Origin of the sequence: Mycoplasmopsis cynos (assembly GCF_900660545.1) — a bacterium.
Taxonomy (GTDB): Bacteria; Bacillota_I; Bacilli_A; order Mycoplasmatales; family Metamycoplasmataceae; genus Mycoplasmopsis; species Mycoplasmopsis cynos.
On the sequence record NZ_LR214986.1, the window covers coordinates 115,343 to 173,013 of the forward strand.

At 26.2% G+C, this 57,671-nt stretch carries 43 protein-coding genes, 1 tRNA gene and 1 pseudogene; 19 read left to right on the forward strand and 26 right to left on the reverse strand.

The window, feature by feature from the left end; all coding sequences use genetic code 4:
- Positions 1-153: 153 nt before the first annotated feature.
- Positions 154-1,119, forward strand: a complete 966-nt coding sequence (locus EXC48_RS00885) for a ribose-phosphate pyrophosphokinase (RefSeq protein WP_015286970.1) — start codon at positions 154-156, stop codon at positions 1,117-1,119.
- Between the two features lie 51 nt (positions 1,120-1,170).
- On the opposite strand, the gene EXC48_RS00890 is transcribed toward EXC48_RS00885, so the two are convergent.
- Entirely contained in the window at positions 1,171-2,547 is a 1,377-nt protein-coding gene (locus EXC48_RS00890; protein WP_129720436.1) for an endonuclease, read from the reverse strand.
- 53 nt (positions 2,548-2,600) lie between these two features.
- The gene (locus EXC48_RS00895) at positions 2,601-4,526 is read right to left on the reverse strand and encodes a DNA gyrase/topoisomerase IV subunit B (RefSeq protein WP_129720437.1); all 1,926 of its coding nucleotides are present in this window, start codon (positions 4,524-4,526) and stop codon (positions 2,601-2,603) included.
- A 212-nt stretch (positions 4,527-4,738) separates the two neighbouring features.
- On the opposite strand from EXC48_RS00895, the gene pyk (EXC48_RS00900) reads away from it, so the two are divergent.
- A complete protein-coding gene (gene pyk, locus EXC48_RS00900; protein WP_129720438.1) occupies positions 4,739-6,172 on the forward strand; it encodes a pyruvate kinase in 1,434 nt (477 codons plus the stop codon).
- Between the two features lie 83 nt (positions 6,173-6,255).
- On the opposite strand, the gene EXC48_RS00905 is transcribed toward pyk (EXC48_RS00900), so the two are convergent.
- Complete coding sequence (locus EXC48_RS00905; protein ID WP_129720439.1) at positions 6,256-7,758, reverse strand: hypothetical protein; 1,503 nt, start codon at positions 7,756-7,758, stop codon at positions 6,256-6,258.
- Positions 7,759-8,451: 693 nt separating this feature from the next.
- On the opposite strand from EXC48_RS00905, the gene EXC48_RS00915 reads away from it, so the two are divergent.
- Positions 8,452-8,643, forward strand: coding sequence for a hypothetical protein (locus EXC48_RS00915; protein WP_129720441.1), 192 nt, complete (start codon positions 8,452-8,454; stop codon positions 8,641-8,643).
- 91 nt (positions 8,644-8,734) lie between these two features.
- Here EXC48_RS00915 and EXC48_RS05050 read toward each other — a convergent pair whose 3' ends face one another.
- On the reverse strand, positions 8,735-8,869 hold the full coding sequence (locus EXC48_RS05050; protein WP_268814400.1) for a hypothetical protein: 135 nt from the start codon (positions 8,867-8,869) through the stop codon (positions 8,735-8,737).
- Here EXC48_RS05050 and pyk (EXC48_RS00920) point away from each other — a divergent pair.
- A pseudogene (pyk, locus tag EXC48_RS00920) lies at positions 8,837-10,130 on the forward strand (pyruvate kinase). The gene EXC48_RS05050 and the pseudogene pyk (EXC48_RS00920) overlap by 33 nt on opposite strands.
- 85 nt (positions 10,131-10,215) lie before the next feature.
- Here the strand turns inward: pyk (EXC48_RS00920) and EXC48_RS00925 are convergent.
- The 6 genes from EXC48_RS00925 to EXC48_RS00945 form a co-directional block, all read right to left on the reverse strand.
- A complete protein-coding gene (locus EXC48_RS00925) occupies positions 10,216-11,736 on the reverse strand; it encodes a hypothetical protein (protein ID WP_129720442.1) in 1,521 nt (506 codons plus the stop codon).
- 367 nt (positions 11,737-12,103) lie between these two features.
- On the reverse strand, positions 12,104-13,537 hold the full coding sequence (locus tag EXC48_RS00930; protein ID WP_129720443.1) for a hypothetical protein: 1,434 nt from the start codon (positions 13,535-13,537) through the stop codon (positions 12,104-12,106).
- 403 nt (positions 13,538-13,940) lie between these two features.
- A complete protein-coding gene (locus tag EXC48_RS00935; RefSeq protein ID WP_129720444.1) occupies positions 13,941-15,308 on the reverse strand; it encodes a hypothetical protein in 1,368 nt (455 codons plus the stop codon).
- A 416-nt stretch (positions 15,309-15,724) separates the two neighbouring features.
- Positions 15,725-16,267 (reverse strand): hypothetical protein, encoded by a 543-nt coding sequence (locus tag EXC48_RS04845; protein ID WP_223216296.1) that lies wholly within the window; start codon positions 16,265-16,267, stop codon positions 15,725-15,727.
- Between the two features lie 95 nt (positions 16,268-16,362).
- A complete protein-coding gene (locus EXC48_RS04850; protein WP_223216297.1) occupies positions 16,363-17,034 on the reverse strand; it encodes a hypothetical protein in 672 nt (223 codons plus the stop codon).
- 471 nt (positions 17,035-17,505) lie between these two features.
- Positions 17,506-18,462 (reverse strand): coiled-coil domain-containing protein, encoded by a 957-nt coding sequence (locus tag EXC48_RS00945; RefSeq protein WP_129720445.1) that lies wholly within the window; start codon positions 18,460-18,462, stop codon positions 17,506-17,508.
- A 598-nt stretch (positions 18,463-19,060) separates the two neighbouring features.
- Between EXC48_RS00945 and whiA the strand changes: the two genes are divergently transcribed.
- Positions 19,061-19,924, forward strand: coding sequence for a DNA-binding protein WhiA (gene whiA / locus EXC48_RS00950; RefSeq protein WP_129720446.1), 864 nt, complete (start codon positions 19,061-19,063; stop codon positions 19,922-19,924).
- A gap of 39 nt (positions 19,925-19,963) precedes the next feature.
- Here the strand turns inward: whiA and rplT are convergent, their stop codons facing one another.
- The 3 genes from rplT to infC are packed head-to-tail and all read right to left on the reverse strand — an operon-like array spanning position 19,964 to position 21,189.
- On the reverse strand, positions 19,964-20,314 hold the full coding sequence (gene rplT / locus EXC48_RS00955) for a 50S ribosomal protein L20 (protein WP_015286986.1): 351 nt from the start codon (positions 20,312-20,314) through the stop codon (positions 19,964-19,966).
- Between the two features lie 58 nt (positions 20,315-20,372).
- Positions 20,373-20,561, reverse strand: a complete 189-nt coding sequence (gene rpmI, locus EXC48_RS00960; RefSeq protein WP_015286987.1) for a 50S ribosomal protein L35 — start codon at positions 20,559-20,561, stop codon at positions 20,373-20,375.
- Between the two features lie 40 nt (positions 20,562-20,601).
- The gene (gene infC / locus EXC48_RS00965) at positions 20,602-21,189 is read right to left on the reverse strand and encodes a translation initiation factor IF-3 (protein ID WP_083867796.1); all 588 of its coding nucleotides are present in this window, start codon (positions 21,187-21,189) and stop codon (positions 20,602-20,604) included.
- 355 nt (positions 21,190-21,544) lie between these two features.
- Between infC and hisS the strand changes: the two genes are divergently transcribed.
- Positions 21,545-22,894, forward strand: a complete 1,350-nt coding sequence (gene hisS / locus EXC48_RS00970; protein ID WP_129720447.1) for a histidine--tRNA ligase — start codon at positions 21,545-21,547, stop codon at positions 22,892-22,894.
- Positions 22,887-24,596: an aspartate--tRNA ligase gene (gene aspS / locus EXC48_RS00975; protein ID WP_129720448.1), complete on the forward strand. Its 1,710-nt coding sequence runs from the start codon at positions 22,887-22,889 to the stop codon at positions 24,594-24,596. The genes hisS and aspS overlap by 8 nt, the downstream gene beginning before the upstream one ends.
- Before the next feature lie 35 nt (positions 24,597-24,631).
- Here the strand turns inward: aspS and EXC48_RS00980 are convergent, their stop codons facing one another.
- The 4 genes from EXC48_RS00980 to EXC48_RS00995 form a co-directional block, all read right to left on the reverse strand.
- On the reverse strand, positions 24,632-25,582 hold the full coding sequence (locus tag EXC48_RS00980) for an ABC transporter permease (protein WP_015286991.1): 951 nt from the start codon (positions 25,580-25,582) through the stop codon (positions 24,632-24,634).
- On the reverse strand, positions 25,582-27,207 hold the full coding sequence (locus EXC48_RS00985) for an ABC transporter permease (protein WP_129720449.1): 1,626 nt from the start codon (positions 27,205-27,207) through the stop codon (positions 25,582-25,584). Before EXC48_RS00985 ends, EXC48_RS00980 begins: the two co-directional genes overlap by 1 nt.
- The gene (locus EXC48_RS00990) at positions 27,207-29,459 is read right to left on the reverse strand and encodes an ATP-binding cassette domain-containing protein (protein ID WP_129720450.1); all 2,253 of its coding nucleotides are present in this window, start codon (positions 29,457-29,459) and stop codon (positions 27,207-27,209) included. Before EXC48_RS00990 ends, EXC48_RS00985 begins: the two co-directional genes overlap by 1 nt.
- Positions 29,460-29,533: 74 nt before the next feature.
- Positions 29,534-30,859, reverse strand: a complete 1,326-nt coding sequence (locus tag EXC48_RS00995; protein WP_129720451.1) for a BMP family ABC transporter substrate-binding protein — start codon at positions 30,857-30,859, stop codon at positions 29,534-29,536.
- A 587-nt stretch (positions 30,860-31,446) separates the two neighbouring features.
- Here EXC48_RS00995 and EXC48_RS01000 point away from each other — a divergent pair.
- Entirely contained in the window at positions 31,447-34,110 is a 2,664-nt protein-coding gene (locus EXC48_RS01000; protein WP_129720452.1) for a PTS sugar transporter subunit IIABC, read from the forward strand.
- A 53-nt stretch (positions 34,111-34,163) separates the two neighbouring features.
- Here EXC48_RS01000 and EXC48_RS01005 read toward each other — a convergent pair whose 3' ends face one another.
- The 3 genes from EXC48_RS01005 to EXC48_RS01015 all read right to left on the reverse strand — a co-directional run bounded on the left by EXC48_RS01005 (position 34,164) and on the right by EXC48_RS01015 (position 38,233).
- Positions 34,164-36,101, reverse strand: coding sequence for an ABC transporter ATP-binding protein (locus tag EXC48_RS01005; protein WP_129720453.1), 1,938 nt, complete (start codon positions 36,099-36,101; stop codon positions 34,164-34,166).
- An 8-nt stretch (positions 36,102-36,109) separates the two neighbouring features.
- Positions 36,110-37,900 (reverse strand): ABC transporter ATP-binding protein, encoded by a 1,791-nt coding sequence (locus EXC48_RS01010; protein ID WP_129720454.1) that lies wholly within the window; start codon positions 37,898-37,900, stop codon positions 36,110-36,112.
- 256 nt (positions 37,901-38,156) lie between these two features.
- Positions 38,157-38,233, reverse strand: a tRNA-Arg gene (locus EXC48_RS01015).
- Between the two features lie 87 nt (positions 38,234-38,320).
- Between EXC48_RS01015 and mnmA the strand changes: the two genes are divergently transcribed.
- From mnmA to EXC48_RS01060, 9 genes are all read left to right on the forward strand, one after another.
- Complete coding sequence (gene mnmA / locus EXC48_RS01020; RefSeq protein WP_129720455.1) at positions 38,321-39,442, forward strand: tRNA 2-thiouridine(34) synthase MnmA; 1,122 nt, start codon at positions 38,321-38,323, stop codon at positions 39,440-39,442.
- A gap of 7 nt (positions 39,443-39,449) precedes the next feature.
- Entirely contained in the window at positions 39,450-42,071 is a 2,622-nt protein-coding gene (gene alaS, locus EXC48_RS01025; RefSeq protein ID WP_129720456.1) for an alanine--tRNA ligase, read from the forward strand.
- Positions 42,059-42,490, forward strand: coding sequence for a Holliday junction resolvase RuvX (ruvX, locus tag EXC48_RS01030; protein WP_129720457.1), 432 nt, complete (start codon positions 42,059-42,061; stop codon positions 42,488-42,490). Before alaS ends, ruvX begins: the two co-directional genes overlap by 13 nt.
- Complete coding sequence (locus EXC48_RS01035; RefSeq protein WP_129720458.1) at positions 42,490-43,152, forward strand: BC85_0335 family putative methyltransferase; 663 nt, start codon at positions 42,490-42,492, stop codon at positions 43,150-43,152. The genes ruvX and EXC48_RS01035 overlap by 1 nt, the downstream gene beginning before the upstream one ends.
- Positions 43,153-43,187: 35 nt before the next feature.
- Positions 43,188-43,676 carry a transcription elongation factor GreA gene (gene greA, locus EXC48_RS01040; RefSeq protein WP_129720459.1) on the forward strand — a complete coding sequence of 163 codons (489 nt, stop codon included), beginning with the start codon at positions 43,188-43,190 and terminating at the stop codon, positions 43,674-43,676.
- A 54-nt stretch (positions 43,677-43,730) separates the two neighbouring features.
- Positions 43,731-44,276 (forward strand): hypoxanthine phosphoribosyltransferase, encoded by a 546-nt coding sequence (hpt, locus tag EXC48_RS01045; protein WP_129720460.1) that lies wholly within the window; start codon positions 43,731-43,733, stop codon positions 44,274-44,276.
- Positions 44,277-44,471: 195 nt separating this feature from the next.
- Positions 44,472-45,446, forward strand: a complete 975-nt coding sequence (locus EXC48_RS01050) for a DNA cytosine methyltransferase (RefSeq protein WP_129720461.1) — start codon at positions 44,472-44,474, stop codon at positions 45,444-45,446.
- Positions 45,439-46,137, forward strand: a complete 699-nt coding sequence (locus EXC48_RS01055; RefSeq protein ID WP_129720462.1) for a UpaP162 family type II restriction enzyme — start codon at positions 45,439-45,441, stop codon at positions 46,135-46,137. The genes EXC48_RS01050 and EXC48_RS01055 overlap by 8 nt, the downstream gene beginning before the upstream one ends.
- A 117-nt stretch (positions 46,138-46,254) precedes the next feature.
- Entirely contained in the window at positions 46,255-47,769 is a 1,515-nt protein-coding gene (locus EXC48_RS01060; RefSeq protein WP_129720463.1) for an APC family permease, read from the forward strand.
- Positions 47,770-47,798: 29 nt separating this feature from the next.
- On the opposite strand, the gene EXC48_RS01065 is transcribed toward EXC48_RS01060, so the two are convergent.
- The 5 genes from EXC48_RS01065 to EXC48_RS01085 all read right to left on the reverse strand — a co-directional run bounded on the left by EXC48_RS01065 (position 47,799) and on the right by EXC48_RS01085 (position 52,681).
- Entirely contained in the window at positions 47,799-48,731 is a 933-nt protein-coding gene (locus EXC48_RS01065; RefSeq protein WP_129720464.1) for an SPFH domain-containing protein, read from the reverse strand.
- A complete protein-coding gene (locus EXC48_RS01070; protein WP_223216298.1) occupies positions 48,722-49,171 on the reverse strand; it encodes an NfeD family protein in 450 nt (149 codons plus the stop codon). The genes EXC48_RS01065 and EXC48_RS01070 overlap by 10 nt, the downstream gene beginning before the upstream one ends.
- 79 nt (positions 49,172-49,250) lie before the next feature.
- Positions 49,251-49,907: a chromate transporter gene (locus tag EXC48_RS01075; protein ID WP_015287013.1), complete on the reverse strand. Its 657-nt coding sequence runs from the start codon at positions 49,905-49,907 to the stop codon at positions 49,251-49,253.
- A complete protein-coding gene (locus EXC48_RS01080; protein WP_129720466.1) occupies positions 49,907-50,476 on the reverse strand; it encodes a chromate transporter in 570 nt (189 codons plus the stop codon). Before EXC48_RS01080 ends, EXC48_RS01075 begins: the two co-directional genes overlap by 1 nt.
- Positions 50,477-50,545: 69 nt before the next feature.
- A complete protein-coding gene (locus EXC48_RS01085) occupies positions 50,546-52,681 on the reverse strand; it encodes an MIP family Ig-specific serine endopeptidase (RefSeq protein ID WP_129720467.1) in 2,136 nt (711 codons plus the stop codon).
- Between the two features lie 56 nt (positions 52,682-52,737).
- On the opposite strand from EXC48_RS01085, the gene EXC48_RS01090 reads away from it, so the two are divergent.
- Together EXC48_RS01090 and EXC48_RS01095 are read left to right on the forward strand one after the other, a co-directional pair.
- Positions 52,738-53,202, forward strand: coding sequence for a Sua5/YciO/YrdC/YwlC family protein (locus EXC48_RS01090; RefSeq protein WP_015287018.1), 465 nt, complete (start codon positions 52,738-52,740; stop codon positions 53,200-53,202).
- A 226-nt stretch (positions 53,203-53,428) separates the two neighbouring features.
- Entirely contained in the window at positions 53,429-55,972 is a 2,544-nt protein-coding gene (locus tag EXC48_RS01095) for a UU173 family protein (protein WP_129720468.1), read from the forward strand.
- Between the two features lie 186 nt (positions 55,973-56,158).
- Here the strand turns inward: EXC48_RS01095 and EXC48_RS01100 are convergent, their stop codons facing one another.
- Positions 56,159-56,962 (reverse strand): hypothetical protein, encoded by an 804-nt coding sequence (locus tag EXC48_RS01100; RefSeq protein WP_129720469.1) that lies wholly within the window; start codon positions 56,960-56,962, stop codon positions 56,159-56,161.
- Positions 56,963-57,671 lie beyond the last annotated feature (709 nt).

Genomic DNA, 57,671 nt, shown 5'->3' on the forward strand with positions numbered 1-57,671 from the left:
AAAATTTTGAGTGTATTTTCAATAATGCGAAAAAAATTATTCATTTTAGTGAATTACTTTGTATTTAAATTAAGAATCCTATAATTTATTTTTCAAATTATTAAACAAAAATGTAAAATATAAGAGTATAAAAATAGCAAGGGATATCATTAAATGGACAAAAAGAATACAGTTTTATTTGGAATGGCTAATTCACTTAGTTTAGCTAATGAAGTTTCAAAAATTTTAAATATAAAGCTTTCAAAAATAGAAAGAACAGTGTATGCAGATGGTGAGGTTATGCTTGTTTCTGAACCTACAGTTCGTGATAAAGAAACATTTATCATAGCTAGCACATCAAGACCAGTAAATGAAAACATAATGGAACTTCTATTATTTATTGACTCATTAAAAAGAGCTAGTGCAAAGTCAATAAATGTTATTTTAAGTTACTATGGATATGCTCGTCAAGATCGTAAAGCTAGCGGTCGACAACCAATTGGCGCAAAACTAGTAGCAGATTTATTAGAAAAAGCAGGAGCTACAAAGATAACTTGTGTTGACTTACATAATCCTTCAATTCAAGGTTTTTTCAATGTTCCTGTTGATGATTTAAAAGGTCAATATCCAATCGCAAAAGCGCTTAAAGAAACAGGAGAAAAATTTACCGTTGTTTCGCCTGATCACGGTGGAACTGTAAGAGCCAGAAAATTGGCTGAATTGATTGCTGATACAGTGCAAATTTGTATTATTGACAAAAGAAGAATTGGTGTTAATCAAACTGAAGTTATGGGAATTTTAGGTAATATCGAAAATCAAAATGCTGTTATTATTGATGATATTATCGATACTGGTGGAACTATTTTGAAAGCAGTTGAAACTTTAAAAGCAAATGGAGCTAAAAAGGTTATTGTTGCCGCAACACACGGAATTTTTACCAAAGGTTTTGAAATTTTTGAAAATCATCCTGATGTAGATAGAGTTATTGTTACAAATAGTATTGATAATACTGAAAATGTTAAGAAATTTAAGAAGCTTCAAATTGTAAGTTTAGGCGATTTTTTAGCAAAAGTTATTAATGCATCATTGAAAAAAACTAGCATTTCTCAAATTTATATTGATTACAAAAAGGAAATTTAGTAACCAAATTTAAAAATACCACATTGTGGTATTTTTAAATCAATTTATGTATTATGTTATATCTTTTAGAACACCCAAATTATGAAACGGAACTAAATTTTCACCAAATAAACTATTTGAAAGATTGGGATAATCAATAAATGGATTTCGATTCCCTTGATATTGAAAAATAACATTATTTCTATGGATATCTCAAGCATCAACTTTATCTTGAATGTTTCAATTTAAATATGTATTAAGAAATTCCTTTTTTATATAAGGGAATGCATTAGTATAAATACTGTTTTTATAATTAATTTTATCTTTAGCATAAGTTATTAAAAAATATAAATATGCTCTAGCTATATCTCCTTTAAATTCATCAATTGGCTCAAAAACCACTTGATTATTTTGATCCTTACCCAGCTTTGAAAGATTTTTTGTAGTATTAGTTGGATTGACAACATTCCCGTGAGGTCAATTGCTTCTAATATTATTAACTTTTATATCAGTAGGTCAGACAAAATGAGCATCATGTCTAATTGGTTCAGCCTTATTAAATCACGATTGAGGAATTATGTGTTCTCTATTGGTGCCATCACCTTCGTTTGTCCCAGAGCCTTTAATATATGTTTTATATTCATATGGATCTTTTCCATACGGATTTTCTGAGTAAATATCTAAGAGAGTTCCGTCTTTTTCATAATACTTATCTTTAAAAGCATCATACTTATTATAAAATTCAGGTAGTTTGTTATATGAAAGTGTTTTTAATTTTTTATTGTTTTTGGTTTGTAAATTAATAATAGCTTCAAATAACTTTTGTCCTTTTTTTCCTTCTAATTCAGCATAGTAGTTATTTGAACTATCATATTGATAATTAATTGGTGCTTTTTTAATGATTTTAGAAACGTCAGATTGTTTATTATTTTTTAGTTTATTTTGTTTATTAATAATGTTATCATTATTTTTTGGAATAGTTAATTTTTGTTGAAATTCCTTATTTATATTTTTGACCCTATATTTAATTATCAAGGTTCTTGTGTTCTCGTTATATTCATATTTCAAATATATTTTTTTGTTTTTTTGTTCAATAAATTCAATTTCATCGATAGGTTTTAAATCATCTTTTAACTTAAATAAATAATTCTTATTTTGAGAATCTTTATTTAATTCACCACTTCCTTTAAAAGAGAAGAAGTCTTGGTATTTTTGTAATAATTTAGAGTTTTTATTTTTAGAAGAAATATTATTATAAATTAAATCAAAATGTGATCCGAAATTATCTTCATTAATAAGTTCGAATGCATTTTCTCATTTATTATAAATTAATGCATCTTTTTGATTATTTGTGTCTTTTATTGTACAAGCGAAAGTAATAATTGGTAATAGAATACTAGAACAAGCAATTCCAAGTGCGAAAAATGATCTTTTCAAATTTATTTTCATATTAATATTATAACAAATTGAATTTTATTAATTTTGATAAAAAAACGCAAGAACTATCTTGCGAATTTTTCTAAATAATCATCATAATCGTCAAAGTCAATGTTTTTATCAATTCATTCTTTTCTTTTTGAAGAATCATTACTCATAAGAGTGCTTACTCTTCTTTCAGCTAATGAGGCATCATCAACTGTTGTTCTTATTAAGGTTCTAGTTTCTGGATTCATTGTTGTTTCTCAAAGTTGGTCTGCATTCATTTCACCAAGACCTTTATAACGTTGAATTTCTAAAGATTGTCTTTGATTTTGTAAAATTTCTCTTAATTCTTCATCATCTCAAACATATTGTACTGTTTTTTTAGATTTATTAGTTAATTTATACAAAGGAGGAATTGCGATATAAACTCTTCCATTTTCAATTAGAGGTTTCATATATCGATAGAAAAATGTTAATAATAAGCATTGAATATGTGCTCCATCAGTATCAGCATCAGTCATAATGACAATTTTTCCATATTGAGATTTATTTATATCAAAATCTTTGCCAATTCCTGCTCCTATTGCATTAACAATAGTTGAAATTTCTTCATTTTTTAACAATTCAGTTAGACTAGTTTTTTCTGAATTTATTACTTTACCTCTAAGAGGTAGAATTGCTTGAAAATTTCTATCTCTCCCACTCTTAGCTGATCCACCAGCTGAATCACCTTCGACTAAGAAAAGTTCTCTTTCAGCAGCTTTTTTAGATGTTGCCGGAGTTAATTTATCGCTAATAATTTTTTTCTCAGTTAAAGTTTTTTTAGATGTTCGTGCTTCATCTCTTTTCTTTTTAGTTTCAATTCTAACATCATATGCTTTTTTAATTTTAGTTAAAACGACTTTTGCAATCTTTTTATTATCTTGGATTCATTTTTCAAGGTACAATGAGATAATTTCTTCAACAACTATTTTTGCTTCAGGTGTTCCTAATTTATCTTTTGTTTGACTAACAAATTCTAAAAGGTTTTCAGGAATTTTTACAGATAAAATACATGTAAGCCCTTCTAAAATATCACTAATATCAAATGAATTATTTCCTTTTAAAACCCCTTCTCGATGCGCATAAAGATTAAAAATTTTATTAAAAGCATTTTTAGCACCTAGAACATGAGTGCCGCCATCTTTAGTTTTTACATTATTAACAAAACTTAAAATTAATTCTTCATTATAAGTATCACATCATTGAAATGAAAAACTTACTTCAATATTCCTTTTAGTATCGTTATATGAAATAGGATTTGACACATTAGTCTTAGAATTGTTTAAAAAGTCTAAAAAAGTTTCTAATCCATTTTTATATTGGAATTTTTTTTCTTGATTTGTTTCTTCATCAATTAAAATTATTAATAAATCTGAAATTAAAAAAGAGCTTTCCTGTAATCTTTCTGAAATCCTTTCAAAACTTAATTTAGCTTTTTTGAAAAGTTTATAATCTGGTCAAAACTCAACTGTTGTACCAGTTGATTTTGAAGTACCAATTTCATGAGTTCTAGTAATTATTTTATCTTGTTCAAATTCAGTTTGATATAGTTTTCCATTCCTTGCAATGGTTGCTATTAATTTAGTCGAAAACGCATTTGTAACGCTCGAACCAACACCGTGTAGTCCCCCGGATGATTTATAAGTGTTTGAATCAAATTTACCACCAGCATGAAGTTGAGTGAAAACAATTTCAACAGCTGTTTTATTTTCATTTTTTGCTTTTTCAACAGGTATTCCTCTACCATTATCTGAGACAAGTACTGAACCATCTTTTCTTAATTTTACAATAATTTTATTTGCATATCCGGCTAAAGCTTCATCAATTGAATTATCAACTATTTCTCAGAGTAAATGATGCAATCCATAAACATCAGTTGAACCGATGTACATTCCTGGACGTTTTCTAACAGCCTCTAATCCTTTTAATTGTTTAATACTATCTGCGGTATATTTATTTTCCATAAATATTATTATATTCTAAATTTTGAGAGTTGGTTCATTTTATTAAAAAAGCTTTTTATATTTTGATTTAATAAACAAGTTTTTTATTTTTTTAGATAGAACAAGTTTTCATATAATTTAATTGATTTTATTATTTAAAAAAATAAAAACTTTGCTAAAATTTAAACATATAAAAATGACATTAATTTTTAAAAAACTAGGAGTATTTTTAAATGAAAATTACTGATAAAAGAACAAAACTTGTCGCAACTATCGGACCTTCAAGTGATAATTATGAAGTATTACGTCAACTTGTTGAAAACGGTGTTACAACAATTCGTGCTAACTTTAGTCACGGTTCGCATGAAGAACAAGAAAACAAATTTAACTTAGCAAAAAGGGTAAGTAAAGATCTTAACATTCCTATTTCACTTATGTTAGATACAAAAGGACCAGAAATCCGTATTGGAAAGATGAAAGATGGAAAACAAAAAGTAGAAGCTAATACTATAATATTAATTCATACAACCCCTGAAAAATTCCAAACATTAGAAGGAACATCAACAGAAATTTCAGTTGCTTATGATATGGCTAAAGATCTTGAAGTTGGAAATCAAGTTCTTATTGATGATGGTAAATTATCAACAGTTGTTATTGAAGTTGGTAAAGGATATGTAAAAGTTAAAGCTGAAAACACACATGTACTAAAAACAAATAAACGTGTTAATTTACCTGGTGTTGACTTTACATTGCCTTTCTTAGCGCAAAAAGACATTGATGATGTTTTATTCGGGATTAAACAAGGAATAAACTATGTAGCCGCTTCATTTGTTAATACAGCTAAAAATGTTAAAGAATTGAGAAAATTATTAAATGATAACGGTGGAAGTCATATTCAAATTATTTCTAAAATCGAATCTCATTTAGGATGTATGAATATTGATGAAATAATTGAAGCTTCGGATGGAATTATGGTTGCTCGTGGTGATTTAGGTCTTGAAATTCCTTATTATGATGTTCCTTATTACCAAAAACAAATGATCCGTAAGTGCCGTGAAGCAGGTAAGCTTGTTATTGTGGCGACTCAAATGTTGGATTCAATGGAAAATTCACCACATCCAACTCGTGCAGAAGTAACTGACGTTTATTATGCAGTAGAATTGGGAGCTGATTCAACAATGTTATCAGGAGAGAGTGCTAATGGTTTATTCCCTGTTGAAGCTGTAAAAACAATGACAGCAATATCAAAACGTGCTGAAAAAGACTTCTACTCAAGAAATTATTATGAAAGACAACTTGAGAAAGTTTGATCAAAAGAACAACAAGATGATAAACGTTCAAAAATTGCTTATGAGGTTGCTCGTAAAGCAAAAGAAGGTGAATACAAATACATAGTTGTATTATCTAGAACAGGTGAATTATTAAAACGTGTTGCTAAATTCCGTCCTAATTCTATTGTTATTGGTATTTTAGAAAACGAAAAACTTTTAGGTGGTTTTGGTGCATATTCAAGTGTTTTTGTTTCTGTTGATTCAAAAAAATTGTTTAGTTTAATTGCTAGTGATGCAAAAAATGCAGTCGAAGCTTTAAAACCATATGGAATTCAAGAAGGTGACAAGTTCTTTGTAGTTGAAAATGAGAAATTTTCAGAACAAACAGTTAAATAATTTTAAAAACTAGCTATGTGCTAGTTTTTAAAAACCATTTACAAATTTATGCAAAAATCACCCATTTAGGTAATTTTTAATAATTAATTTGTTTTTGATGGAGCGCTACTTGCAGGTTTTAATTTTCCAAGTTTTGTTATCACTTCATCAACATTATTTGCATCAATTTTATTGATTTTATCTTTTATTTTATCATCTTTATTTTTTGTACCAGATGTCACAACTTCTTGAACTTTAGATACTATTTGTTTAATTTTATTAATTAATATATCTATATCAGCAAGGTTAGTTGTTGTGGTAACAAAGCTTTTTAATTTTTCAATTAACATATCAGGTTTTTCTGTATCTGAGGCAGTATTTGTATATTTAATTTTATCAATATTTTTGTTTGCTGCTTTTTTAGCGATCTCAATTGTAAAATTAACAATATTATTAATTTTTTGTTCTAATTGAGTGATATCAATATTATGATTTTTCTTTTTATCATCAGCAAGAGCTTCAAACATTGTCGAATGTTTATTCTTTTCAGAATCATCAACAATTACATATTCATATATTTTTGGTGTGAAATTTTTGGATTTTACAAACGCACTTCTTCTGAAGGTTTCATAAATTTGTCAAATTAACTCACTTTCAGTATATTCGCCTTTTGGATCATCGCCGAATAACTTAGATAAACGACCATTTAGTCCATTAATTTGTGGACTACCATACTTAGATGATTTAAATTTTGTGTTGTCAATAATCCCTTTATATTTCTCTACTTTCATTTTGTATTCTTTAAATGTAGTTTCTAGCATAGTTAATTCATTTAATTTATCATTGTCACTTATTTGTTTATTTTTAATTTCTTCAACTTTTGATTTTAAATATTGTTTTGTTGGTGTATTTGGATCGGGAAAAGGAATTTCGACAACTAATGAATTTAACTTTTGTACTTTTTCATCAACAGTCATTACTTTAGGAGGCATTTGTTCTTTTCCGTCTTTAGGTGTAGTGTCTTTACCTTCATTTTCTTTGCCCTTTTCTGGTTCTGTTTTTCCATTATTATCTTTACTGGTTGAGTCTTCGTTTTTTCCTTGATTTGAACTATCGGTTTCACCTGGTTTTTTATTTGGATTATCCTTACCATCATTTTTTGGTTTATTTTCAGGGGATGGTTTTGACTCAATTTTATCTTTTATAGTTTTTAAATCATTATATGAATTTGCAGTTTCAATTTCTTTTTTTAATTCTTCTTTTTTGGTGTTATCTATAATTGCTTCAATAGCTGTTTGAACTTCTTCTTTGTATTTATTTAATTCTTCAATTGCAGATGTTTTAGCTGAATTTAATTCCTCAATAGTTGCATTTTCTTTATCAATAATTGCTTTTAATTCAGTATACTTTTTGTGCCCTTGAAGTTTTTCAACTTCTGCTAAAGCTTCATTTTTAATAGTTGCTAGGTCTTTTGAATCACTAGTTCCTGGGGCTGGAGTTTCTTCTTTTTCTACTTTTGTTTTAGCACAAGCAACCACACTAGCACCAATTAATGTTGAAATTGATAATAATCCAAGACCACTAAAAATTTTCTTGTATTTATTCATTATTCTCCTTAATACTTAAAAATTGTTAAAAATACTTAATATAGATTTAATAATTAGTTATGTATGTAGTACGATAAAATTTTAGTGATCAATCATTGTAAAAATTTATCAATTTACTTTACAAAACGAACAAGTTCCTTTTTTTTTTTTTTTTTTAGCAAAGTGTAGTAAAATGTTGAATTTAACTTTAAAATCTATATTTAAGTATAAAAAAGCAACAAAAACTTACATATTTTTACTATTTAATAATGTATAATTTTAAATGTAAAAAATATTTTTCTATAATTTTATATAAAAAGAGCATGATTAAAATGCTCTTTAAATTATTATCTATGCTTTATTAAGCATTTTTTTAATTTGAAGCTCCTTGTGATGAAAAAGGTTTTTTATCTTCATCTTGAGCATTTTTTTAAAATTAAATTTAACTTTTTAACATTTTCAATTAATTATTCAATATTCTTACCATGATTTTGCGATTGATTATTTTTTATTTCATCTGCTTATTTTTTAAACTTATCTTTATTTTCTTTTGATAATTTACTCAATGAATTAATTTTAGGTATAAAACCAGAACGTCTAGCGGTTTCATAAATATTAAAAATTAATAAACTTTTAGTTCTGCCCTTCCCCTATTGAATTATCAGTTTGTAGAAATCCTTTTTTAAATTTGTAATTTGTGAATTATTAAGTAGGTTGCTTAAAGATGATAATACATCATTATATTTTTTAATTTTTGCTTCTCAATCTGATGGTAAAACATTCGAAATTTCATTAACACTTGATTTATCATTTAATTTTTCTTTAAATCTATCCTTAGCTGATTTTTCTTTGTTTTTGTCTAATTTAATATCTTTTTTTGGGTATGGTAGCTTATCGATATTTTAAATAACTTCATCAAGTTTTGATTTAATTTGATCAAGTTGTTCATCGAATTTACTTAATTTTTCAATAGTTTTAAAGCTTAAAGCTTTTGTTTTTAAAGTAGTTTTGCTTTTGCATTTTTATCTGGATAGCCTAAAACTTCTATTTTCATATTTGTTTTTTGTAATTTTTGTTCAAGTGTTACTGGAGGAATTTGATCGTTACCAGGTTTTTTTGGTTCTTTATTCATACCGGATTAGTTATTATAATTGTATCTATTACTATTTCACTTATGTTAGATACAAAAGGACCAGAAATCCGTATTGGAAAGATGAAAGATGGAAAACAAAAAGTAGAAGCTAATACTATAATATTAATTCATACAACCCTTGAAAAATTCCAAACATTAGAAGGAACATCAACAGAAATTTCAGTTGCTTATGATATGGCTAAAGATCTTGAAGTTGGAAATCAAGTTCTTATTGTGATGGTAAATTATCAACAGTTGTTATTGAAGTTGGTAAAGGATATGTAAAAGTTAAAGCTGAAAACACACATGTACTAAAAACAAATAAGCGTGTTAATTTACCTGGTGTTGACTTTACATTGCCTTTCTTAGCGCAAAAAGACATTGATGATGTTTTATTCGGGATTAAACAAGGAATAAACTATGTAGCTGCTTCATTTGTTAATACAGCTAAAAATGTTAAAGAATTGAGAAAATTATTAAATGATAACGGCGGAAGTCACATTCAAATTATTTCTAAAATCGAATCTCATTTAGGATGTATGAATATTGATGAAATAATTGAAGCTTCGGATGGAATTATGGTTGCTCGTGGTGATTTAGGTCTTGAAATTCCTTATTATGATGTTCCTTATTACCAAAAACAAATGATCCGTAAGTGCCATGAAGCAGGTAAGCTTGTTATTGTGGCGACTCAAATGTTGGATTCAATGGAAAATTCACCACATCCAACTCGTACAGAAGTAACTGATGTTTATTATGCAGTAGAATTAGGAGCTGATTCAACGATGTTATCAGGAGAGAGCGCTAATGGTTTATTCCCTGTTGAAGCTATAAAAACAATGATAGCAATATCAAAACGTGCTGAAAAAGACTTCTACTCAAGAAATTATTATGAAAGAAAACTTGAGAAAGTTTGATCAAAAGAACAACAAGATGATAAACGTTCAAAAATTGCTTATGAGGTTGCTCGTAAAGCAAAAGAAGGTGAATACAAATACATAGTTGTATTATCTAGAACAGGTGAATTATTAAAACGTGTTGCTAAATTCCGCCCTAATTCTATTGTTATTGGTATTTTAGAAAACGAAAAAATGGTGCATATTCAAGTGTTTTTGTTTCTGTTGATTCAAAAAAATTGTTTAATTTAATTGCTAGTGATGCAAAAAATGCAGTTGAAGCTTTAAAACCATATGGAATTCAAGAAGGTGACAAGTTCTTTGTAGTTGAAAATGAGAAATTTTCAGAACAAACAGTTAAATAATTTTAAAAACTAGCTATGTGCTAGTTTTTAAAAACCATTTACAAATTTATGTAAAAATCACCTATATTTAGGTGATTTTTAATAATTAATTTGCTTTTGATGGAGCGCTACCTGCAGGTTTTAATTTTCCAAGTTCTGTTATCACTTCATCAACATTATTTGCAACAATTTTATTAATTTTATCTTTTATATTAGCTTTATCACCATCTTTAGTAGTAGCAATAATATCTCGAACTTTTGTTGCTATTTGTTTAACTTTATCAATTAATGTATCTATATTTGCAATGTTAGAAGTGTTTGTTACAAATGTTTTTAATTTAGCAATTAATTCTGTCGGTTTTTCTTGATCATTATCATTTGTATATTTAATTTTATCAATATTTAAATTAGCTGCCTTTTTAGCAATATCAATTACAAAATTGACAATATCATTAATTTTTTGTTCTAATTGTTCAATTTTTATACCATGATTCATCTTTTTATTATCACCAAGAACCTCAAATTTAGAACTTTTTTCTTTTTCGCTATCAGGAACTATTCCATATTCATAAACTTTAGGTCTTTTTTGAGTTAGTGGTGAATTTTTATCGAATGATATCCTTCTAAATGTTTCATAAACATTTCAAATAAATTCATCTTCTGTATATTGTGGATTAAGATCTTTGTTAAATAATTTTACTAAACTGCCATATAGAGCTTTGATTTTTGAGTCATCATATTTATTTGATTTAAATTTAGGATTATTAATTATTTCTTTGTATTTTTCAATTTTTGTTTTGTATTCCTTAAATTTAGCTTCCAAGATATTTAATTCTTGTAATTTTGTATTATCATCAACAGTTTTGTCTTTAATTGCTTTTACTTCATTTTTAAGTGAGGTTTTTGTTGAATCTTCTACTTTAGTTTCTGTTGTTGGATAAGGAAATTGATCAACTAGTGAATATAATTCGGTCACTTTTTCATCAACAGTCATTACTTTTGGAGTTGGTGTATGACTATTTTCACCGGTATTATTTTGTTTTCCACCTTCATTTTTTTTATCTTTTTCTGGTTCAGTTTTTCCATTATTATCTTTACCGGTTGAGCCTTCGTTTTTTCCTTGATTTGAACTATCGGTTTCACCTTCTTTTTTATCCGGATTATCCTTACCATCATTTTCTGGTTTAGCGTCAGGGGATGATTTTGGCTCAATTTTATCTTTTATAGTTTTTAAATCATTATATGAATTTGCGGTTTCAATTTCTTTTTTTAATTCTTCTTTTTTGGTGTTATCTGTAATTGCTTCAATAGCTGTTTGAACTATGTTTTTATAATTATTTAATTCTTCAATTGCAGATGTTTTAGCTGAATTTAATTCCTCAATAGTTGCATTTTCTTTATCAATAATTGCTTTTAATTCAGCATACTTTTCGTGCCCTTGAAGCTTTTCAACTTCTGCTGAAGCTTCATTTTTAATAGTTGCTAGGTCTTTTGAATCACTAGTTCCTGGGGCTGGAGTTTCTTCTTTTTCTACTTTTGTTCTAGCACAAGCAACCACACTAGCACCAATTAATGTTGAAATTGATAATAATCCAAGACCACTAAAAATTTTCTTGTATTTATTCATTATTCTCCTTAATACTTAAAAATTGTTAAAAATACTTAATATAGATTTAATAATTAGTTGTGTATGTAGTACGAGAAAATTTTAGTGATCAATCATTATAAAACTTATCAATTTATCATCGCAAAATGAACAAGTTCCTTTTTTTTTTTTTTTTTAGCAAAGTGTAATATAATGTTGATTTTAACCTATTTGACTATAATTAATGTTAATAATATTTAGTTTTTTTTCATTTTTTAATCTGTTTTAGTTTTATCATCATCATTATGAATAATATGTTTTTCATTTTTTATTTAAACGTAAAAATTAAATTTTAAAATGCCGAAATATTATTAAAATCGACATTTTAAAATTTAATTTAAATAATTTATTAATTTTTCTTCTTAGTTAATTCTGCTTTAACTTTGTCTAGTTCACTTTTAATTTTATCTATATTTTCACCATTAACAGACTCTATTTTTTTCTTAGCTTCATCGACATTTTTTGCGTCATTAATAATGGATTTTACAATATTAGCAATTTCTTTTGTTTTTGAAATGACATTATCAAGATCTTGAATTGTCTTTGCTTTATCTTTAAAATTGCTTAGTTTTTTTATTAATTCAGCAGGTTGTTCCTTTGATTTATCATTCAAAATCACTTTTTCTATATTTAATTCTGCCGCTTTTTTCGCAACTAAGATAACAGTTTCGACCATTTTATTTACTTTTTTCTCTAATTCATTAAGATCAATGCCAGGATTTGTTTTTTTAGATGCCGGGATTTCCGCCACTTTCGAATCTGTTGTAAATGTTTGTCTAGTCTGTTCAGGAACTATTGCGTATTTACTAATTTTATTTTTAAATCCATCTCTATAGATTGTGGCATAAACATTTCAAATCAATAATGCTTCTGTATATTCTTTATCTTGGTTATCATCATTATAAAATTTAGCTAAACGACCATTTAAACCTTTTTTTCTTGCATCATTATATTCAGTTCCATTAAATTTATCGCTATTAATAATTCCTTTATACTTGCTAAATTTTGTTTTATATTCATCTAAAACTTTCGACACATCTGTTGCTGAAACTAATCCGCTCAACTTTTCTTTTAGATATTTCTGTGCAGGATATTCCTTTTCTTCAACATTTTCTTGATTTTTTGGTTTCTCTGGTCTTGAATTTTCATTAAATTCACTAAAATCAAATAATTTATCAAATTCCTTAATTGCTTCTTGTAGTTTTGCGCCCAAATTATCAATATTTTTATCAAACATTGTTAATTCTTGAAGTTTTTGTTCTTCTTTTAATTCTTGTTTATTTTTTATCTCTTCAAGCATTTGTTTTAATTTTGTTTTTGCTGAAGCATTAATATTAGTCATTTTATCAATTTTTTCTTTTATTGTTGCATATTTTTCATCAGCAGTTACTTTTGGAGCTGGTGTATGACTATTTTCACCGGTATTATTTTGATTTCCACCTTCATTTTTTTCATCTTTTTCTGGTTCTTTTTTCATTCCTTCACCTAGTTTATCTTTTTTATCAGTTTCACTAGTATTTCCTGAGTTTTCATTTGATGAACCATCACCTTGCTGAGGTGTTTTTTCTGGTGTTTTAGGTGCTTCTGGAGTAGGATTTCCAGGTGTATTTTCTCCATCTTCTGGTTTTGATGAATTTCCCTGATTATTGTTTTGATCTATTCCTTCTGTACTAGAATCACTTGGTTTAGGTTTTTTATTAGCACAAGCTACCACACTAGCACCAATTAATGTTGAAATTGATAATAATCCAAGACCACTAAAAATTTTCTTGTATTTATTCATTATTCTCCTTAATACTTAAAAATTGTTAAAAATACTTAATATAGATTTAATAATTAGTTGTGTATGTAGTACGAGAAAATTTTAGTAATCAATCATTATAAAACTTATCAATTTATCATCGCAAAATGAACAAGTTCCTTTTTTTTTTTTTTTTTTAGCAAAATGAAGTAAAATACAGAAAAATCTTTTTGTTGTTTAATAAAATATTAAAAAGTGATAAGAAAACTCATAAAAAATTCTAATTTAGAACTTAGCTTATTGAATCTAAATTTTCATTTTCACAAATGTATTATATTTTAGAGCTACCTATTATATTTTTTTATTATTAAATATTATGTTCAAAAAGCATTGTGATATTTAATCACAATGCTTTTAATATATAGAAAGTAAAAACAAATACTTTTTATTGTTTTTGAGAAGTTGAGACTGATGGCATTTTTGTTGTTTGTTTTGTTTTTTTAGACTCACCTTCTGCTTTTTTAAATTCATCTATCATTTTTTTAGTTTGCTCAAGTAACCAATCAACGGTTTTTTGTTGTTTCTTAATATTACCTTGGTTGATTTTGTTGAATTTATCACTATATGTTTTTGTTTTTTGTTCATCTAGTTTTAGAACTTTTATCTTATCTACATAGTTTTTTCTCAATGTTTCATAAATATTGTAAATTAAAATATATTCTGTTCTATCGCCTGTTGTTGAATTATCAGTTTGAACAAAACCTTTCTTTAAATTATTAGTATTAATAAAATCTCCTATAGTTTTAAACACATCATTATATTTATTAATTTTTTCAGCTCAATCTGTTGGTAAAACTTTTGAAATTTCATCTACTTTTGTTAAAGTGTTTAGCTTATCTTTAAACTTTTCCTTAGCAAATTTTTCTTTTTGAGGATTTAATTGTACTTCAGGATAAGGTAATGCATCAATGTCTTTAATAGCTTTTGTAAGAGCATCTTTAATATTTTTTAACTCAGCTTCAAAAGACACTAAACTAGCCAATCTAACATCATTTGTTTTATTTGCCTCGCTCTTGATTTTGTTAACTTCATTTTCTAATGTTTTTAGTGCTGGAGCTGTATCTTTCGGATACCCTATTGCATTTTTTTTAATTTCAGCTATTAAAGCTGTTGCTTTTTGTTCAACTGTCATTTCAGTAGGTGTTTGTGGTGTTCCAGGCGCAGGATTTTCACCTTCATTTTCTTTACCCTTTTCTGGTTTAGTTTTTCCATTATTATCTTTACCGGTTGAGCCTTCGTTTTTTCCTTGATTTGAACTATCGGTTTCACCTTCTTTTTTATCCGGATTGTCTTTACCATCATTTTCTAGTTTATCTTCAGGGGATGATTTTGGCTCAATTTTATCTTTTATAGTTTTTAAATCATTATATGAATTTGCAGTTTCAATTTCTTTTTTCAATTCTTCTTTTTTGGTGCTATCTGTAATTGCTTCAATAGCTGTTTGAACTTTTTCTTTGTATTTATTTAATTCTTCAATTGCAGATGTTTTAGCTGAACTTAATTCCTCAATAGTTGCATTTTCTTTATCAATAATTGCTTTTAATTCAGTATACTTTTCGTGACCTTGAAGCTTTTCAACTTCTAATGAAGCTTCATTTTTAATAGTTGCTAGGTCTTTTGAATCACTAGTTCCTGGGGCTGGAGTTTCTTCTTTTTCTACTTTTGTTTTAGCACAAGCAACCACACCAGCACCAATTAATGTTGAAATTGATAATAATCCAAGACCACTAAAAATTTTCTTGTATTTATTCATTATTCTCCTTAATACTTAAAAATTGTTAAAAATACTTAATGTAGGTTTAATAATTAGTTGTGTATGTAGTACGAGAAAATTTTAGTAATCAATCATTATAAAACTTATCAATTTATCATCGCAAAATGAACAAGTTCCTTTTTTTTTTTTTTTTTTTAGCAAAATGCAGTAAAATGTTGAATTTAACTTATTTGACTATAAAAAATGTATTTATGATCTTAAAAAAGATAAAATTCATCTTTTTTAAGATATTGAGTAAATGTAATAAAATTTTATGTTTCACAATTTTTTGATTTTAATAGTTATTAATTATAGTTAGATATTAAAATCAAAAAGCATTGCGCTTTCCGCAATGCACTAAATATATTTTTTAATATTATTTAATTTTTTGATAAAAATTCTTAACTATTGAAAAATTAGGCCATTTTATTTTTTTCTATTTCAGCATTTTTAAATTCATTTAATACTTTTGTTACTTCTACAAGTAATCATTCAACATTTTTCTTATGCCCTTTTTGTTTAATTTTTACAAATTTTTCAATAAACTCTTTAGATTTTTTCATTTCTAAATTTAAGTTTTTAATCTTCTTTTCATAGTTTGCTCTTAGTGTCTCGTAAATATTATAAATTAATAATTCTTCTGTTCTACCTTTATCGGTTGAGTTATCTGTTTGTGCAAAACCTTTTTTTAAACTATCAGTTTTAATAAATGTTCCAATTTTAATAAATACTTCATTATATTTCTTAACTTTTTCTGCTCAATCACTAGGTAAAACTTTTAAAATATCTTCTTCTTTTATTAAAATATTTAATTTTGCTTTAAACTTTGCTTTAGCATGTATTTCTACATTAGGCTTTAACTGAGGATTTGGATATTCCAATGCTTCAATATCCTTGATTATTTTTGTAAGAGCTTTTTTTATTTTATTAAGTTCTGTTTCAAAAGTAGTTAAATTCATTAATTTTTCAGTTTCTGTTTTATTAACCTCATTTTTAATTTCTTCAACTTTTGCTTTTAATGTTGTCTTTGCTGGAGCATTTTTATCAGGATATTCTATATTACAATAAATTTATTTAATAGTTCTGCTTTTTGTTCAACTGTCATTTCAGTAGGTGTTTGTGGTGTTCCAGGCGCAGGATTTTCACCTTCATTTTCTTTACCCTTTTCTGGTTTAGTTTTTACATTATTATCTTTACCGGTTGAGCCTTCGTTTTTTCCTTGATTTGAACTATCGGTTTCACCTTCTTTTTTATCCGGATTGTCTTTACCATCATTTTTTGGTTTATCTTCAGGGGATGATTTTGGTTCAATTTTATCTTTTATAGTTTTTAAATCATTATATGAATTTGCGGTTTCAATTTCTTTTTTTAATTCTTCTTTTTTGGCGTTATCTGTAATTGCTTCAACAGCTGTTTGAACTTCTTTTTTGTATTTATTTAATTCTTCAATTGCAGATGTTTTAGCTGAATTTAATTCCTCAATAGTTGCATTTTCTTTATCAATAATTGCTTTTAATTCAGCATACTTTTCGTGCCCTTGAAGCTTTTCAACTTCTACTGAAGCTTCATTTTTAATAGTTGCTAGGTCTTTTGAATCACTAGTTCCTGGGGCTGGAGTTTCTTCTTTTTCTACTTTTGTTTTAGCACAAGCAACCACACCAGCACCAATTAATGTTGAAATTGATAATAATCCAAGACCACTAAAAATTTTCTTGTATTTATTCATTATTCTCCTTAATACTTAAAAATTGTTAAAAATACTTAATATAGATTTAATAATTAGTTGTGTATGTAGTACGAGAAAATTTTAGTAATCAATCATTATAAAACTTATCAATTTATCATCGCAAAATGAACAAGTTCCTTTTTTTTTTTTTTTTTTTTTAGCAAAATGCAGTAAAATGTAAAACTTAACTTACTTATCTATAATAAGGTGTTAAAAGTTAAAATTATTCTTTAAAATAATTACTTATGTATTTTGTATTTTTAAATACTTAAAAATGTGTTTTCATTTTTTAAGTATTTAAACAAATATGAATTTACTAATAATTTACGAAAATGTTTTTATATAAAAAAAGTTTTATAAAATAGAAAAGTATCCAGATTTTCCCTGAATACTTTTCTATTTTAAAATATTGTATTTTTTATTTTGAATTCTTTGGTATATGAACTAGAAATTATTTTAGTTATTTTGAAATTAATTTTTGTTACGTTTTTTATTTTTGTTAATTAAGATACTTGTTGTAATAATGAATAATGCTAAGGTTCCTAAAAATAATATTAAAAAGGTAAGTCTTAATTTTTCGTTAAAGGAGTTTTGTACTTCAACTTCCTTTAATTCTTTTAAAGATTTTTGATGTTCACTTTTGACTTTATCTAATTCTTGTTTATTTTTTTCTAAGCTTTGTTTTAAGACGTTGAGTTCATCTGCTAATTTAGTATCATTTTTAGGTTTATTTCCTTTGTCTTGTTCGGCTTGATCATATTTTTGGATAATTTCAGTTGAATGATCAATGTATGCTTTAATAAATTTATTAATAGCATTGATCCCAACTAGGTTTAAATAGTCTAATGCCGGATATTTGAGTTCCTTATTAACGATAGGGTCTTTATAAGTTACTTCATCTTCATATTTTAAATTCTCATATTGCTTCTCAAAGTCCCCAGATGATTTTAAGAAGTCTGATAGATTATATATTCTATCATTTAATCCGCCTTGAACTTTGAATAAGTTCTTATTTACCAATAATCTTTGGAATTCATTTAAAAGATTATTAATAGTATCAAAATATGAAGTTAGTAATGTTGCATTTTTTAATTCAAAAGCCTCATTATTTTTAAATTTTGCTACATATTGATCCATCACTTTAAATAAAGTATCTAAATATAAACGATATCCCATTAAGGGTTTTGTTTTTTCGAAATTTTCTTTTCCCGCTTGTTCTAGTAAGATTTCATCAAGTCCTTTAAGAATACTTTCTTTATGCTTCTTTAATAGGATTTCATAAGAGGTAAGATAATAACTATTTGATTTTTTCAATGTAGTATTTAGATCATCAGTAGTTTTAGTAGTAGTATTCATCGCAATAGTACTAATGCCTATGATGGGGCTTACTCCTAGTGCCATAGGTATTCATAGTTTTTTTAGTTTCACAAATTTGCCTTCCTTTTTTATTGTTTTTATTTAAAAATAGTGATGTATGAAAAGAAATAAAAGAGTAAAGATACCAAAATAATTATTTTAAGATATATTTTTTAGTCTTTGAATCTGCTTAAGGTTTTTCTTAGCGCTCATAAACTTCATACAAAAAAACACGATTTAACGCTAAGGATTAAATATTATATTTGTATACTCTACCACTTTATTTTTATTTTTTAATTTTCACTATTTCAGATATTTTTACTATCTTAATTGTATAGCAAAAACATTTTTGAAATCTTTTTTATTTTATGGAGAAAATTATAAAAAACTTTTATTTCATTTTTGATAAAGCGACCAAGTTTTTGCTTTTTTTTTTTTTTTTTTTGGAGAAAAAGTAATAGAATACAAAAATGAGTTTTTAAGATTGTTAATTTGTATTAAACGTCTTTAAAATATTTGATAAAACTTAATTATGCATATAACTATATAAAGCAAGTATTGATTTAAATTTCATAATTTAGATATTTTGATTGTTTAATTTAATCAAAAATTTTAGTCTATTTACTTTTATGTTTTGAGTATTTATAATTTTTAATAAAATTACTTTGTAATGATAAGAAGTAAAAGTTTATCTTTTTCATCAAAGATAAAAAAAGAAGTATTAATAAATGCTAAAAAACCCCTTGAGAACTTTTATTTAATAAAAGGACTCGTTTTTTCCAATGCATCTGAAGGCGATGAGTTTTATGAACTAAATATTAAAAATGAATATATTAAGTCTAAAATAATTGCAAAGTTGCAAAAGTTAAATTTAAATTTTATTTCTGATCAAAAATGGAAATATAAAATTTTAATACCTAAAAAAACATTTGACTTTAATGAAAAAATAGCCGATAATGAATATTTAACATTTTTTTTTGCTGGTGTTTTTTTAGGTTCTGGGAGCATTTCAAATAAAGAGTCAACATCATATCATTTAGAAATTTCTAGTTTATCACAAGAAAAATCTTATTTAATACAAAAAAAATTAAATTCTTATGAGTTTAGTTTTCATATTATCAAAAAACAACAAAGATATGTTTTGTATATTAAGAAAATTGATGAACTTTTAGATTTTTTATCAGCTATAGGTGCTAAAAAATCTTGGTTCGAGTTACAAAACTTAAAAATCGTTAGAGATAAAGAAAATGTTTTGAATCGAATTAATAATATCGATTTTTCCAATTTACAAAAAATTGCCAATAGTTCTATAAAACATATTGATAATATTAATTATATTTTTGAAAATAACTTGATGGATTATTTTAATGATGATCAATTAATGTTTTTTAGATTAAAAATAGAAAATCCATGATTGTCTTTGAATGATCTAGTTAGAATGCAAATTCAACAAAGTAATACAATCGTTTCAAAAAGCGGTGCAAATCATTGGTTAAGAAAGCTTGATAAGATTGTAAAAGAACATAAAAAATAAGCAGGATATGATCTGCTTATTTTCATACATAATTGTGAATTAAGCTTTTTTAGCTAATTCTATTAACATAGAAAATGTTTTTGGCTCATGTATAGCTAATTCAGATAGCATTTTACGGTTAATTGTAACATTAACTTTTTTAAGGCCATTAATAAATTTTGAATAACTCAATCCCTCAGCTCTTGTGGCTGCATTAATACGTGAAATTCATAATTTACGGTAATTTCTTTTTACTTGTTTTCTATCTCTGAAAGCATATGTTCATGATTTAACAACTGCTTGTTTAGCTACTTTATAACCAATTGATTTGTGTCCGAAGTAACCTTTAGCTAATTTTAATCATTTTTTACGTCTTGCTCTTGTAACTGTTCCACCTTTAACTCTTGCCATATTTAATTTCCTTTCTATTTTATATAAATTAATATCTTGAAACTTAAAAGTAGCAAGATTAGATTAAAGCTTTAAATCTTTTAAGGTCGCTTTTTGACATTAATACAGCTTTACGTGCATGACGTTTTTGTTTAGTTGTTTTATTTTGTGCTAAGTGAGAACGGTAAGCTTGTTCCCTTAAAATCTTACCAGTTCCTGTAACTTTAATACGTTTTTTTAAAGCACTTTTGGTTTTCATTTTTGGCATATTATTCTCCTATAAGAAACTTTTAAAAACTTTTTAATAATTATTCTGAATCGTTTTCTGTGAGTTTCTTTTCTTTTAAGTATTTAGCGATTTTGTTTTTATTTGGTTGGAGATTCATATCTAAAAAACGTTCATTAACCAGTTTAGGTTCAGTTGATTTATCTGCAATATCACTAAGTGTTGCATAAAAACGCTCCAAAACTGTTATTCCTAAGTCTTTTCTTCCTATTTCACGTCCTCTTAATTTTACAGAAACTTTAATACGATCTCCTTTAAGTAAAAATTCACGCGATTTTTTACTTTTAGTAAGCAAGTCATTTTCACCAATTAAAGGAGTTAAACGAATTTCTCTATTTTGAATATTTGTTTGTTTTTCTTTAATTTCTTTTTGCTTTTTCTTTCTATCGTATTTAAATTTTCCATAATCTAGAATTCTAGCAATAGGCTTTGGATCTACACTTATTAAAACAAGATCCATTTTTTGACTTATAGCCAATTCAAGTGCTTCTGATTTTGATTTAACACCAAGTTTTTCACCATTTGAGTCAAGTAAAAATAACTTTTGATATGGAATATTGTTATTAACATAATGCTCAGAAGCTGGCTTTTTTCTTTTATCTGATTGAATAATAATTTCTCCTTAAATAACTATAAAAGTTGTCGCTCACTTACCTACCAAAAAAGACATCAAAATTGATGTATTTAATTGTAGCAAAACCCAAGGCTATGACCATCAGGTGAGAAGTGATTCTACTTTCTGCAATTAAATAAATATTGCTTATTTATTTTATCATAATATTGACATTTATTTTTATATCTTATTAAATTTTTTTATATGTGATATGTAGTGTTTTAAGACGGGAATTTGTAAAAAAATAAAATAATATTTTAACTTATATTTATTCTAATTTAAGAGCACTAAATTGAAAATGTGATAAAATTTTGTTAATGTTTATTGGCCTAATTGACCTAAAAGGAGTGCTATGTTTAAAAAAGTAAAAGGAACTAAAGATTATTCGCCTGTTGAATTATTTATGAGAAATGTAGTTACAAGTATTTTTGTAGATAAAGTAAGAAAATCAGGTTTTTTAGAAATAGAAACCCCAATAATTGAACCTCTTGAACTTTTTAAAAGAAGCTCTGAGCAATCAGAAATTGTAAAAAAAGAAATGTTTGAATTTTCTGATAAAGCAAATAGAAATTTAGTTTTAAGACCAGAAGGCACTGCTTCATTTATTAGAGCTTATGTTGAAAATAAGTGATTTAGCTTGCCGAATCAAAAATTTTATTATTATGGCCCTATGTTTCGTTATGAACAACCACAAAAGGGACGTTATCGTCAGTTTTATCAGGCAGGTATTGAGATTGTTGGAGAAAAAAATTATCTTAAAGATGTTGAAGCTATTTATTTAGGAGCCACTATATTATTAGAATTAGAATTACCATATATTTTGAAAATAAACTCAATTGGTGATGAAGCTTCTAGAGCAAAATACCAAGAAGATTTAAAAAAATATTTACTTCCTTTTAAAGATCAGTTATCTGATATTTCGAAAGAAAGATTAGATTCAGGGAAAGTTTTAAGAATTTTGGATGATAAAGTTGATTCCAAACTTGATTTTATGAAGAATGCCCCTAAAATTTCTGATTATTTATCTGAAGAATCAAAAACATATTTTAATAATGTACAAAACTCTTTAGATGATTTGGGTATTCCTTTTATAGTCTCAAATGATTTAGTTAGAGGTCTTGATTATTATGATGAAATTGTTTTTGAATTTGTTTATGATACAAATAATAAAAGTTCTCAATCAACAATTATTGGTGGGGGAAGATATTCAAACTTAATAAGTGATTTAGGCGGTCCTAATTTATCAAGTGTTGGTTTTGGTTTAGGAATTGATCGTTTGGTTGATTATTTGACAAGTTTAGAGATATTTGAAAAAGATTTTTTTGAGCATTCTGTAAATAGTTTTGATATTTATATTGCTTCAACAATGAATGAAGAAAATGTCAATATTTTATTTAAAAAGTTCTATACACCATTAATAGATATAAGCGGTATTGATTTATATTTTGAATATGATGTTATAAAATCAAATAAAGCATATGAAAGAGCTAAAAAATATCAAGCTAAAATAATGATTAGTGATGATGTTAAATATAAAGACCTATTTTTTGCTAAAAATCTTATAACTAATGAAAAAATATACTTTGCTAAAAACGAGGAAGGATTGAGAACTTTATTTGAATTTTTCCTTGAATGTGAGGAACTGGATCGAATAAATGAAGAAGAATTATATGATTTGATAGAAGGTGATGAAGATGAATAAAAATATAAACAATAATGAGTTAAGACCTTCTGACTTAGGTAAAATGGTTAGACTTTATGGTTGAGTGCAAAATAAAAGAAAATTTGGTGAATTAAATTTTGTTGATTTAAGAGATAAATTTGGAATAACACAATTAGTATTTAATTCACCAATTACATTTACAAAAGAGTCTGTCTTGGAAGTATATGGAGAAGTTGTTTTAAGAAAAGATATTAATAGAGATATCGCTACTGGTGAGATAGAAATTTTGGTAAAAGAGTATAAAGTGTTATCGCAAGCGGTGAATGAACTGCCATTTCAAATTAGAGATGATATTGATGTTAAAGAAGAATTAAGACTTCAAAATCGTTTTTTAGATTTAAGAAGACCGATAATGCAAAAAACTATTGCATTAAGAAATAAAGTTATTTTTGCAATAAGGGAATTTTTGCAAAATGAGAATTTTTTAGAAATAGAAACTCCTATTTTATCAAAAGCAACTCCAGAAGGAGCAAGAGATTTTTTAGTACCTACTAGAAAAGAAAATAGTTTTTATGCACTCCCGCAAAGTCCACAATTATTTAAGCAATTGTTAATGATTTCTGGCTTTGAAAAATATTTCCAAATTGCTAGATGTTTTCGTGATGAAGACTCAAGAAAAGATCGACAACCTGAATTTACTCAATTAGATGTTGAAATTAGTTTTAATGATGTTGAAGTACTTCAAACATATATTGAAAAAATGTTTCAACATGTGATGAAAAAAGTCTTAAATATTGATATTAAAATTCCTTTTGAGCGAATTGAATATGATGAATGTATTTCAAAATATGGAACAGATAAACCAGATTTTAGATATCAAAATATAATTGTTGATATTAATAACTTTTGTAATAATACTGAGTTTAATATAATTAAAAATGCTCCATCAAAAAGATTATTGAAAATAAATGAAAAAATAACTAAAAAAGAATTTAAGATTTTAGAAGAAATAGCTAAGAAAAATGGAGTAAATGCTTTATTTTACTTTGTAGTTGAAAATAATGAAATTGTGCATTCTAATTTTGCTTCAAAAGTGTTGAATGAAGTGAATTTATTGGTAAAAACCTATGAAGATAAGGCTGATGGTTCATACTTTATAACTGCAAATAAATATGATAAAGCATCCCAAGCTCTTGGGGCGATAAGAGTTGAACTTAATTCATGATATCATTGGGCAAAAGAATCATTTGATTTTAAATGAGTAACCAAGTTCCCGATGTTTGAATATGATGAAGAGTCAAACACTTGAGCAGCAGCACATCATCCATTTACTCAATTTGATCATTCATTAGATGAAGTTCAAAAATTAGATAAATCAAAAATTAAAGCAAAGAGTTATGATTTAGTAATGAATGGTTTTGAATTAGGTTCAGGTTCTGCAAGAATTTTTGATGCAAAAACACAAGAATATGTTTTTGATCTAATTGGATTAGATAAAAATGCACAGAAAAGCAAATTCAGTTTCTTTTTAAAGGCCTTTGAATATGGAGTTCCGCCTCACTGTGGTATTGGATTAGGGATAGATAGAATAATTATGCTTTTAGCAGGTCACACTACAATACGTGATGTTATTGCATTTCCTAAAAATTCAAAAAATGAAGACATTTTTACAGGTGCTCCGTCAAGTGTTGGTGAGGAACAATTGGATGAACTTTATTTAGATATTAAATCTAAACAATAAAAGATAAAACAAAAACCACTTTAGTGGTTTTTGTTTTATCTTTTGGACTTATCATAAGGAATACCGGCCGCAGCTGGCCCAGCGGAATTTCGACTAGAAGCGACCATAATAATAAGTGTTACTAAGTAAGGTAAGATAGTTAATAAGTCTTTGTAAAGTGCTAATTCATTTCCTAAGACATTTAATCCATATTCTGAGAATGATAATAAGAATGAAAAGAATAAAGAAATAACAACACTTAATGAAATTCTTCATCTTGAGGTTATCATAATAGCTAATGCAATAAATCCAAACCCTTTGATATCTTTTGTATTAGCAAAAATGGTAACTTCATTTTGTGCAAAGAAACTACCAGCAATTCCAGCAACAGCACTTGCAATAAGCAAAGCTTGTCATTTTACTCTATTTACATTAATACCAGCTACATCAGCGGCTTGTGGATTTTCACCAACTGATCTAAATCTTAATCCTCATCTAGTTTTTCTTAAGGCAAATCAAGAACCAAAAGCGATGATTATTACTAAAAATGTTTTTAAAGAAATGATATTTTTAAATGATCCAACTTCTGATGATCAAGCTAATTCGCGTCTTTTTAAAATTGAATCAATTGTAGTTCCGCCTCCTTGATGACGACTTGTGATGTATAAAACCACAACTGATACAACACCTAAGGCTAAAATATTAATAGCAAATCCAGAAATTGTTTGGTCAGATTTAAGTTTTACAGTAGCTAAACCGAATAACAAACCAAATAACATTGTTCCAAGTACTGTGATAACAGTGAGCGCTATTTGTGATCACATACTTGTTATCTTTAAAAAGTCAGTGAATATTACACTAGAAATTGCATATATAGTGGCTCCAAAGATCATAAACCCATTAATAGCAATGTTTACTATTCCAGCTCTTTCAGAGAAAATTCCAGAAATTGTTCCTAACATTAAGATGCAGAAGAAAAATATAGCATATCCAATAACTAATTCCATTATTTTTCTCCTTCTATGATAGGTTCTTTTATTTTAAATATAGTTTTATATTTAGTTAAAACCTTTTTATTAAAATCAAGGAATAATGTTTCTTTTAAAATAGCAAAATTACGTTTTCTATTTTTAACTTGTGTTTTATATTTATTCTTCTCATCATAATAAATATTTAAACCTTTTTCTTGTTTAATTTTATTAAAGTCATATTTTTGTTGTGATAAAGATGAATATAGTTCAAGCAGTTGATCATCTGAAAGATCTTTTGAATTTTTTATTTGTTCATAAACTTTATCTTCATATATTTTTTTATCTTTTTTAAAGCTTCAGTAAAGAGATAAATGATTAAATCAAAAACTAATTAATTTGAATCTTTGAGGTAAGATGTATTTAAACTTACTAATATGATAGGTTTTAAAATTACATCAGTAAGTTTTGTTTGTCATAAGATAACTGTATTTAATCATTGTTCTCATTAACCTAAATTTATAGAAAATTATTGCTAAAGCAGACATAAAAATGATAATACCAGTGATGATTGGGAAGAAGTCGGTTGTAATTCTTTCTGAACCATCTTTTAATGAAAAACCAATTTGTGAAGTATTTATAAATGAATATATAATGGATGTTAAAACTACTCCAATTGGGCTATTTAAAGCGATTAAAGCAATAGCGATAGCTTCAAATCCAATTGCGATCGGAACTCCTTTTGCCTCATAGGTCTTATTTTTAAGGATAATTAAAAAGAATCCTGCAATCCCAGATAATGCACCTGAAATGCTCATAATAGTAATAATTAATAATTTTTCATTAACCCCAACATATTTAGCATTAGTCTTATTTAAACCTACCATTTTAATTTTGTATCCTAATGCTGTTTTGCTATAAATAAATCAGATTAAGAATACTAAAACAGCTAATAAAGCAATTCCAATATAAATAAAGATGTATTGTGTGTCTATTGAAACATTAATAAGCTTTGTACCACTAATATCATCAAAATAACTTCTTACTTTTGGATCATTTCCAAAAACTTTATTTGATAATGTGAATAAATATCTTCCTAAAAAAGCAATAATCCAGTTTAAAAAGATTGTTGAAATAACTTCGTGTACATTAAAAAATGCTTTTAAAATTCCTGATATCATACCGATGAACATTCCAAGAATAATAAATATAAAGAACATTCCAATTAAGAATTGTAATGATATATTAGAAGTATCTAATCTAAAAATAATTAATATTGTAAAGAATATAATAACAGGGAAAGACATTTGCCCAGATACCCCAATATTAAATAACCCTGATTTAAATCCGATGGATATTGCTAAACCTGAAAAAGCAAAGAAAATAAAGAAAAGAAGAAAATCAATTCTATTACCTGGCCTAGTAGCGATTTCTAATATATATTCTAAAAATGTAAATATGTTAGTATCTTGAGCATCTTTTCCAGTGCTTCCGATAATTCAATAAATAATCGAAGCAATTAATAATCCAAAGAAAACAGCCCAAAATGATGCGAAAATTTTTCTTCTAGAATTTTGCTTATCTTCAAACATAAAGAAACGTCTAGCTTTTTCTGTGATATTAATAAAAGAATTATTAGAATATTGATTATCAATACTTTTCATTACTTTCCTCCTTTCTCATTTTTATTTTTATGAGCCATATAAACTCCAATTTCTGTTCTGGTAAGATCTTTTGCATCTTTTACTGTTAATATTTCGCCGGTGTTAATAACTGCAATTTTATCTGCAAGGGCTAAAACTTCATCTAATTCATATGAAATAAGTAAGATAGCCTTTCCGTTTTGCTTTTCTTTGAGAATCTGTTCATGAATGTTATGAATTGCTCCAACATCAAGACCACGAGTAGGTTGAACAATTAAGATAAAATCATGTGGAGAATTCATTTCACGTCCAACAATAAATTTTTGTTGGTTACCACCAGAAAGTTGGCGTGATTGTGAATAACCATTTCTGGCTCCACGAACATCATAAAGTTGAATGATTTTTTCATTATCTTTTTGAATATTTTTATCTCTGAATATTCCAAATTTTACATACCTTGTATCTCATAACCTACGAATTACAGTGTTATATTTAATGTTGTAATCTAAGATTAATCCATGTTTATGTCTATCGCTTGGAATGAATGAGAATCCTAATTTTGAAATTTCATAAACTGAAAGATTTTCTAATTCAATATGATTTTTATTTGACTCATTATCAAATTTGAATTTTTTTTCATTAATAATAAAGTATCAAATTAGAAATGTTAAGATTGCTAGTAGTAGGCATAAAATTATCACATAGAAAATTGTATAATCAAATAATTGAGCTAAACCAAAACGAGTTGCTAATCCTAAAATTGAACTAAGAATAAATGCAGCTGCATAAAAACTAGTAACAAGTGTGCTAAAAATGATATGAATAATTAAATTACATTTTGATAATAACTTAACTTTTTTGATCGAAACATAAATGAAAACTAAAAATCAACCAACTAATACAGAATTAATTATCATTAAAAACATCATTATAGGTGTTATTATAGTAATGTTATTTGTTATTAAACCTACAACATTAAGGATAATGATAAGCATTAATATTGATATTGTATACACCTTGATCATTAAAAACAATTGTTTTGTTTTACTTGATGTTCCTTCTAAAAGCGTATTATCAAGATTATGTCTTGCTTTAAACTGGTTTGAAATAATATTTGTACCTAATATTAAAAAACCAAAGTATAAGAAGGCACCCATTATTTTGTAAATTGCATTTATATCTGGTGCATTAGGATTAAGAACCATAAGAGTTGTTGCAATTATAAATAGTAAAATAGAACATATTGATTTAGCGATTGTTTTAGTTTTGTTTTCTTTATTAATTTTAGTTATTTTTTCTCTAATTAAATCTGTTTTAGTTAGTTTAATCGAACCTGAGGTTGGTTTTTTCATACCACTTAACACATATTCAAGATCAGTTTGTCCATTTCCTTCAACTCCAGCGATAGCCAAAATTTCACCACTTTTTATTTGTAATGAAACATTTTTAAGTGGCTTACTTCCAGAAGTGGAAACGTTTTGAATGTCAAGGATAACTTGATTTCTTGATGTATCTGAATATATATTTCTAGCATTTTCAACATCTCCACCAACCATTTTGTTTGCCATTTCATGAATTGAAACATCTTTAACAACAAAGTTACCTGTCACAACACCATGGCGTAAAACGGTTGCATTATCAGCTACTTCTTTTATTTCTGCTAGTTTATGAGAAATGAATAAAATTGTTTTGCCTTGCTTTTTAAATGTTTTGAACGTTTCAAGTAAGCCGGTTATTTCTTGGTCTGTAAGAACAGCTGTTGGCTCATCAAAAATTAAAATATCTGAATCCCGATATAACATTTTCATTATTTCAACTTTTTGCTGAGTAGCAACAGTTTCTGTACCTGTTTTTTTATTTAAATCAAAATGAAGGTTAAATTTATTTTGAATTGTTTTAATCTTCTTAATAGCAGGTTCATAATTAATTACTCTAGTTGTTTTGTTATATTCTTCTGACCCTAATACAATGTTTTCGAGGTTAGTATAAACATCCACTAACTTAAAGTGTTGGTGAACCATACCAATACCAAGATGATTTGCATCATTAGGACCCTTAATCACAACTTCTTTATCATTAATTTTAATAACTCCATCATCTGGCTCATATAAACCAAATAAAATTGACATTAAAGTACTTTTTCCAGCACCATTTTCACCAATTAAAGCATGAATGGTCCCTTTTTGTACTTCAAAGCTAATGTTTTGATTCGCCTTTATTGCGCCAAAATATTTTGAAATATTAAGGAATTCAATTGCATTTTCTTTTTTCAAATTGCCTCCTTTCAATTTTTTCATTTTATATGAGTATAAAAAACAGATTAAAGCGGTTTTTTATTCAAATTTTATTAAGAAACTTTTTTAACTAATTCTTCAACTAACTTATCAACCGAAAGTTCTGAAGAATTTTTATCAACTTTTTTAGCTGAGATTAATTTTTTATCTTCTTCTGAAAGACCTTCAAATTTTGTTTTTGCATCATTAATGTGTTTGTTCATTAATGCTCTATCTTGTTCATTTGTTAATGTAGAAGAAGATAATCCGACTCATCCATCTGCATGCCCACCAACAAGTGAATGTGTCTTTTTAGTTGTTTTGTCTTTATTTGTATCAAGTTTTTGTAATTTAGCTTTTTCTTCATTATTTTCAAAGCCGAATCCAAGAATGACGTCGTAAACAGATTGTGCTATTTTCTTTTCAACTGAGGTTAAGAATTTACCTCTGCTTGCTTCAAACGCTAGTGCTTGATTAACATCAACTCCTACAATTAATCTATCTTTATATTTTTCTTGATTCTTTTCATATTCTTCTAAAACTCCACCAGTAGCAGGACCAGCAACCGGATAAATTACTGTTGAGTCAGCATTTATAGCATTAAGAATATCTGTTTTTTGTTGTGAAGGTTCAAAATGCGCATTTAATGATAGTTTTCCCTTATGTTTGAATTTTTTACTTGTATTTTCTTCATTGTATTTAATAATACCTTTTAATCACCCAGAAATAAAATCAGTTACAGAAGGAATTGGAGCTCCACCGAATGATGTTGCGCTTCTTTTTTCTTGATCATTTGGATATTTTTCAGCAAAGTAACCAGCCATTGCATAGCCAAGTTGTCATGAAGCTTGATTTACATCGAATAATAAACTTACAAAGTTTTTATATCCTTCTGGAATTTTTTCATAGTTTAGATCAAAATCAATACCAATTATAAGAATATTTTTTTCTTCCAATTCTTTTTTATTATTTTTAATAAAATCCGAAATTGTCTCAATGTGAGTAAATCCAGGCAAAATTAAAACATTAGTGCCCTCATCAATTGCGGCTCTATATGCATTTTGATAACTATTCTTAGCTGGTTCTATTGACTTAAATGAAAAATCTTTTTTATTTTCAACTTGATCATAAATTGCTAATAATGCTTCTCAAGCTGATTGGTTAAATGATTTATCAGTTACATGGCCAGCATCAGTAACTAATGTAAAGTTAAGTTTTTTAGTTTTAGCATTTTCCACTAATTGAGGATTTAAAGTTATTTTTGAAACTCTTTCTGCTTTTTTAATGTATGAGTTTACTCCCGCACTTTTATTGCTTGTATTACCACATGAAACAGCAATAACTGGAAGTATAATTGAACTCATTCCTGCTAATGCAAGTAAGTGTTTTTTTAGTTTCATAGTTCTCCTAATATATTAATATTTGTGTATGTTATTATTTTATAATAATTTACTTTTCTTTATATATTTTTGAAATAATTTTTGATTATTATGGTTATTATTTCATTTTTATTTCATAAATTAAATGTTTTTTATGAGCAAGAATTATTTAATATATGTATAGTTTTAGTTTTTTAATGAATATTTATTATTATTTGATGTAGACAAAATAACATATCTTTAATTATCAATTAATGACTAAAAATACTAGTTTTTAGGCAAATAAGTTTTTGAATTTTTAAGAAAATTAATAAATTTTTTTAAAAATTGAAATTTATACTAGACAAAATAAGTTTTTAAAAATTTTGATTAAATAAACAAATTATTATTGTTTTTGACTTAATTATAGGTAAAATTCTGAAATTTCTAATACTTATATATAGTGCTAAAAGTTTAAAAATTTTTTGTTTTCCTAAAAAAAAAAAAAAAAGTTTTATGAATTTATATTGTTAATTACTTGTTATAATTTACATACATATAATTATGTTTATAAAATTATATTAATTTATTAAACTTAATATATATGTTAAAAAAATGAAAGGAAGAATATGTTTTCAATAAAAACAGAAAAATTTTTAAAGTTTTTTAAAGGGAACAAAGAGAAAAAACTTAATAACAGCGACTCTGGTAGATTAAGACGAACTCTCTCAAAGATTTCTGGTGCATTCTTGCTACCGATTTCAGTTATGTCTATTGCTGGAATGTTTTTAGGTGTTGGTGCTGCTATTGCTGGTATTGACAATTCTAACTTTGGTCTTGTATTATTCGGTGATCTTATTAAAGCACTAGGTGAACCTGTTTTTGCTTCATTACCATTATTATTTGCTGTAGCTTTTGTTATAGCATTTACTGATGAAGCTGGTGTTGCGGTTTTTGCAACTGTTATTGGATATTTGGTCTTTGCATCAGTTCAATCAGTTTTTATATGACCTGAGTATACTTATAGCTTAAAAGATGCTGATAGTAGTTCGATTGAAAAACTTAAAGACGCTGCTAATAATGTTAAAGACTTAAAAGTTTTAAATAAAGAACTTGTAGGTTATACTATTTTATTTAAAGCTGGTGGAAGAAGTCCAGAATCATTAAAACAAGTAGTTGGTTCTACATTAGGTGTGACATCGCTACAAACATCTGTATTTGGTGGTATTGCGGTTGGGTTAATTGTTCAATGAATATATAGAAGATTTCACACAATACAATTACCACAATTCATTTCGTTCTTTGGTGGAAAAAGATTTGTTTCACTTGTAACAATTCCTACAATGGCGGTTCTTGCTCTTATATTTATTATTTTTTGACCATGAATCGGGATTGTACTAAACTTATTTGGTAACTTATTAAGTAAGGCCCCTCTTGGAGTTGAATCACTTATTTTTGGTTTTCTAGAAAGATCATTAGTTCCATTTGGACTACATCATGCTTTCTATGCACCATTATGATATTCTGATGCTGGTGGTAATGTTAGTGCAAGTGTTAATGATTTTCTTAAAAATTACACAGTTATCAAAGATGCTGCAGAAGCAACAAAATATAATGTAAATTATTTAATTATTGATAGTTCATTACAAGAATTAATTAATAAGGTAAATGCTGATCCATCTCAATATGTAGGGGATTCTACAGCTGCTTTATCATTATTAAAACTTGACGATACTGTTGATTATAAACTTGTGTATTTGAAAGAAGGGAAAAGAATAATTGAAACTTACAAAGTTCCATTATTTGAATTTGTTGCTCATACAGGAGTAAAAATTGGTAGATTTACAGATGGTAAATTTGCATTTATGATTTTCGGGTTACCTGCTGCTGGTCTTGCTATGATTTTAGCTGCCCCAAAAGAAAATCGTAAAGTTGCTATTGGTGCTGTATTTCCTGCTGCACTTACAGCCGCTGTAACTGGTGTTACAGAACCGATTGAATTTACCTTCTTATTCTTAGCTCCATATATGTTTTGAGGATTCCATGCTGCAATGTGTGCAATATCATTTATGCTTGCAAACATTTTAGGCGTTCATATTCCACAAGCGTTTTCAGGTGGATTCTTAGACTTATTACTATACGGAATTATTCCTTTTGCAAAAGGAACAAACTTCTACTTTACATTTGTTGTAGGTATAATTTATGCTCCTATTTACTTTGTTGTATTCTACTTTGTGATTAAATGAAAAGATTTAGGAACACCAGGTAGAGGTCAAAATCTTAAATTATTTACAAAAGCTGACTATATTAATAGAAATAAAGAATTAAATTCATCTTCAAATGAATCATCAGATAGTGAATTTAAAAATATTGATCATCAAGCTTTAGCGATTGTTCAAGGATTAGGTGGAACAAATAATATTTCAGCATACAATAACTGTGCTTCAAGACTAAGATATGATGTTAGAGATTTATCACTAGTTAATGAAAGAATTTTAAAAGAAGCTGGTGCATATGGAATTAAATTTGAAGGTGAAACTCATGTTCAAATTATTATTGGTCCAGCGGCTGAACAATTAAATGCAATGATTAAATCTCAAAGAGAATTAATTGCTAAATATGAAATGAAATCTCAATCATTAACCGAGCAATCACTTGAAAGTAATTTGAACCAAGAAATGGCTCAAGATTCTAGAGAAAATGTGCAAAGTTTAAATATGGAACAAGCACAAATGACTGAATCAATGAAAAATTCAATGGAAGTTAGCGAAACATCTGAAGAAATTAAAGAAACCTTTGCTCCAATGGAAGAAATTATTGATAAAAAACCGATTAAAGTTCAAACCGCTGCTGTCGGTGAAATAAAAAATCTTGAAGAATTAAGCGATGGTGTATTTTCAGCAAAAATTATGGGAAATGGTTTTGCTGTTAAGTTCAATTCAAAAATTATTGGTAATGTTTATTCACCTGTTTCTGGTGTTATATCAATGGTATTTCCATCAAAACATGCATATGGAATTAAGACTAAAGATGGTGCTGAATTATTAGTTCATATTGGGATTGATACTGTTAAACTTAATGGTGAAGGATTTAAGAATTTTGTTGAAAAAGGTTCAAAAGTTAAAGCAGGTGATAAATTAGCTCAAGTTGATTTAAAACTTCTTAAAAGTAAGAAAATTGTTTCTGATGTTGTTGTTATTGTTTTAAAAGAAGGAACAAAAAATGACTTCACTTTTGAAGAAAATAAAAACAAGGTATTAACAAAATCTGAATTAGTAGGAAAGATTAGATAATAATTTAATGATTATTTAACAAAAAAATAGCTATTAATTTAGCTATTTTTTTGTTAAATTTTTTCAAATTGAGATTTATATAAATTATAGTAGAACCCCTTTTGTTCTAATAATGAATTATGAGTTCCTTGTTCAATAATTTTTCCATCATTAACAACAATAATCAAATCTGCATTTTTAATAGTGCTTAAACGATGCGCAATAATAAATGCAGTTTTATACTCCATTAAGTGAAGCATTGCCTTTTGAACAATTCTTTCTGTGCTTGAATCAATATTAGATGTAGCTTCATCAAGAATTAAAATATTTCTATTTGATAAAATTGCTCTTGTTAAAGAAAGAAGTTGCTTTTCTCCTTGTGAAAGATTTGAACCATTATTTTCTATCATAGTTTGATAAGATTTTTCCATTCCAAGAATAAAATCATGAGCTTTTGTCAATTGTGCAGCATACTCGATTTGATTAAATGTTGCATCTGGATTAGACATTTTTAGGTTATCAATGATTGTATCATTAAATAAAAATGAATCTTGCAATACTATTGTCATTATATCTCTAAGACAATTTGTGTCTATTTCATTAAGTTCAAAACCATCGATTTTAATACTTCCTTTATTGTATTGGTAATACTTAGTAATAAGATTAACGATTGTGGTTTTTCCAGCGCCAGTTGGGCCGACAATTGCGATTTTTTGACCTTGAAACACTGAAAAACTAGCATTATTAAGTTGGTATTTATGTGATTTTTCATTGTATTTAAAATATACATTTTTAAATTCTATATTACCCTTAATTGACTTAAATTTATATTTTTTAGTTTCTAAATCAAAATATTTTCAAACAAAAAAACTTAGGGGATTATTTTCTTTTGTTTCTTTAAAATAATTTAATTTTTCATCATAAATAACTCTTGCGATTTTTATATGTTGATCAGGAATAACAGGTTCAACTTCATTTAAAATTTTAGCCACCCTAGTGGTTGAAGCAACTCCAACTTGCGCATTAAATATCACACCTAAAGCATTTTGAAAGGGACCTAAGAAATTTCAATTTAAGGCAATATATGCAATGATTACACCAGGCGTGAATATGTTAGTTGAAGCACCTAAAATATTTGTTATTCCTCATGTTGTTTGATTTTGCAAATAAAATAATGCAGCGATAGCAGTTATAATTAAAATTATAATGTTGGACATAACTGAGAAAATAGTATCAAAGCTTTTGGTGATTAAATCACTTTTAAACGCGGTGTTTCTAATTTGCTTGGTGATAATTTTTAAATCCTCGAGCATCTTGTCTTGTTGTTCAAATGCATTAGTAACTTTTGTGTTTGAAAGACTTTCTTCAATAAATGCATTTAAACGTCCAAAAGCATTTTGAACATAGATGAAATAAGGTTGAGATTTTTTGATTAATATAATAATAGCAATGAACATTATTAATGAAATTGGAATTACAATTAATGTTAATTTAGTAGAAACTAAAAACATAATAATAATTGAAATGAAAATATTTATTAGTGCATTAACTATTGATGATAATACTAAGTTTAATGATAGAGCAATATTAGTCACATCAAGCATTAGAGTAGAAATTATATCACCAGCTTTGTTTTGATCATAAAATGAAATTCTTAGTCTTAGAATTTTAGCTACTAATTCTTTTCTAATATTATCAGCAGTTCCAAAACTAACCTTAACAAATAAACACACTTCTAAATACCTAAAAATTCCATAAACTATAAAACAAAGTAACAATATACTTAAGTAAATGAAAAATTTTGTACTTTGGAATTGGGTTATAGATGTGGTCTTTAGTGGCTCAAAAAATATAGTAATAATTGAGCCAATTAATAAGCTACCAACTATGTACGCAATAGTGTTAATGAATGAAAATGTAGATGCAAGAAATATTGTTTTTTTGAAAACTTTTGTAAATGAGAACAATAATTTAATAGTTTTTCATGTTGAAAATTTTTGAGTCTTTTCCATAATTCTCCTTATTGTTCTAATTGATTTTGATATACATCTTGATATCATTCACATGAATTTAATAACTCATCATGAGTTCCGTAAGCAATAATTTTTCCATTATCTAAAACTATTATTTTATCTGCATGTCTAATTGAATTTATCTTTTGTGAAATTATAATTGTAGTGCAATTATAATTCTCTTTTATGTTTAATAAAACTTTTCTAGCTGTAATGTTATCTAATGCGCTGGTTGTATCATCTAAGATTAAAACTTTCGGATTAGCTAATAAAGTTCTAGCAATTGCAAGACGTTGTTTTTGCCCACCTGAAAGATTTTTTCCGCGCTGTTCTATTTTATGCTCAAGTTTATCATTAAAACTATTTACAAATTCAGAAGCGCAGGCAGTATCTAAAGCATCGTAAATATCATTATCAGTAGCATCTTTATTAGCAAACAATAAATTACTTTTTATAGTACCGGAAAATAATAAAGCATCTTGATAAATTATTCCAATATTTTGATGTAAACTTTTTGAGTTTATTTTCGATACTTCATAATTATTTATTTTTATATTACCTGTACTATATTTCATGTTGTTAATTAAAAGATTAGCTATGGTTGATTTACCTGAACCAGTGGGACCAATAATTCCAAGAGTTTTACCATTTGGGACATAAAAATTAATATTTTCTAGAGCATAATGTTCGGAATTTTTATAATATTTAAACGAAAAATCTTTAAATTCAATTGGATAATTTGAGATATTTTTTTCAAGTAATAAGCCATCTTTAACTCTAAGATTTTCGTATTTAGCATTTAAAATTTCCATAATTCTTTTTGAGGAAACTCTTGCTCGAAACATAGTTCCTACAAATTGACTAAATAGTCCAACACCAAGACCAATGAAGAATTCAAATTCAATAAAGGTATTAATTTTTGCAATTAATTGTCCAACATCTTGGTTCGGATTATCAGTTAATAATTTATATGCACCAATATAAATTAAAACAATTATTAAGTTGATAGCGAAGAAGAAAAAAGGGTTACTTAATGAAAAATAATTAAAAATTGTTATCCCGTTTTTGCTTCATTCTTTATTTGTATTTTTAAATTTATTAAATTGATGTTTTTGTAGGTTATAAGCTTTTATAAATCTTGCACCAAGGATTATTTCGCTAACAGACTTAGTATTTTGATCAACTATTTTTCTACTTTTTACAATATGTGGCATAACCTTTTTAAGAATAAAAATTAATAATCCAATTAATAATGGCACTATTGCAACAATAGTTCAAGTCAAAGTAACATCGGTTAAAAATGCGAAAATTAGACCAACAAAAATAAATAAAGGAGCCTTTATTAACGAAGTTGTTGCACCAACGAGAAAATCTCAAAAAGTTCCCACATCGTCATTGATACGTGTCATTAAACTTTCAATTGTATAATGAGATATATCTTTTAAACTTAACTTTTGATACTTGGTATAGAGTGTATTTCTATAGAAATTGGAAGCATTTTCACCAGCTCAAACAATTACTAGAGTACTTAAAATGGAGGTAATAGCACTAAGAATAATTAGAACTATAGTAATGATGATTAAAAAAGTTAATGTATTTGCGAAGTTGTTTGATTCATAAATTATGTTTTTAAAAATATGAACTTGATATTTTGTATTTTGATTAATCAGCAAAGGCAAAAATTGCGAAATAAAGATTGGAATTAAGAATGAAAAGCCCACATTAGTAAGTAAGACTAAAACACCAAATAAAAAGTATAATTTTATCTTTTTTGGAAGTATTTTAAACATCTTAATCATAAGTCCTTCTTTCTTAATTTTAAAATTAAATATAAATAAGAAGCTATCTTATTTATATTTAATTCATTTTGTAACTTTTAATTAAGATTTTTATCTTTTTTGAGAAAAATAAAATAATTTTAAATAAATTTTTGGTCAAAAAAGATAAAAATCTCATTTAAATATAAATAATTTAATATTTTCTTATTTAATATATAAAATTATAAACATTTATTAAATTAATAGTAAGGGATTTTATAAAAAAAGTATAAAAAAATGGCGATCACGAGAGGATTCGAACCTCCGACCACAAGCTTAGAAGGCTCGTGCTCTATCCAGCTGAGCTACGCGACCACACGTAATATATTTTAACATAATTGATATAAAAAACTAAAAAATTCAATATAATTTTTTTATTACTGATATTTTCTAGGAGTATTCATGGATAAAAGAAAAAGAGTTATAGTGGGTATTTCAGGTGGTGTTGATTCCTCAGTTGCCGCATATTTATTAAAAAAAGCCGGATATGAAGTAATTGGTTTATTTATGAGAAATTGAGACAGTTTAGCAAATAATGATATTTTAGGAAACAATAGTCTTGATTCAAATGTTTGTACCCAGGAAATTGATTATAATGACGCAAAACAAGTAGCTGCAAAATTAGAAATACCTCTTCATAGAGTTGATTTTGTTAATGAATATTGAGATTATGTTTTTCAAGACTTTATTAATGAATATAAAAAAGGGCGAACCCCAAATCCAGACATTTTATGTAATAAATACATAAAATTTAGTGCTTTTGCAAAATATGCTTTTGAAAATTTAAAAGCTGATTATATCGCAATGGGGCATTATGCAAAAGTCCTTGATGGCAGGCTTTATCGAGCCAAAGATCAAAATAAAGATCAAACATATTTTTTAGCACAATTATCACATGAGCAGCTTAAAAAAGTTATCATGCCATTAGCCGAATTAGAAAAATCACAAATCCGTGAAATTGCTCAAAAATTAAATTTAGTAACTGCTAATAAAAAAGATTCTACAGGTATCTGTTTCATTGGAGAAAGAAATTTTGGACAATTTTTACAAAATTATATTCCGGCTCAAGAAGGTAATATTATTGACATAACCACAAATAAAAATGTTGGTAGACATATTGGAACATTTTATTATACAATCGGTCAGCGTAAGGGTTTGAATTTAGGTGGGATGTCTGAACCATATTACGTATGTGGACATAATGTGAAAGAAAACATTTTATATGTAGCGCCTAGCTCTAGACCTGAATATTTATTATCAAATTCTTTAATTGCTTCTGGATATACTTTTAATCATGAAATATATGATAAAAATAATCTTTCAGCTAAATTTAGATATCGTCAAAAGGACATTCCGGTGCAATTAGAAGTTTTAAATGAGAATCAAATTAAAGTATATTATCCAAAAACTTCAAGTGCAGTAACACCAGGTCAACAAATTGTTTTGTATGATGGTGAAAAATGCATAGGTGGCGCAACGATTGATGAACTTTATATGGATGATAAAAAATTAACTTATTTATAGGAGTATTATGAATTCAAAATTAATTAGAGAAAAATGATTAAAATTTTTCGAAACAAAACAACATTTTATAGTTCCATCAAAAAGTTTAATTCCACAAAATGATCCCTCATTATTGTGAATTAATAGTGGTGTTGCAACGTTGAAAGATTATTTTTCAGGTAAAAAAGTTCCGCCCGCAAGAAGATTAACAAACTCTCAAAAGGTAATTAGAACAAATGATATTGAAAACGTTGGAGTTACTGCAAGACATCATACATTTTTTGAAATGCTTGGAAATTTTTCAATTGGCGATTATTTTAAAAAAGAAGCTATTGAGTTTGCGACTGAGTTCTTATTAGATGTTCTTAAATTAGAAAAGGATAAACTCTATTTTACTTATTATAAGGAAGATTTAGAAACTAAAAACTATTGAATTAAGCACGGATTTGATGAATCTCATATGATACCCGGTGATAAAGATACTAACTTTTGAGAAGTAGGTTCTGGACCTTGTGGACCGAATACAGAAATTTTTTATGATCGGGGACCAAAATATGATAAAAGAGGAATAGAACTTCTAAAAAATGATATTGAAAATGATCGTTATATTGAAATTTGAAACATTGTTTTTTCAACTTTTAACTCAGATGGTGAAGGTAATTATACTGAATTAAAACAAAAAAACATTGATACTGGAGCTGGATTTGAAAGAATTGTTTCAATTTTGCAAGATGCTCCAACAAATTTTGATACTGATTTATTTTTACCAATTATCAATCAAATTGAAAAATATACTAAATATAGATATCAAACTGAAAATTACTTTATTAAGGATAAAGAACAAACTCAGATTAATACAAATTTTAAAATTATTGCTGACCATATGAGAACTGTGGTAAACGCAGTTGCTGATGGTGCTAGACCTTCAAATGTTGGTCGAGGATATATTATTAGAAGGCTTATTAGACGTAGTTTGTATGTTTGCATGCTATTAGATATTAAAGAACCAATTTTACATAAACTTGTTGAAATAGTAAAAGAAACCTTGCCATATGAATATAAAACAGATGAAATAGTCAATGTTATCATTGATGAAGAAGAAGCATTTTCAAAAACTGTTGAAAATGGAAGACAATTGCTTAATGAACATATAAAAGATGGCCAAGAAGTTTTTGATGGAAGATTAGCATTTAAACTCTTTGAAACATATGGTTTTCCAATTGAATTGACTGCTGAAATTTTAGCGCAAAAAAATATTAAAATTGATTATCAAGCTTATACCGAAGCAAAAGAAAAACATGCTCAAGCAAGCAAAGGAAATAAGATTTCTGGAATGGATAAAGTTATTAATTCTTTAGCGATTATAAAACAAAAAGTAGATCAATTTGTTGGTTATGAATATTTAACTTACAGAAGCAAGATTTTATATTTATTAGATACTGAAAATGAAATTAATTCAAATAAAGGAATATCATATTTAATTCTTGATAAGACCCCATTTTATGCTACTAGCGGCGGTCAAAAGCATGATCGTGGATATATATTGCAAAATGATCAAAAATTAATTATTTTAGATGTTTTTAAAGATAAATTCGGGAATCATATACATAAAGTTGAGGGAATAGTTATTAAAGATCAAGAAGTTGAATGTTTCGTTGATCCAAAAATTAGATTAGGACTTGAAAGAAACCATTCAGGAACCCACTTACTATTTTGTGCCTTAAGAAAAGTGTTAGGTAACCAAATTAAACAACTTGGAAGTGATAATAATGAAGAACGTCTAACATTTGACTTTCCTGCTGATTCAAGACCAACTGATGCACAAATAAAGGAAATTGAACAATTAGTTAGAAAATACATTACCTTAGATGCTTATAGACATTATTTGATAATGACAACAGATGAGGCAAAAAAAATGGGCGCAATTATGACCTTAGAAGAGGCTGAATATATGGATCCAAAAGCAGTTAGAATTGTTAAATTTGATGATATTACATCAGATTTATGCGGAGGAACCCATTTATCTCATACTGCAAAGTTAGAAAATTTTAAAATTACAAATGTTGAGAAGAAAGCAGCGGGTATATTTAGAATCAGGGCTATTTCTTCAAAGGAATTGGTTGATCAATATTTAGATGAAGAAATTGATAAATTATTGATAGAATTAGAAAAATTAATTCTTCGTAATCAAAAAATTAATCCTGAATATAATTTTGAGTATTTGTTACCAGAAGATAAGGAAAAGAGTATAGAAATTTTAAAAAGCAGTTTAGAATTAATTAGAAAGGACTTTATTAAATTTACTAAGGAAAAAGAGAGTTCATTTGAATTTAATTATCAAAATATTGAATTTTTGGACATAAAAGATCATAAGGTTTATTATAAGAATGATTTACCAAAAGAAAATATTAAAACAATCGCTTCCACATTAAGAGAAAAATATCCAAATGTTATTATAATTTTAACAAGCACTAATCCTAATCCAATGTTAGTAGTTGCTTCAAAAAATCTTAATTCAAATTTAATTGCACAACAAATTTATCATAAATTTAATGGTAAAGGCGGAGGGAATGCTATTTTATCAATGGGAAAAATTGAACAAAATAATATTTTCGACTTTATCATAAATGAGTTAAAATGAGAAAACTAGCATTAGATATTGGTGCTGCTTCTTGTGGGTTTGCTATAACTGATGAGCAAGAAATTATTAGTAGTTCATTAATTAATTTAAAATTTCCTGAAAATGATTTTGAACGAATTTATGATCAAATTAAAATATATTTAAGTGAATACAAAATTGATGGTTTAGTAATTGGCTATCCACTTAAAATTGATGGTTCAAAGAGTTCAACAACTTTAATGGTCGAAGAAGTAACTGAAAGAATTAAGGAAATATTTAATTTACCAATTTTATTTGTTAATGAACAATACTCTACTAAAAAAGCTCATGAAGTAATGATTAGTGCTGGTTTATCTAGGCAAAAACGCAAGGACAAAAAAGACAAAATAGCAGCACAAGTTATTTTGCAAGATTATTTAGAATACTATAAAAATAGATGGGATAAATAATGGATTGAAAACTTAGTTTAGGAATTAGTGCGGTTGTAGTTTTATTTATTGGTGTTAGTATTTTTGTTGGAATTTACATTTGGACTAAAAAATATACTAAAAAGTTTATTGAAAAAACGCAACGTGAAAATATTGAACAATTAAAATCTATTCGTAATGATATGGGAATTCTTCCTTTTGAGCTTGAAAATAATTTTAAAAACAAAATCAATCCTTATGATATTGAAGGAGTTATAAATACAATATTTTTGAATAGCTATAAAACTAAATTAATAATCGCTAAAGATGAGGAATTTAGTTTTGCTTGTGTTTCATTGAAAACAAAAGATCAAATATATTATGAATTAAAAGAGTTTAATTTTGAAAAGTATAATCAAGTAAGGTTTGAAAAACCTGAGTATTTTCCTAATGAAATATTGCCATATAATGGTCAAAATCTTGATTTTGTAGGTGTTTTTAGATCTAATTATGGCCTAGAAGAAATTTTTGAAAAATATTATTCAATTTTAAATCCTAATGGAATGATTATGGTGTTATTAAAAAACTATTCTAAGAGATCTCTTAATGCCATAATACAGACTTTAAAATCCAAGAATATTAATTATGAGGTTTCCTATATTTCATCAAAATTTCTTTTTATTAGCAAAAAAATAGAAATATAGTAAAATAAATACAATTAATTTATATTGGAGCAACTATGAGTGAAATTAATGAAAAGAAAATAATTTTATCACAAGAAAAATTTGATGAATATAAAAAACAATACGATCATTTAATTAATATTGAACGTCCAGCAGTACAAGAAGCTCTTAAAGAAGCTCGTGCACAAGGTGACTTATCCGAAAATGCCGAGTATGATGCAGCAAGAGAAAAACAAGGGATTGTTGAAGGTAGAATTAAAGAATTAGAAGCTATTTTAGATAATGCTGCTATTCTTGATTCAAGCATTCATAAAACTGATGAAACAATTGGAATTAATACTAAGGTAGAGTTTTTAATTCAAGAAAATAACAAAATTGAAGTAGTTCAGATTACAGGTTCACATGATGCAGATCCTTTTGAAGGAAAGATTTCAATGAGAAGCCCACTAGCAATTGCTATGATGGGAAAGGTTGAAGGTGATGAAGTTGAAGTAGAGGCTCAAAAGAAATTCATGATTAAAATTTTAAAGGTTGAACATTTATAATTATAATTAACCGTATTTTTAAATGCGGTTTTTTATTAAGATTAAGGAGGAAAAATGCAAAAACATAAAATGGTAAAGGAAATACTTTATACTCAAGAATTTTTGGAAGAGAAAATTTTAGAATGCTCAAAATGAGTAAATGAAACATATAAATATGCTGATGATTTGGTATTAGTTGCTTTATTAAAAGGATCAATTCCATTTTTAGCACAATTAATAAAAACAGTTGAAGTTGATCATTCATTAGACTTTATTATCGCAAGTAGTTATGCTGGATCACATGCTACTTCTGGGAGTGTTAAAATAATTATGGATCTTGCACAAGATGTTCAAGGTAAAGATGTTTTAATTGTTGAGGATATTATTGATAGTGGAATTACTCTTGAGAAGATAAAAAATATTTTACTTAGCAGAAAGCCTAAATCACTTAGAATTCTTACTTTAATGGATAAACCATATCATAGAAAAAATGATTTAAAAGCAGATTATTCTGGGTTTGAAGTAGAAGACAAATTCTTAATCGGTTTTGGCTTAGATTATGATGAAAAATTAAGAAATCTGCCATATATTGGTGTTATGGATGAAAAATATATTAAGTAATTAAATTGATATTTAATTTTTAAAGATAGATGCAGAAAATGACATAATTAAATAAAAGGAGCAAAGAAATATTCAGACTCTTTTAAGGGGTCCAAATATTTTTTCCTTGTTTATTTTAACAATCAATTTTAGAGAAAACTATAACTCTTAAATGAAACTTAGATATAATTTAATAATAATGTAAAAAGGAGAAAAATGTCTAAAAAAACAATAGATTTATTTAGCGGTTGTGGTGGTTTATCATATGGTTTTTTTCAAAACGGATTTGATATTGTTGAAAGTGTTGAGCATTGACAACCAGCGCTTGATACATATAATTTAAATTTCAATAAAAATGAAAAAATTAAAGATATAACTGATCCAAAAGTTATTAAGTCAATTGAAGAGAGATTTAAAAATACTATTGATTTAGTAATTGGTGGTTTTCCTTGTCAAGGATATTCGATGGCTGGAAAAAGAAATCCAGATGATCATAGAAATCAACTTTATAAATATACTATTGAAGTCATTGAAAGAGTTAATCCAAGATTATTCGTTTTAGAAAATGTAAAAGGTATTTTGTCATTTAAAGAAAATGATAATGAATTAGTAATTAATAAAATTATTAATATGTTACTTGAAAAAGGATATTATTCAAAATATATATTAATTGATGCTTCTAATTTTGGTGTTCCTCAAAAAAGAGAAAGAGTTATATTTATTGGTTCATCATTAACTAATAAGGATAAAGTAGATGCGGTTATTAAAAGATTAATGGAAACACGATTGCCAATTAAAACTGTATATGATGCTATTTATGATCTTGAATCAATACCTGAATCAAAAGAATTTAATCATATTTTTTCTAAACATACCCCAGAAATGGTTGAAAAAATTAAAAATACACCTGAAGGAAAAAGCGTAATGAAAGGTTATTCTGATGCGTTCAGACGACAATATTATGATAAACCTTCTACTACAGTTAAAGAAAATCACGGCGGTGTCCATGTACATCCGAAATTAAATAGAGTTATGACACCGCGTGAATTAGCTAGATTGCAATCTTTCCCTGATGATTTTATTTTTACATCTACAAAGTCAAATATTTTAAAACAAATAGGAAATGCAGTCCCTCCAAAATTGTCAAGTGAAATAGCTAAGATAATAATTGAGGTATTTTATAATGATTAATTGAAAAGATTTAAATAATATTAAAAATTTTTTGGAATCAGAGCTTAAAAATATATTCAAGGTTTATGATAACAAAATAGAAATTAAGGCCGAAGATTTAAATGTTTTAAAATCAAGTAATAGTTGTATAAGATCATCAACTGCTATAGGTTATATACTAGAAGAATTTATATATCAAAAGATGAAAAATGTTATCAAATATAATGATATGTTTCAAATTTATAGAAATAACACTTCAACGCAAAGTAGTAGTTATGATTTTTTGATTGCGTCAGAGAAATTTGATTTATTGATAAATATAAAAACAGAAAATAAAAATAGCAATAACAATGCAATTGCTGCAATAAAACAATTATATAAAGATTATAATAATCACTTTTCATATGGAAAAGATTTTTACTTTATTTTAGTAAAAATTAAATATGAAATTGATGGAATTGATTATTTATCTAAAAAAATTAATCACTATGATAAAGTAAAAATAACAGGTTTTGATATTTTTGCACTTGAGGAGATTTCTTTTGAAAATGGATTTATACAAGATCATAGAAATTGAGGAAAAGAGTACAAATCTGTTTCAGGAAGACTTCAAATAAGTAAAAAATTTTACTTAGATAATAAATTAGAAGAAAGCGATGAAATATCAAATTACCGAACTTTGGTTTATATAGAGAATATATATGGTTTATAACTTTTATAAACATCATTATAGATTACATTTACATTATTTTTGATGTAAATGATTTTTTTATTTTTTAAAAAATATGTAATAATAATACATATTTAATGAAAGGAAAAGAGAAAAACAATGAATAAAGAAAGAAAAATAGGACTATTTTTATCGATGGCAATGATTATTGGATCTGTCGTTGGTATTGGGATATTTTTCAAAAATGCCTCAATATCAAATGCTGTTTCAGGCGATGGGCTATCATGACTTATAGCATGAATTTTAGGTGGAATTATTTCTATTAGTGCAGCAATTAGTTTTGCTGAAATAGGCTCATTTAAAGATGGAAGGCTTTCGGGTTTAAGTAATTGAGTTTTTAAAGTAACTAAAAACAAACATTTAGCTTATCATACTTCAATTTCTTATACTATATTTTATTGAGGTATTTTAAACGCTATAATTGGGATTTTTGCATCAGAAGCCTTATTTTACTTTTTTGTTTTAGTAAATGTGGTTGAATATAACTCAATTAAGATTTGAATGCATGTTATAGTCGGTTTTGTTCTTACATCATTTTTTATTGGACTTAATTTTGTGTCTGTAAAAATATCAAGCAAATTCCAATTTATAATTTCAATTATTAAATTTATTCCATTAATTTTTGCATTAATTATTGGAATAATATTTCCAAATACTCACTATGTAGAAAATGCAGGTAATGGATTTTTGAAAAATGCATTTACTGTTAAAGGAATAATTGTAGCATTACCAGCAATCTTATTTTCTTATGATGCTTTTTTAATTTCGGGTTCAATAACTAATAAAACAAAAAATCCTACTAAAACTTTACCAAGAGCAATTTTACTTGGGATGATTATTATAGTTATTTTATATTCATTAATATCTATTTCATCAATTTTGCATTCACAAGGTGTTGTACATAATCTAATATCTGATGTGTTTCCAAAAGAATATTCAAATAAGATATCAGCAATTATTATGTTTTTTATCTTTTTATCTGCATTAGGTGTCATAAATGGATTAACATCTGCATTTATAAATGAATTGCAAATGCTAGTTAAGAACAAACTTCTTTTTGGAAGCAAGAGACTATTGCATAAATTTAAAGAAGAGGTTGTATTTATTATTTATTTAAGTATCATTAAAATATTTTATTTATTAACCATTATCTTACCAAGCATATTATTAAACACAGATGTAATAATTGATGCAATTTCTAATTTTCCTACAGTATTCTTTTTTATTGTTTATGGAACATTAATTTTTTCATATTTATTAAATAGAAACAAGATAAGTGAAACCAAGAAGATAAATAATGCTTTGTTTTATGTTTTTAGTATTATCGCAATATTTGGAATTATATTAATGGAAGGAGCATATTTATATTTACAATTTGAAGCGATATCAACAATAAAGGAGAATCCATTTGGTTGGGGAGTTTTTTGAGGTGGAGAGGGCTCAAAATTAATTTCTTCGTGAACTCCTTTAGTCATTTATTTAGTAATGTTATTCTATTTTATTTTAGTTCCGTGAATAAATTATTATCTAGAAAAGAAAATTTTTAAGTTCAATCTTATTAAAGAAGTTGACTTTAATGAAATTGAAATATGTAATGCAACTCATATGAAATAAATATTTAAATTTATATCAAAAAAAGCACTTTATTTAGTGCTTTTTTGATCATTTTTAGTATCCAAAACTTCACTTACAACGGACATTGTTGAAGCAATTGATGATAAATTAGGAGGAATGATTATTTTTGTTGCATTACCATTAGCTAATTTTTCAAGTTGTTCAATTGATTTTAAAGTTAATATGCTTTGAGATAAGTTTGCTTCATTAATCAAATCGATGGCCTTTCTTTGACCCTCAGCTTTAAGTATTTCAGCTTGTTTAAATGCTTCAGCTTTAAGTATTTCAGCTTGCTTTGCGGCCTCAGCTTTAAGTATTTCAGCTGATTTTTGACCTTCAGCAATTAAAATTGAAGCTGCTTTTTTCCCTTCGGCATCAAGAATATTTGCTCTTTTTTCTCTTTCTGCACGCATTTGTTTTTCCATTGCGTTTTGGATGTCGAGTGGTGGAAGAATGTTTTTTATCTCGACTCTATAAACTTTAATTCCTCATGCATCTGATGCTTGATCCAAAATTAAAGTTAATTTAGAATTAATGGTATCTCTTGAAGTTAATGTTTCATCAAGTTCAAGTTCTCCAAGTAAGTTTCTTAATGTGGTTGCTGATAAGTTTTCAATTGCTTTCATTGAATTCTCTGCTCCATAAACAAATAGTTTTGGATCAGTAATTGCAAGATATACAACTGTATCAACCCGAATACCAGCATTGTCTTTTGTGATTACGTCTTGTTCAGGAAAGTCTAAAACCTTTTCCTTAAAGTTTTCTTTTTTAATAATTTTATCTATAAATGGTACGATAAAATTAATTCCATTTTTTAGTGTTTTATGATATTTTCCTAATCTTTCTACAACCGCAAATTCTGATTGAGGTATAACTTTAATCGATTTAATCAATGCAATAATAGTTGAGATTAATAATATTGTAAAAACTAAAACTATAATAATAATTGTTGCTATTGACATTTATTTCCTTTCTTAACAAGTAAGACATTCCCTTTTACTTCTAAAATTTTTATTTTTTCACCCTTATTTATAATTCCTTCTCCCACTTTACTTAATGTCCGATATTTTTTATCGCCTATAATTATTTCTCCATATTCTCCATTATTGTTTAATTCCTCATAAGTATCTTTAGTTAATACATATTCAGCATCATAATCTAAACCATTAAAATCCGTTTTAGCATATTTTTTGTTTACTAACTTGTTTTTTAGTAGCTTGTAGACCGAAAAGTATAAAGTAAATCATAAAACAATAAAAATTATGAATTGTAATACAATGTACAAAACTATATTAGGAGCAACTATTGAAATAATTAATGATGGAATTGTTGAGACTGATGTTAATGCTGCTCAAATGCCAGTTGTTTGTATTTCAACAATTATAAATGAGATAAAGATCATAGATCATATTATAATTAATAGTATTTGGATAATTTGAGATAATTCCATATTTTAATTATATAATAAAATAATTTATTTTCTATGCATAAGGTATTGCGAATAAGATGAATGAGATTGAAACATTAATTAAAATAATTAAAAATAATGAAACTTTTTTCTTAACTAAATATAATGAAAGAATAATGCTAATTGGTATATATAACTTTAATAAAATATTTTTATAACCAATAAAATAGTTTTTTGATGAATTATTAAGACCTATGTAATGTTCTTTATTTACTTTATTAAAGTAAATTTCTGGTGAAAAGATATTAATAAGTAATTGTAAAGCTAATGAAATCATAATACCTGCTACAACAGGTTTCATAATTATAATCATATTTTTTATATATGAATTTGATTTGAATTTATTTAAATATTTCATTGCGATTAGCATAATAAAAATAGCAGGAAGACAAAAAACTAAATATGTTAAAAATACAGCTAAGAAACCCCATCATTGTCCATTAGCAACCAAATAGCCGGTTACAAAACTAAATTTTGTTGAAACAACACCTGGTGTCGAGTTAGAAACAGCAAAAACATTATTAATTTGCACTTCACTTATATCAAGGTTAAATGTTTTTGCTAAAAAGTTTCACAGTCATAAGAAAACAGGAATAAATACTTGGCCGCCCCCGAAAACTGATAAAGATATTACAATTAATAAAGGAAGAGAAACGAATAAAGCTATCATTATTTACCTCCTTTATTTTTTATTCAATAAATAATAAAGTATATTACTAATACAAAAATAATTGCTAAAATAGGCACATTAAAAGGAGCTGGAACAAAAAAGCAAAAACTAAATGAAAATAAAAATATTAAAACAATGAATGGTAGTTTTATATTTTGACGAGATTGTTTTAGATAATTAATTCCAAAATCAATTAAAAAGGTGATTATTGATACTAAAACACCAATTGCGAATATTTGTACATATTGTTCAGGTATTTTTGAAAATAAAAGCAATAATCCAAAACTAAACATAATATGAGGCAATAAAGCGAATAAAGTAATAATTATTCCTTTAACTTTTCCAAGTAATTTAATTGAAATATATGAAATACATTGAATAACAGAAGCACCTGGTAGCATATTTGTGACAATAACAATTTGATCGAATTCTTTAACATCTAAGAGTTTTTTATTTTCTACAATTTCCTTTTTTATGACTGGCATTAAGGCATTTCCGCCACCAAAGCCGATGAATGAAATCTTTAAAATAAAGAAAAATAATTTTCAAAATCCTATTTTTTCTTGCATATATACTTCCTTTATTTATAAATTAAACATAGCCAAAACATAAATTTGTCTATGTTTAATGATCAAACTTTATTTTTTAAATCCTTCTGGAAATAGAGCAGTTTTAAAATTATTATTTCCAGAATTTTCGAATCCATTTGGATATAGTGTTATAAGATTTTGTCTATATGATTTAGTTTGAGCAGGATATTTTGATTTATCTGTTCCATCAATTAAGTTATATGCTTTAATAACTTTTTCACCTGAACCATAGTCCTTTGCTAATAAAAATGATGTAAATTTAGCATCTCTTAGTAAATCATCATCTTCAACATTACTTGAAACTTGATTATAAATACCTACTAATTGGCCAAATTCATTATAAACCATAGAACCAGAAGCGCCATATTTTAATGATGAAAAATTAACTGCTAAATTAAATCCATAAAAATCAGCTAATGTTCTGCCGAAAACAGTTGTATATGGTTGTAAATTTCCATTTGTTGCCCTCTCATCATATGTATATGCAGGATAAGCGAATGTTTTATCATTATGTTTATTTCCAATTCTATAATATGTGTTTAAAGTTGATGAATTACGTTCAGTTGGATTATTTCTGACCCATACTGCAAAACCAGATTCATTTATTGAAGGATATCCTCCTATATATAAATCTTTTGCATTTTTTAAGTTTAGCTTAGAATCATCTTTTTCAAATGCAGCAGTTACATAATCTATTGTTTGCATTGTTTTAGAAATTGATTTATCTTGATTTGGCAAGATTTCAGTTTTATTTAGTCTATCGATGTATTTATCCACTGCTTCAATTGACTTTGTGATTCATTTTTTAAGTGTTTCATCCATTTGCGATAAATCAACATCAATTTCAAAAACACCAAAATCAACATATGCAGGGATGAAATAATTATCATCAACCTTTTTTAGAGTTTGATATTCTTGATCTTCACTTAAATCTTCATTTTTTGATTCAATATATTTTATTTTATCTTTTACTTTTTGCTTTAAATCTTGTTGATATCAATTCATATATTGACGATCAATAAAATCATAACCAGCAAATATTAATTTAGGTTTTGAAATAAAACCGTTTGATTTGATTGTTTTTAACGCTGATATATCAGTTTTTTCAAATTGAGTAAATTCATCACTAGAAGCATAGTATTTTGTCTTTAAATGTGAAGTCTTTGAATAGCTATATTTATTTTTACGCTGTGGAAAATCCGTTTGGTATAGGTCGGACTTTCCAAGTGAAATGGATTCGACTTTAAAGTCTCTAAAATCTTCGTAATTTAATGCTTTATTTTGCTCATCGGTTAATGAATTAGAAAAATCAGACATAACATGTAAATTAGTAGCAAAGAAAAGTTTATATTTATTTTCATTATATTTATGATAATCCAATAGTCAAGTAGTACCTAATTCTGATGCTCGAAAAGGATTTTGATTTTGAGAAGTAACTCCTTGATTGATACCGAATTTAACTGCAAAAGATCGATCATAAATTTCTTGGTAAATTATTTTTTCATCAACTTTTTTGAACTTATTTACATATTCTGGATATGAATTTTCTTTTGTTCTATCGGGAATCTTAAATCCTGGAAAATTAGGAGGAATTACAAATGGTGGCACTTGCCCAAAGTTATCTTTTTTATTTGGATTAGGTTTATTTTGTTCAGGTTTTATCATTTCATTATTTTGAATAATGTGCCCTTGATTAGTCTCTTTTTCCTTTGTCTTAAATTTTAAATTAATATTATTTGAGAAGTCAAATTTTTTAATACCATTGGATATTTCTGATATTTCATATTCAATATTTGGTTGTAACATTTCCAATTTGAATATTAATTGATTTTTATTTATTTTAAATGGATGAAATTCATTTGAATCATTTTTAAGTTTTAATATTATTTGATTTTTGTTTAAAAATGTTAAATCTGTTTCGAAAAATACCATTAAAAATAATGGTTGATTTCCATTTTCTTGATGAGTTGATATAGAAACAATTTTTGAATTTACATTTATTTCTGGCGGGTTATTATTTTTTTCGTTTTTATTATTATTTTGATTTTCAGTTATATCTATATTATTATCTAATGTATTCATTTTGCTAGTTTCAGCATCGTTTTTAACATTACACGAAATAGAACAAGTAACATAAAAAGGCGTCATTCCTAGAAATAAAATTTTTAAGTCTTTTTTTCTCATAAAGAAATTATAAAAAAAATAAAAGCTTTTAAAAATAATGAATTAAAATATTTATTATGAATGAATATGATAAATTATTTATTACAACAACGGATACAATTGTCGGAATTGGTGGGATAGTATCAAATGAAGTTTTAGATGCATTATATAGTATTAAAAACCGCCCAAGAGAAAAGAAAATTATTATTCTAGTAAGTTCAATTGATCAAGCCAGAACTTTTAAAGAATGAAATGAAAGAGCGGATGAGTTAGCTAAAAAAGTTTGGCCTGGTGCAGTGACTATTATTATAAATAATCAAGGATTTAGAATGCCTAATCAAAAAGGGCTTCTTAAATTAATTGATTCAATTGGCCCAGTTTATATGACTAGTGCTAATATTTCAGGCCAAAAAACAATTTCAATTGATCAAGCTAATGAAGTATTTCCTAATATTAAAAATATTTATAATTTTGGAAAACCTTCAGGAAAACCAAGTGATATTTATAACTTAGATACTAATGAAATAATTAAAAGAAATTAGAAAATTATTAGTTTCTAATTTCTTTTAATTTATTGATATTTATGAAATTGTCAAGAAATCAAAGAATAGTTTGTATAATTTTATAGAGAATATTTTTACATTTTTTGATCTTTCTTACTTAAATTTTTATAAGATAAAAAGTACTTTTATATATAGAAATTTTAGAGCAGTTCATATTAATAGTAGTATTTTTAAGATAGTTCTTTTGATATAAAAGTGAGGAAATATGAATAAAATAAATAAAGAAATTATTATAAATTGAAATACTTTTAAAAGGGTTTTTGCATTAAATCCGGCTTTAATTTTTAATAAAGAAAACATTATAGAAGATTTGAGATCAATTCTAAACAAATATAAAACGGTAGATGTGAATGATGAAACTAATTTTGATGAAGATGATGAAGATGAGAATAAATCAACTATTAAATATGATTTACTTGAAGATGGAATAAATCAAGACTCAATCGGAAATTTGCATGAGTTATTCTTTGATAGTAATGATCAAAAGATGGAAGAATATATTAAATTTATAGCAACGAATTATGCATTATATAAAACAAAAGCAGAAGATTTTATAATTAATGAACTAAATCTTAAAAAAGAAAATATTGTTATTATATCTAATACAACTAAGCAAGATATAAAAATTAAACAAACTTATGACACTCTAATAAATGCTATTAAAAATAATGAAACTTTATTTATTTTTAACCCTGTCTTTGGATATTCAGAAGAGTTAGAAGATTTGAGTTTTAAATTTATTTCTAACTCTTTTGGAATATATGTAAATAATAAAAATGTTATTCTTTATAACTTGTCATATACATCAACATCTCAAAGGAATCAATACTTTTTAGCTTTTTATAATTATTGACTTTTAAAGGAAAATAATATTGAATTAAAAGATATTAGAAATATCATTATTGATCCAAGAGATGTAATATTTAAACGGGTTAAAAAAGCGGAATTAAACTTTATGGTAACCAATTCAGCTTTATTAACAAAAAAAATCACTAAGAAAAAAAATGCTTTAAAAAAAGAATTTTTACCATATATTTTAGATATTGATTTATTTATTAAAAAAGCTGGTTTGCTTAGAAATATATATGATGATAAATCAAATAATCAAAATTACAATTTTCCTAGTATTTTAAATGGTTTTGATAGTGATCTTAGCTTTATTCAATCGGCAAAAGAGAAAGTAATTAAAAGTAATTTATATGAAGTAAATTATGATATGTATACTATTGAAAAACTTGATATTTTAAATAGCTTTTATGATGCTAACAACAAAAAACTTAATAATTTAATGTATTTAAATAATCAAAGATGGCAAAATTTATATTGTGGTATTGAAAGTGGTAGTATATTTAATAAATATTATTCATTATTGAATGTAAAAGAAAAAAAACCAAAAATAGAATATATTTTTCAAGAGTTTAAATGATATACAAATATTATTAAATTGGCTTATAAACATTTTTTAGATAAAACTAACTTAAAAGCAATTTTATATTTTGCTTCAAATAATGAAAAAGAAATAAGTTCAGTAATGAGTTCATGAATTAAGACACCAAGTAATCCATATGTTTTTAGTGGATGTATAAATATATCAGATGAATTTATTTCTGATGCAAAGGAAATTTTGCAGTTACTACGTGAAATAGTGTTTTTAAAAAATAATGATGAATATGTATTATTTTCTGGTAATTTTGCAAATAATAATGCTATTAAGTTTATTGGAGATCTAAAAAACAAAATTCAAGAATTTAAAAGTATTCCTAATTTGTTTAATGTTGATGCATTAAACAAAATTATTAAATTACATATTAAAGATGCAAAAATCTCTTGATATGATTATGAAGGATTTTCTGATATTATCCCACCATGTGATGGTATTGGAAGCTATATACAAGCTGTGTTTCAGGTATCTGTAATACATACAAAAAATGGTGTTGAAACATCAACAACTAACATAGTTTGCGACCCGCATAATCTTAATAAAAAGGACTTTGTGGAAATTATTGATGCAATTTATGGAGATGCTGCAGATTATTATGTAGTCTTTAATAAAACATATGAGAATACCAGAAATAAAGAAATGCTTAATTTAGTAAAAAATGATGTAATTAACAATAAAGATCCTGAATTTAATAAATGATTATTAGAACATTATAAAAAAGAAGATGTCCTAGATGCCTTAAAAATATTTGAAAGTAAAATAATGAAAATCAATTCTAATACAATAGATTTATTAGATGTTTTTATTCCTCATAAAATATCGATGGATAACATAGAAAAAATATATGAATTTAATATAAAGAATAATGATTTTATCTTTAAAAAACCTAATGAAAAAGTTTTGAGCATATGTAAACTACCTTTGTTTTATGCAAAAGATTTAAAATTCTTTTCATCTATTAAAAAAGTTGAAAAATTTATTACAGAAAATAAATTAAAATTAAGAAATTTAATTACACCTTATTCAGAATTAAAAATTCAAAAAGGCCAAATGGCTATGCAAGAAGCAATTAGCAGATACCTAGGAGCTACTAATAAGGCAGTTTGAGAAAATACAATATGTCCAGAATTAAAAAAATATTGTGAAAATGATGTTAGAGCAATGATAATGGTTTATGATTTAATAATGCATGTAGCCAATAAAGTTTTTTCAAATATGAATGAATTTGAATATAAAATAAATCAAGATGAAGTAATTAACAAGAATTTAAAATATGATGTTGAAAACAGCAAGTTAATATTAAAATAAATAATTTATTATAGTATTAATTTTTTATAAAATTTATAAATTAAGATGTTTTTAATTATTAAACAAAATAGTTATCGGGATTTAATCTAGATTATATTATTTAATAAATAATATTAATATAAGAAGTTTGAATCGTAAAATTTATTTTCAAAAACCGCACGATATCGTGCGGTTTTTGAAAATAAATTATTTTTTTTGTCCTGATTGAGGAGCTTTAGGATCTTTTTGTCCTGATTGAGGAGCTTTAGGATCTTTTTGTCCTGATTGAGGAGCTTTAGGATCTTTTTGTCCTGATTGAGGAGCTTTAGGATCTTTTTGTCCTGATTGAGGAGCTTTAGGATCTTTTTGTCCTGATTGAGGAGCTTTAGGATCTTTTTGTCCTGATTGAGGAGCTTTAGGATCTTTTTGTCCTGATTGAGGAGCTTTAGGATCTTTTTGTCCTGATTGAGGAGCTTTAGGATCTTTTTGTCCTGATTGAGGAGCTTTAGGATCTTTTTGTCCTGATTGAGGAGCTTTAGGATCTTTTTGTCCTGATTGAGGAGCTTTAGGATCTTTTTGTCCTGATTGAGGAGCTTTAGGATCTTTTTGTCCTGATTGAGGAGCTTTAGGATCTTTTTGTCCTGATTGAGGAGCTTTAGGATCTTTTTGTCCTGATTGAGGAGCTTTAGGATCTTTTTGTCCTGATTGAGGAGCTTTAGGATCTTTTTGTCCTGATTGAGGAGCTTTAGGATCTTTTTGTCCTGATTGAGGAGCTTTAGGATCTTTTTGTCCTGATTGAGGAGCTTTAGGATCTTTTTGTCCTGATTGAGGAGCTTTAGGATCTTTTTGTCCTGATTGAGGAGCTTTAGGATCTTTTTGTCCTGTTTTTGGAGTTTCAGGACCTTGTTTAGGTTTTTCCTCTTTAGGTGAACATGCTACAATACTAGCACCCATAAGTGTCGTAATCGATAATAGACCAAGACCACTAAATATTTTTTTATACTTTTTCATAATTTTTAGAAATTCTCCTTATAATAAAGATTTGTTACTTAAAAAAAAAAAAAAAAAAAAAACTTATAAATAAGCAATATAAATATTCAAACTTAGTATTTAAAATATTCAAAATAATTTTATTTTTTTATGCTTATTACAAGTACTAGACTACTGGCTTGAAAATAGACAAGTTCCTTTTTTTTTTTTTTTTTTGCAAAAAAAGTAATAAAATTTATTGATTTTCAAAATATTGCATATATTAGCATTTAAAAATATTTTTATTAAGCGGATTTAATATTTTTACTTTTAAAATACTTGTTAAGCATTTTATTATTTTTTCACACAAATTGTTTTTAGCGTTTTAGAATTATTAATATTTAAATATTACTATTAATTAAATTGAAAATAAAATTAGCTTTTTAAATAAAAAAACTATGATTCATTAATGTCGTTAAACAACATCTTAAGTACTTATGGCAAGCTATTAACATATTATAAAAAGATTGTTTAAATACAAAAGCAAGACTAAAGCTTTATTTGGAGTTGGTAATTCTTTTGTATTAAGCCTGTTTTTAGTTGTTTTATATAGTTTTGTTATTATTTAAATGTCGTTGCAAATTCATTAGATTCATTAAATGTTTTAAGTTCAAATTTTTTATTAATAGTATCTGATTAAATATATGATTTATAATTAAAAAGTGGGCCTAAAATGTGCGTTTAGATTGTG